General features: G+C 69.5%; 51 protein-coding genes, 1 pseudogene and 1 CRISPR repeat array (1 of these 53 running past the window's edge). Of the genes and pseudogenes, 34 read left to right on the top strand and 18 right to left on the bottom strand.

Features of this window, described 5'->3' with window-relative positions; genetic code table 11:
- The 16 genes from SM757_RS23105 to SM757_RS23030 form a co-directional block, all read left to right on the top strand.
- Positions 1-529, top strand: the 3' portion of a protein-coding gene (locus tag SM757_RS23105) for a COG4648 family protein (RefSeq protein WP_407655795.1). Its footprint begins 38 nt before the window's first position; only the last 529 of its 567 coding nucleotides appear in the window; the start codon falls outside the window, past its left edge; its stop codon occupies positions 527-529.
- Entirely contained in the window at positions 522-2219 is a 1698-nt protein-coding gene (locus SM757_RS23100) for an AMP-binding protein (protein ID WP_322467193.1), read from the top strand. Before SM757_RS23105 ends, SM757_RS23100 begins: the two co-directional genes overlap by 8 nt.
- Positions 2212-2952, top strand: coding sequence for a glycosyltransferase family 2 protein (locus SM757_RS23095; RefSeq protein WP_322467192.1), 741 nt, complete (start codon positions 2212-2214; stop codon positions 2950-2952). The genes SM757_RS23100 and SM757_RS23095 overlap by 8 nt, the downstream gene beginning before the upstream one ends.
- Entirely contained in the window at positions 2949-3920 is a 972-nt protein-coding gene (locus tag SM757_RS23090; RefSeq protein ID WP_322467191.1) for an LpxL/LpxP family acyltransferase, read from the top strand. Before SM757_RS23095 ends, SM757_RS23090 begins: the two co-directional genes overlap by 4 nt.
- Positions 3913-5463: an HAL/PAL/TAL family ammonia-lyase gene (locus SM757_RS23085; RefSeq protein ID WP_322467190.1), complete on the top strand. Its 1551-nt coding sequence runs from the start codon at positions 3913-3915 to the stop codon at positions 5461-5463. Before SM757_RS23090 ends, SM757_RS23085 begins: the two co-directional genes overlap by 8 nt.
- A complete protein-coding gene (locus tag SM757_RS23080) occupies positions 5460-5888 on the top strand; it encodes an acyl-CoA thioesterase (protein ID WP_322467189.1) in 429 nt (142 codons plus the stop codon). Before SM757_RS23085 ends, SM757_RS23080 begins: the two co-directional genes overlap by 4 nt.
- 44 nt (positions 5889-5932) lie before the next feature.
- Positions 5933-6544: an outer membrane lipoprotein carrier protein LolA gene (locus SM757_RS23075; RefSeq protein WP_322467188.1), complete on the top strand. Its 612-nt coding sequence runs from the start codon at positions 5933-5935 to the stop codon at positions 6542-6544.
- A complete protein-coding gene (locus SM757_RS23070; protein WP_322467187.1) occupies positions 6537-8933 on the top strand; it encodes an MMPL family transporter in 2397 nt (798 codons plus the stop codon). The genes SM757_RS23075 and SM757_RS23070 overlap by 8 nt, the downstream gene beginning before the upstream one ends.
- Complete coding sequence (locus tag SM757_RS23065) at positions 8917-10071, top strand: class I SAM-dependent methyltransferase (RefSeq protein WP_322467186.1); 1155 nt, start codon at positions 8917-8919, stop codon at positions 10069-10071. The genes SM757_RS23070 and SM757_RS23065 overlap by 17 nt, the downstream gene beginning before the upstream one ends.
- Before the next feature lie 16 nt (positions 10072-10087).
- A complete protein-coding gene (locus SM757_RS23060; protein WP_322467185.1) occupies positions 10088-10645 on the top strand; it encodes a DUF3261 domain-containing protein in 558 nt (185 codons plus the stop codon).
- Positions 10642-11832 carry a beta-ketoacyl-ACP synthase gene (locus SM757_RS23055; RefSeq protein ID WP_322467184.1) on the top strand — a complete coding sequence of 397 codons (1191 nt, stop codon included), beginning with the start codon at positions 10642-10644 and terminating at the stop codon, positions 11830-11832. Before SM757_RS23060 ends, SM757_RS23055 begins: the two co-directional genes overlap by 4 nt.
- A gap of 1 nt (position 11833) precedes the next feature.
- The gene (locus tag SM757_RS23050; protein ID WP_322467183.1) at positions 11834-12334 is read left to right on the top strand and encodes an ApeP family dehydratase; all 501 of its coding nucleotides are present in this window, start codon (positions 11834-11836) and stop codon (positions 12332-12334) included.
- A gap of 44 nt (positions 12335-12378) precedes the next feature.
- Complete coding sequence (gene fabG, locus SM757_RS23045; protein ID WP_322467182.1) at positions 12379-13125, top strand: 3-oxoacyl-ACP reductase FabG; 747 nt, start codon at positions 12379-12381, stop codon at positions 13123-13125.
- Positions 13122-14351 carry a beta-ketoacyl-ACP synthase gene (locus tag SM757_RS23040; RefSeq protein ID WP_322467181.1) on the top strand — a complete coding sequence of 410 codons (1230 nt, stop codon included), beginning with the start codon at positions 13122-13124 and terminating at the stop codon, positions 14349-14351. The genes fabG and SM757_RS23040 overlap by 4 nt, the downstream gene beginning before the upstream one ends.
- 67 nt (positions 14352-14418) lie before the next feature.
- Entirely contained in the window at positions 14419-14862 is a 444-nt protein-coding gene (locus tag SM757_RS23035) for an excinuclease ATPase subunit (RefSeq protein WP_322467180.1), read from the top strand.
- Between the two features lie 374 nt (positions 14863-15236).
- Positions 15237-15761: a hypothetical protein gene (locus SM757_RS23030; protein ID WP_322467179.1), complete on the top strand. Its 525-nt coding sequence runs from the start codon at positions 15237-15239 to the stop codon at positions 15759-15761.
- A gap of 134 nt (positions 15762-15895) precedes the next feature.
- Here SM757_RS23030 and SM757_RS23025 read toward each other — a convergent pair.
- Positions 15896-17144: pseudogene (locus SM757_RS23025) on the bottom strand (IS3 family transposase).
- Between the two features lie 183 nt (positions 17145-17327).
- Here SM757_RS23025 and SM757_RS23020 point away from each other — a divergent pair.
- The 4 genes from SM757_RS23020 to SM757_RS23005 all read left to right on the top strand — a co-directional run bounded on the left by SM757_RS23020 (position 17328) and on the right by SM757_RS23005 (position 20369).
- Complete coding sequence (locus SM757_RS23020) at positions 17328-18671, top strand: serine hydrolase domain-containing protein (protein WP_322467203.1); 1344 nt, start codon at positions 17328-17330, stop codon at positions 18669-18671.
- 112 nt (positions 18672-18783) lie between these two features.
- A complete protein-coding gene (locus SM757_RS23015) occupies positions 18784-19617 on the top strand; it encodes a MipA/OmpV family protein (protein ID WP_322467178.1) in 834 nt (277 codons plus the stop codon).
- Positions 19618-19703: 86 nt separating this feature from the next.
- A complete protein-coding gene (locus tag SM757_RS23010; protein ID WP_066342096.1) occupies positions 19704-19994 on the top strand; it encodes a nucleotidyltransferase family protein in 291 nt (96 codons plus the stop codon).
- A 45-nt stretch (positions 19995-20039) separates the two neighbouring features.
- Positions 20040-20369, top strand: a complete 330-nt coding sequence (locus SM757_RS23005; RefSeq protein WP_444979092.1) for a HepT-like ribonuclease domain-containing protein — start codon at positions 20040-20042, stop codon at positions 20367-20369.
- Positions 20370-20408: 39 nt separating this feature from the next.
- Here SM757_RS23005 and SM757_RS23000 read toward each other — a convergent pair whose 3' ends face one another.
- From SM757_RS23000 to SM757_RS22990, 3 genes are all read right to left on the bottom strand, one after another.
- The gene (locus SM757_RS23000; RefSeq protein WP_066342098.1) at positions 20409-21386 is read right to left on the bottom strand and encodes a GMP reductase; all 978 of its coding nucleotides are present in this window, start codon (positions 21384-21386) and stop codon (positions 20409-20411) included.
- Positions 21387-21550: 164 nt separating this feature from the next.
- Positions 21551-22651 (bottom strand): patatin-like phospholipase family protein, encoded by a 1101-nt coding sequence (locus SM757_RS22995; RefSeq protein ID WP_322467177.1) that lies wholly within the window; start codon positions 22649-22651, stop codon positions 21551-21553.
- Complete coding sequence (locus SM757_RS22990; RefSeq protein WP_322467176.1) at positions 22648-23454, bottom strand: gamma-glutamyl-gamma-aminobutyrate hydrolase family protein; 807 nt, start codon at positions 23452-23454, stop codon at positions 22648-22650. Before SM757_RS22990 ends, SM757_RS22995 begins: the two co-directional genes overlap by 4 nt.
- 72 nt (positions 23455-23526) lie before the next feature.
- On the opposite strand from SM757_RS22990, the gene SM757_RS22985 reads away from it, so the two are divergent.
- From SM757_RS22985 to SM757_RS22975, 3 genes are all read left to right on the top strand, one after another.
- Positions 23527-25896 carry a UvrD-helicase domain-containing protein gene (locus SM757_RS22985; RefSeq protein WP_322467175.1) on the top strand — a complete coding sequence of 790 codons (2370 nt, stop codon included), beginning with the start codon at positions 23527-23529 and terminating at the stop codon, positions 25894-25896.
- 305 nt (positions 25897-26201) lie between these two features.
- On the top strand, positions 26202-27956 hold the full coding sequence (locus SM757_RS22980; protein ID WP_322467174.1) for a methyl-accepting chemotaxis protein: 1755 nt from the start codon (positions 26202-26204) through the stop codon (positions 27954-27956).
- Between the two features lie 15 nt (positions 27957-27971).
- The gene (locus tag SM757_RS22975; RefSeq protein ID WP_322467173.1) at positions 27972-28514 is read left to right on the top strand and encodes a chemotaxis protein CheW; all 543 of its coding nucleotides are present in this window, start codon (positions 27972-27974) and stop codon (positions 28512-28514) included.
- A gap of 552 nt (positions 28515-29066) precedes the next feature.
- A CRISPR array of direct repeats spans positions 29067-30254; the repeat unit is 29 nt; unit sequence CGGTTTATCCCCGCTCGCGCGGGAAATAC.
- Positions 30255-30425: 171 nt separating this feature from the next.
- Here the strand turns inward: SM757_RS22975 and SM757_RS22970 are convergent.
- Positions 30426-30620 carry a hypothetical protein gene (locus SM757_RS22970; RefSeq protein WP_066339188.1) on the bottom strand — a complete coding sequence of 65 codons (195 nt, stop codon included), beginning with the start codon at positions 30618-30620 and terminating at the stop codon, positions 30426-30428.
- Positions 30621-30786: 166 nt separating this feature from the next.
- Here SM757_RS22970 and SM757_RS22965 point away from each other — a divergent pair, with 166 nt between their 5' ends.
- Positions 30787-30999 carry a hypothetical protein gene (locus tag SM757_RS22965; protein WP_066339187.1) on the top strand — a complete coding sequence of 71 codons (213 nt, stop codon included), beginning with the start codon at positions 30787-30789 and terminating at the stop codon, positions 30997-30999.
- Here the strand turns inward: SM757_RS22965 and SM757_RS22960 are convergent.
- The 3 genes from SM757_RS22960 to SM757_RS22950 are packed head-to-tail and all read right to left on the bottom strand — an operon-like array spanning position 30965 to position 33129.
- Entirely contained in the window at positions 30965-31828 is an 864-nt protein-coding gene (locus tag SM757_RS22960) for a BPSS1780 family membrane protein (RefSeq protein WP_157119103.1), read from the bottom strand. The genes SM757_RS22965 and SM757_RS22960 overlap by 35 nt on opposite strands.
- Positions 31825-32805 carry a homoserine kinase gene (locus SM757_RS22955; protein WP_322467172.1) on the bottom strand — a complete coding sequence of 327 codons (981 nt, stop codon included), beginning with the start codon at positions 32803-32805 and terminating at the stop codon, positions 31825-31827. Before SM757_RS22955 ends, SM757_RS22960 begins: the two co-directional genes overlap by 4 nt.
- 3 nt (positions 32806-32808) lie before the next feature.
- On the bottom strand, positions 32809-33129 hold the full coding sequence (locus SM757_RS22950; protein WP_084267699.1) for a DUF2782 domain-containing protein: 321 nt from the start codon (positions 33127-33129) through the stop codon (positions 32809-32811).
- A gap of 76 nt (positions 33130-33205) precedes the next feature.
- Between SM757_RS22950 and polA the strand changes: the two genes are divergently transcribed.
- Both polA and SM757_RS22940 read left to right on the top strand, forming a co-directional pair.
- Entirely contained in the window at positions 33206-35956 is a 2751-nt protein-coding gene (polA, locus tag SM757_RS22945; RefSeq protein WP_322467171.1) for a DNA polymerase I, read from the top strand.
- A 158-nt stretch (positions 35957-36114) separates the two neighbouring features.
- A complete protein-coding gene (locus SM757_RS22940) occupies positions 36115-36894 on the top strand; it encodes a ZIP family metal transporter (protein WP_066339179.1) in 780 nt (259 codons plus the stop codon).
- 150 nt (positions 36895-37044) lie between these two features.
- On the opposite strand, the gene SM757_RS22935 is transcribed toward SM757_RS22940, so the two are convergent.
- The 6 genes from SM757_RS22935 to SM757_RS22910 form a co-directional block, all read right to left on the bottom strand.
- On the bottom strand, positions 37045-37479 hold the full coding sequence (locus SM757_RS22935; protein WP_066339177.1) for a universal stress protein: 435 nt from the start codon (positions 37477-37479) through the stop codon (positions 37045-37047).
- A gap of 85 nt (positions 37480-37564) precedes the next feature.
- Positions 37565-38428, bottom strand: a complete 864-nt coding sequence (locus tag SM757_RS22930) for a sulfurtransferase (RefSeq protein ID WP_322467170.1) — start codon at positions 38426-38428, stop codon at positions 37565-37567.
- A gap of 174 nt (positions 38429-38602) precedes the next feature.
- A complete protein-coding gene (locus SM757_RS22925) occupies positions 38603-39472 on the bottom strand; it encodes a DMT family transporter (protein ID WP_322467169.1) in 870 nt (289 codons plus the stop codon).
- A gap of 108 nt (positions 39473-39580) precedes the next feature.
- Positions 39581-40072, bottom strand: coding sequence for a hypothetical protein (locus SM757_RS22920; RefSeq protein WP_066339169.1), 492 nt, complete (start codon positions 40070-40072; stop codon positions 39581-39583).
- 58 nt (positions 40073-40130) lie between these two features.
- A complete protein-coding gene (locus tag SM757_RS22915; protein WP_322467168.1) occupies positions 40131-40745 on the bottom strand; it encodes a phosphatase PAP2 family protein in 615 nt (204 codons plus the stop codon).
- Positions 40746-40893: 148 nt separating this feature from the next.
- The gene (locus tag SM757_RS22910) at positions 40894-42015 is read right to left on the bottom strand and encodes an aromatic ring-hydroxylating oxygenase subunit alpha (protein ID WP_322467167.1); all 1122 of its coding nucleotides are present in this window, start codon (positions 42013-42015) and stop codon (positions 40894-40896) included.
- A gap of 283 nt (positions 42016-42298) precedes the next feature.
- Between SM757_RS22910 and xseB the strand changes: the two genes are divergently transcribed.
- The 5 genes from xseB to SM757_RS22885 all read left to right on the top strand — a co-directional run bounded on the left by xseB (position 42299) and on the right by SM757_RS22885 (position 47138).
- Positions 42299-42541, top strand: a complete 243-nt coding sequence (gene xseB / locus SM757_RS22905) for an exodeoxyribonuclease VII small subunit (RefSeq protein ID WP_066339163.1) — start codon at positions 42299-42301, stop codon at positions 42539-42541.
- Positions 42538-43428 (top strand): polyprenyl synthetase family protein, encoded by an 891-nt coding sequence (locus SM757_RS22900; RefSeq protein ID WP_066339160.1) that lies wholly within the window; start codon positions 42538-42540, stop codon positions 43426-43428. The genes xseB and SM757_RS22900 overlap by 4 nt, the downstream gene beginning before the upstream one ends.
- 33 nt (positions 43429-43461) lie before the next feature.
- Positions 43462-45366, top strand: coding sequence for a 1-deoxy-D-xylulose-5-phosphate synthase (gene dxs / locus SM757_RS22895; protein WP_066339159.1), 1905 nt, complete (start codon positions 43462-43464; stop codon positions 45364-45366).
- Between the two features lie 168 nt (positions 45367-45534).
- Positions 45535-46335, top strand: a complete 801-nt coding sequence (gene folE2 / locus SM757_RS22890; protein WP_066339156.1) for a GTP cyclohydrolase FolE2 — start codon at positions 45535-45537, stop codon at positions 46333-46335.
- A gap of 425 nt (positions 46336-46760) precedes the next feature.
- A complete protein-coding gene (locus SM757_RS22885; protein WP_322467166.1) occupies positions 46761-47138 on the top strand; it encodes a BP74-related protein in 378 nt (125 codons plus the stop codon).
- Positions 47139-47317: 179 nt separating this feature from the next.
- Here the strand turns inward: SM757_RS22885 and SM757_RS22880 are convergent, their stop codons facing one another.
- Both SM757_RS22880 and SM757_RS22875 read right to left on the bottom strand, forming a co-directional pair.
- Positions 47318-47752: a DUF1841 family protein gene (locus SM757_RS22880; protein WP_066339153.1), complete on the bottom strand. Its 435-nt coding sequence runs from the start codon at positions 47750-47752 to the stop codon at positions 47318-47320.
- A 44-nt stretch (positions 47753-47796) separates the two neighbouring features.
- On the bottom strand, positions 47797-48462 hold the full coding sequence (locus SM757_RS22875) for a trimeric intracellular cation channel family protein (protein WP_066339151.1): 666 nt from the start codon (positions 48460-48462) through the stop codon (positions 47797-47799).
- A 66-nt stretch (positions 48463-48528) separates the two neighbouring features.
- On the opposite strand from SM757_RS22875, the gene SM757_RS22870 reads away from it, so the two are divergent.
- Complete coding sequence (locus SM757_RS22870; RefSeq protein WP_066339147.1) at positions 48529-49284, top strand: sulfite exporter TauE/SafE family protein; 756 nt, start codon at positions 48529-48531, stop codon at positions 49282-49284.
- Positions 49285-49305: 21 nt separating this feature from the next.
- Here the strand turns inward: SM757_RS22870 and kefC are convergent, their stop codons facing one another.
- Positions 49306-51252: a glutathione-regulated potassium-efflux system protein KefC gene (gene kefC / locus SM757_RS22865; RefSeq protein WP_407655794.1), complete on the bottom strand. Its 1947-nt coding sequence runs from the start codon at positions 51250-51252 to the stop codon at positions 49306-49308.
- A 187-nt stretch (positions 51253-51439) separates the two neighbouring features.
- On the opposite strand from kefC, the gene SM757_RS22860 reads away from it, so the two are divergent.
- Together SM757_RS22860 and SM757_RS22855 are read left to right on the top strand one after the other, a co-directional pair.
- Positions 51440-52204: a response regulator gene (locus SM757_RS22860; protein WP_066339146.1), complete on the top strand. Its 765-nt coding sequence runs from the start codon at positions 51440-51442 to the stop codon at positions 52202-52204.
- A gap of 7 nt (positions 52205-52211) precedes the next feature.
- Entirely contained in the window at positions 52212-54062 is a 1851-nt protein-coding gene (locus tag SM757_RS22855) for an ATP-binding protein (RefSeq protein ID WP_084267696.1), read from the top strand.
- A gap of 102 nt (positions 54063-54164) precedes the next feature.
- Here SM757_RS22855 and SM757_RS22850 read toward each other — a convergent pair whose 3' ends face one another.
- The gene (locus SM757_RS22850) at positions 54165-55253 is read right to left on the bottom strand and encodes a TAXI family TRAP transporter solute-binding subunit (RefSeq protein WP_322467165.1); all 1089 of its coding nucleotides are present in this window, start codon (positions 55251-55253) and stop codon (positions 54165-54167) included.
- Positions 55254-55328 lie beyond the last annotated feature (75 nt).

The raw sequence follows: 55328 nt of genomic DNA, 5'->3' as shown, positions 1-55328 counted from the left end.
GCTGGGCTATCCGATGGCCGTGTACGCCGGCATGGCGCAGCTGCAGCCGCGCTGGATGGCGCTGGTGCTGCTGACGCTGGCGCTGGCGCGTGCGGCCGTGGCCCGCGGCGGGCCCTGGCTGGCCGCCGGTGCCGGCGCCGCGCTGCTGGCCGCCGCGGCATGGTGGGGCAACGCATGGCTGCCGCTCAAGCTCTACCCGGTGCTGGTCAATGCGGCGCTGCTGCTGGTGTTCGGTGCCAGCCTGTTGCGCGGGCCCTCGCTCGTAGAGCGGCTGGCGCGGCTGCGCGAGCCCGACCTGCCGCCGGCCGGCGTGGCCTATACGCGGCGCGTCACCCAGGCCTGGTGCGGCTTTTTCGTGGTCAACGGCAGCATTGCGCTGAGCACGGCGTTGTGGGGCTCCGATGCGGCTTGGGCGCTCTACAACGGGCTTTTGGCCTACGGGCTGATGGGCCTGTTCTTCGGCGTCGAGTGGCTGTTGCGGCAGCGCTTGAAGGCGCGGCTGCGGCATGCGGGAGGCGCACATGGCTGAATGGCTGAACCTGGCGCGGCTGGCTGCGCAGCCCATGCCGGCACTGCGCCCGGTGGCGTGGCGCGACGGCGCCTGGCTGGCTCGCGCCGACTTCCTGGTGGCGGTGCAGGCGTGGCAGGCGGCCTTCCAGGGCCAGCCCGGCCTGCGCTTTGCGCTTTATTTCGAGGACAGCTTCGACTTCGCCGCCGCGCTGTTCGGTGCCTGGCACGCGGGCAAGCGGCCCAGCCTGCCCGGCGATGCCCAGCCCGCCACGCTGCAGCGCCTGTGCGCCGAGGTGGACGGCTTGGCCGGCAACCTGCCCAATGCCCTGCGCGCACAGTCCGGTGCAGTGGCCGAGCTGGCGCCGCTGGACCCGGCCACCACGACGCTGCACGTGCACACCTCCGGCTCCGCGGGCGAGCCGGTGGCCATCCTCAAGCGGCTGGACCAGCTGGAAGCCGAGATCGCGGCCCTGCAGGCGGCCTTCGGGGCCGAGCTGGACGCACAAGGTGCCGCGCTGGTGGCCGCCACCGTGTCGCACCAGCACATCTACGGGCTGTTGTTCCAGGTGCTGTGGCCGCTGGCCGCGGGCCGGCCCTTCGTGGCGCGGCGGCTGGACTATCCCGAACAGGTTGCCGCGCTGCCCGGCGCGGGGCCGTGCGCGCTGGTGTCCAGTCCCGCGCACCTGCGCCGGCTGCCCGCCACGGCCGACTGGCCGGCGGTGCAGGCGCGGCTGCGCGCCGTGTTCTCGTCGGGCGGGCCTTTGCCCGCCGAGGCCGCGCAGCAGTCGCTGCAGTGGCTGGGCCATTCGCCTACCGAGGTCTACGGCAGCTCCGAGACCGGCGGCATTGCCTGGCGCCGGCGCGCGCTGCAAGGCGAAACCTGGCAGGCGCTGCCGGGCGTGGAGTGGCGCATCGAGGACGGCCTGCTGGGCGTGCGCTCCGACCGCCTGGCCGACGCCGCGCAGTGGTGGCGCACCACCGACCGCGTGCGCCCAGGCCCCAACGGCGGCTTCGAGCTGCTCGGCCGTGCCGACCGCATCGTCAAGGTCGAGGAAAAGCGCATTTCGCTTGATGCCCTGGAGCGCGCGCTGCTGCGCGGCGGCGAGCTGGCTGAAGTGCGCGTGCTGCTGCTGCCCGCGGCACTGGGCGGGCGCCTGGCCGTGGTGGGCGTGCTCACGGCGGCTGGCCGTGCGCTGCTGCAGACGCAGGGCAAACGCGCGCTCAATGAGCGCTTGCGCGCCGCATTGCTGGACGAAGTGGAGCGCGTGGCCCTGCCGCGGCGCTGGCGCTACGTGGCCACGCTGCCCTCGGATACGCAGGGCAAGTGCACCGAGGCGGCGTTGGCGTCCCTGTTCCAGCCGGCCATGCCGGCGCCGCGCTGGCTCGAACGCACGCCCGCACGGGCGCGGGTGGAGCTGCTGCTCGATGCCGGCCTGCGCGTGTTCGACGGCCACTTTCCCGGCGCGCCCATCCTTCCCGGTGTGGCGCAGATCGACTGGGCCGTGGCGCTTGGGCGCGAGTGCTTTGCGCTGGCAGGCGGTTTCCAGCGCGCCGACGCGTTGAAGTTCCAGCGCCCGCTGCTGCCGGGCATGACGGTGGAGCTGCTGCTGGAGCATGTTGCCGGCAGCGGCGTGCTCGCCTTTCGCTATACCTCCGCCGATGGCACGCATGCCGGCGGGCGCCTCGTGTTCGGAGCGGCCGATGTTTGATCCGGTGGCCGTGATCCCGGTCTACAACCATCCCGACACCATAGGCCGCGTGGTGGACGACGTGCTGGCCCAGGGGCTGCGCTGTGTGCTGGTGGACGACGGCAGCGAGCCCCGCTGCGCCGGGGTGCTGCGCCGGCTGGCCGACGTGCACGCCGGCCGCGTCACGCTGGTGCGCCTGGCGCGCAACCAGGGCAAGGGCGGCGCGATGATGGCCGGGCTGCGCGAGGCACGACGCCTGGGCCACAGCCACGCCTTGCAGATCGACGCCGACGGCCAGCACGACACCGGCGACCTGCCGCGCTTCCTGGCACTGGCGCGCGCGCAGCCCAACGCCCTCATCTGCGGCTGCCCGGTGTACGACGAGTCCGTGCCCAAGGGCCGGCTCTACGCCCGCTACCTCACGCACGTGTGGGTGTGGATCAACACGCTGTCGCTGGCCATTCGCGACTCCATGTGCGGCTTTCGCGTCTACCCGCTGCAGGCCGTGGTGGCGCTCATCGACCGCGTGGCCATAGGCCGGCGCATGGACTTCGACGTCGAGGTGCTGGTGCGGCTGCACTGGAGCGGCATGCCCATCGTCAACCTGCCCACGCGCGTGCATTACCCGGCGGATGGCCTCTCGCATTTCCGCGCCGTGCTGGACAACGTGCTGATCTCGCGCATGCATGCACGGCTGTTCGCCGGCATGTTGTGGCGCGCTCCGGCGCTGCTGTGGCGCAAGGTGCGTCCATGAACGCCAGCCCCGCGGCGGCGCCGCACTGGGCCCGCATCGGCGAAAGCAGCTTCGTGCTGGGCATGTGGCTGCTCTACGGCGTGCACCGCCTGCTTGGGCGGCTGCCGTTCCGGCTGTGCCTGTACCCGGTGGTGGCCTGGTACTGGGCCACCCGGCCGCAGGCGCGCCGGGCCTCGCTGCAGTACCTGCAGCGGCTGCAGGCGGCGCACGACGGCGCGGTCTGCGCCGCGGGCACGGCGCCTGGGTTGCGCCACAGCCTGCGCCACTTCCTTTCCTTCGCCGAAACCATCCTGGACAAGATGCTGGCTTTCAGTGGCCGCTACCCGTTCTCGGCGGTGCGTTTTCACGGCGCGGAGCAGGTGCAGGCCTTGATCACGCGCGGGCAGGGCGGGTTGTTCGTCACCGCGCACGTGGGCTGCCTGGAGCTGTGCCGCGCGCTGGCGGACCGCTGCCCCGGGCTGCGCCTGAGCGTGCTGGTGCACACCCGGCATGCCGAGCGCTTCAACGCCATGCTGCGCCGGCTCGATCCGCACAGCCGCGTGCAACTGCTGCAGGTCACGGAGGTGGACGCCACCACCGCCGTGCTGCTGGCGCAGCGCGTGCAGGCCGGCGAGTTCGTGGCCATTGCCGGCGACCGCGTCCCGGTGCGCCTGGGCAAGGTGGCGCGCGTGCCCTTCCTGGGCCACGAGGCCGCCTTTCCGGTGGGCCCCTACGTGCTGGCGGCACTGCTCAAGTGCCCGCTGATCCTGCTGGGCTGCGTGCGCGAGGGCGCGGCCCATGCCGTGCGCTTCGACGTCCTGGCCGAGCGCGTGGAGCTGCCGCGCGCGCGCCGCGAGGCGGCCCTGGTGGCCCAGGCCGCGGTGTTCGCGCAGGCCTTGGAGCGGCTGCTGCGGCGTGCGCCCTACGAGTGGTTCAACTTCTTCCCTTTCTGGGCGCAGTCCGGCACTGCGCCTTCTTCACATGACTGAATTGCAAGCTCAGACGCATACCGTCGTCTTCGATGGCCGGCGCCTGGACATCGAATCGCTGTGCGCCCTGGCCCAGGGCCGGGCGCAGGCCATGCTGGGCGCGGATGCGGAGTTCCGCGGGCGCATTGCGCGTGGGGCCGATTTCCTGGACCGGCTGCTGCGCGAGGACGGCGTGGTCTACGGCGTCACCACCGGCTACGGCGACTCCTGCACCGTGAGCATCCCGCCGGCGCTGGTGGCCGAGCTGCCGCATCACCTCTACGCCTACCACGGCTGCGGTGCCGGGCGCTTTCTGACGCCGCAGGAGACGCGCGCGGTGCTGGCGGCACGGCTGGCCTCGCTGTGCCAGGGCGTCTCCGGCGTCAGCGTCGCGCTGCTGGAGCAGCTGGCCCAACTGCTGGCGCACGACGTGCTGCCGCTGATCCCGGCCGAAGGCTCCGTGGGCGCCAGCGGCGACCTCACGCCGCTGTCCTATGTCGCGGCGGTGCTGTGCGGCGAGCGCGAGGTCTGGTTCCAGGGCCAGCGCCGCGGCGCCGCCGAAGTGCTGGCGCAATTGGGCCTGACGCCGCTGCGGCTGCGGCCCAAGGAAGGGCTGGCGATCATGAACGGCACGGCCGTGATGACCGGTCTGGCCTGCCTGGCCTGGCAGCGCGCGCAGACGCTGTCGCGGCTGGCAGCGCGGCTGACGGCCTGCAACGTGGTGGCCGCGGCCGGCAACGCCCACCATTTCGACGAGCGACTGTTCGAGCTCAAGCCGCACGCGGGCCAGCAGCGTGTGGCGGCATGGCTGCGAGCGGACCTTTGCAGCGACCGCCCCGCGCGCAACGAGCAGCGGCTGCAGGACCGCTACTCCCTGCGCTGCGCGCCGCACGTCATCGGTGTGCTGGAGGACGCGCTGCCCTTCCTGCGCGGACTCATCGAGAACGAGCTCAACAGCGCCAACGACAACCCGCTCATCGACGCGCAGCAGGAGCGGGTGCTGCACGGCGGGCATTTCTACGGCGGCCACATCGCCTTTGCGATGGACGCGCTCAAGACCGCGGTGGCCAACGTGGCCGATCTGCTCGACCGCCAGCTCGCGCTGCTGGTGGATGCGCGCTTCAACCACGGGCTGCCTGCCAATTTGTCGGCCGCCACCGGCGAGCGCGCCGCCATCAACCACGGGCTCAAGGCGCTGCAGATCAGCGTCTCGGCCTGGACCGCCGAGGCGCTGAAGCTGACGCTGCCGGCGTCGGTGTTCTCGCGCTCCACCGAGTGCCACAACCAGGACAAGGTCAGCATGGGCACCATCGCCGCGCGCGACGCGCTGCGCGTGCTGGAGCTCACCGAGCAGGTCGCGGCCGCCATGCTCATCGCCGCACGCCAGGGTTTCACGCTGCGCGAGCGCATCGACCCCGCCCTGCGGCTGAGCCCGGCGCTGGCCGCATTCCGGGCCGAGCTCGAAGACCGCATTGCGCTGGTGACCGAGGACCGCGCCCTGGACGCCGACTTGCAGCGGCTGCTGGCCGCGCTGCGCGAGGGCGCCTGGAGCCTGCCTGCATGAACGCCGCACCACGGGCCGAGCTGAGCCACGAAGTCGAGATCAGCCCCGCGTTCCACGACCTGGACCCGATGGACATCGTCTGGCACGGGAACTACGTGAAGTACCTGGAGGTTGCGCGCTGCGCGCTGCTGCAGCGCCTGGGCTACGACGTGCCGCAGATGCGCGAGTCGGGCTACGCCTGGCCCATCGTGGACATGCGGCTCAAGTACGTGCGCTCCATCGAGTACGGGCAGCGGGTGAAGGTGCGGGCGCAGATCGTGGAGTGGGAGAACCGGCTGCGCATCGAGTACCTCATCCGCGACGCCGTCACCGGGCACAAGATCAACAGCGCCTGGACCATCCAGGTCGCCGTGGACATGCGCACGCGCGAGATGTGCTTCGTGTGCCCGCCCGTGCTGTGGGACAAGTTGGGGGTGGCGCCGTGACGGGGCCTGTGCCTGGGAGCCACCCGGCGCCGACGCGCCGTGGCGTGCTGGCCTTGGCCCTGGCGCTGATGGCCGCGGCGCGGCCCGGTGCCGCGCAGCCGCTGCCGCCCATCGTGGCTCAGGTGCGCGAGCGCCTGGTGCAGGCGCCGGTGCTGCGCGGCGAATTCGAGCAGCGCAAGACCGTCAAGGGCTTCAAGAACCCGCTGCTGTCGCGTGGCGACTTCATCGTCGCGCGCGAGCGCGGCGTGCTGTGGCACACGCGGGAGCCTTTCGCCTCGACGCTGACGCTCACGCGCGAGCGGCTGCTGTCGCGTGCCGCGGACGGCAGCGTGGCGATGCGGCTGGACGCCCGCGAGGAGCCCGGGGCGCGCGCCGTCAACGAGCTGCTGTTTGCGCTCATGGCGGCGGATTTGCCGACGCTGGCGCAGCGGTTCCGCGTGGAGGGCGAGCTGCAGGGCGCCGAAGGCTGGCGGCTGCAGCTCACGCCGCGCGACGCGGCGCTGGCGCAGTGGGTGGGCCGCATCGAGATCGAAGGCGACCGCCACGTGCGTGTCGTGCGCCTGAGCGAGGCGCAGGGCGACGCCACGGCCATCCGCTTCAGCGCGCTGGCCACGGCGGCGTCGCTGACTCGCGAGGAGGCAGTGCGCTTTGAGTAGTCCCATACAGGACGGCGTGGCGCGGCCGCTTGGCGCGCGCCGCCGTGGTGCAGGCTGGCCGCTGCTGGCGGCGCTGTGGCTGCTGCTGGTGCTGGGCGTGGCGCTGCACCAGTGGCGCTTCTGGCAGGCCGGGCAGCTGGACACCGACGTGCTGGCCTTGCTGCCGCAGGACGAGCGTGCGCCGGAGGTGGAGCTGGCCACGCGGCAACTGGCCGAGCGAGCCGGACGCCAGGTGGTGGTGATGCTGGGCGCGTCCGACTGGGAGGCCGCACGCCGTGCCGCCGCGGCGTGGCGCGCGGGGCTGCAGGCCGCGGACGCCGCGCTCCAGCCGCAGCCACTGGGCGATCCCGCGGCGCTGGCCCAGGCCCTGGAGTTCTACCGTCCCTGGCGCGACCGGCTGCTCACCGCGGCGCAGCGCGAGCGGCTGGCGCAGACGCCGGCGGCGTCGTTGCAGCAGGCGGCGCTGGCGGCGCTGTACCAGCCTGGGGCCGCGCCGCGCCTGTCGGACTGGGCCGCCGACCCGCTGGGCCTGTGGCCGCAATGGTGGGCCGAGCGCGCCGGGCTGACCCAGGCGCGTCCACGCGACGGCGAGCTGTGGCTGGCCGCGCAGGACTTGCAATGGGTGGTGCTGGGCTATGAGGTCAGCGGCTCGGCCTTCCGGCTGGACGGCCGAGCCGTGCACGCCGACGCGCTGGCACGCGCCGAAGCGGCCGCGCGCACGGTGGTGCCGGAGCTGCGCGTGCTGGCCGCGGGCGTGCCGCTGCATGCCGAGGCGGCGGCGGTGCGCGCCAGCGCCGAGGTCAACACCATCGGCTGGGGCTCGCTGGCGGCGGTGATGCTGCTGGTGTGGCTGGCTTTCCGCTCGGTGCGGCCCATCGTGCTGGTGGCGCTGTCGCTAGGCGTGGGCGTGGCCGCGGCGTTGAGTGCCACGGCGCTGGTGTTCGGCTCGGTGCACCTGATCACGCTGGTCTTCGGCGCCAGCTTGGTGGGCGTGGCCGAGGACTACGGCATCCACTGGTTCGCCACGCGCCAGGGCCGTGGCGAGGTGGAGCCGCGCGGCCTGATGCGCCGGCTGTTGCCGGGCATGGCGCTGGCGCTGTCCACCAGCGTGCTCGCTTACGCGGCGCTGGGCATTGCGCCCTTTCCGGGACTGCGGCAGATGGCGCTGTTTTCCGCCGTGGGCCTGCTGGCCGCGTTCCTGACCGTGGTGTGCTGGTATCCGGTGCTGGACCGCGCGGCGCTGCCCGCCAGCCGTTTCGCGCAGCGCGTGGCCGGCTCCCTGGCGCGCTGGCCGCGGCTGCAGGCCTCGCGCCGTACCTGGGGCCTGGCGCTGGCGACGGCGCTGCTGGCCGGGGCCGGGCTGGCGCAGTTGCGCACCGGAGACGATCTGCGCCAGCTCCAGAACGCGTCGCCGGCGCTGGTGCAGGCCCAGCGCACGCTGGGGCAACTGCTGGGGCTGCCCAGCCCGGCGCAGTTCTATGTCGTGCGCGCCGACAGTGACGAGGCGCTGTTGCAGCGCGAGGAGGCGCTCAAGGAGCGGCTGGAGCCGCTGGTGCGCCAGGGCCGCCTGGCGGGTTGGAGCGCCGTCTCCGACTGGGTGCCCTCGGCCCGGCGCCAACGCGCCGACGCGGCGCTGAGCGCGCAGGCGGAGGCCGCCGTGCTTGGCGGCGTCAACGCCGCGCTGGGCGAAGCCCTGGAGCGGCCGGCTTTTGCCGCGCAGCCGCTGACGCTGGCGCAGTGGTCAAGGCATCCGGTGTCCGCGCCGGCGCGTCCGCTGTGGCTGGGCGAGGCTGCCGCGCGACCCGCCAGCGTGGTGATGCTGCGCGGGCTCAACGATCCGGCCCTGGTGCCGGCGCTGGCAGCGGCCGCGCAGGGCCTGGAGGGCGTGCGCTGGGTGGACAAGGTCGCTGACATCGGCGCGCTGCTGGCGCGCTACCGCTTGGCCATGACCTGGCTGCTGGTGTTCGCCCACGGCGCCGTGCTGCTGGCGCTGTGCTGGCGCTTCGGCCGCTCGGCCTGGCGCGCGTGGCTGCCCGCGTTGCTGGCCAGTGTGCTGACCGTGGCCGCGCAGGCTGCGCTGGGCCAGCCCCTGCAGCTCTTCAACGTGCTGGCGCTGCTGCTGTTGCTGGGCGTGGGCGTGGACTACGGGATCTTCCTGCTCGAACACCGCGGTGAGGGCTCTGCCTGGCTGGCGGTGGTGTTGGGCGCGGGCAGCACCTGGCTGAGCTTCGGACTGCTGGCGCTGTCGTCCACGCCGGCGCTGCGCGCCTTCGGCCTGACGCTGCTGCTGGGCCTGGCGCTGGTGACGCTGCTGGCGCCCTGCCTGCGCCTGCCGTCTTCCCCGGATACCTCGAACAACAACAACCTTCTCCATGACTTTCCCGTTTGATACCCGCGTCGACCGGCCTGACCCGGTGCCGCAGCCCGCACCGGCTGGCGTGCCGGTGAGCGGCATGCTCAACAAACGCTTCTCCCCCGAAGGCCAGAGCGCCTTCGCCGCCCGTTTCGAAGCGCAGAAGATCGCCTTTGGCCCGGTGGTGTTCCAGTGCGTGCGCTATGCGTGGAAGCGCGGTGTGCTGCAGTCGCTGGCCGAGGCCGGCGCCACCGGGCGCACGGTGGGCGAGCTCGCCGCCTCAGGGCGCTGGAGCGCCTACGCGCTCAAGGTGGTGCTGGAGTCCTGCCTGTCCGCCGGCGTGGTGCTCCTGGCCGACGGCCGCTACGTGCTGGACAAGGCCGGCTGGTGCGTGCTCAACGACGCCATCACGCAGATCAACTTCGACTTCGTGCAGGACGTCTGCTACCAGGGCCTGTTCGAGCTGGAGCGTTCACTCGACGAGCAGCGCCCGCTTGGGCTGAAGACGCTGGGCGACTGGCCCACGCTCTACGAAGGCATGTCCGAGCTGCCCGCGCCCGCGCGCAGCAGCTGGTTCGCCTTCGACCACCACTATTCGGACACCTCTTTGCCCGTGGTCCTGCCCGACGTGCTGGCTACCGCGCCGCGGCGCGTCATGGACATCGGCGCCAACACCGGCAAGTTCGCCTGCGCGCTGCTGACCCAGGCGCCGGGCGTGCAGGTGCACCTGGTGGACTTGCCGCAGCAACTGGCGCTGGCCGAGACACGGCTGGCCGAGGCCGGCCTGCGCGAGCGCGCCCACCTGCATGCGCGCGACCTGCTCGACGCCGCGGCGGCGCTGCCCGGCGACATGGACGTGGTGTGGATGAGCCAGTTCCTGAGCTGCTTCAGCGAGCCGGTGATCCTGAGCATCCTGCAGCGCGCCGTGGAGGCGTTGGCGCCGGGCGGACAGCTGCTGATCCTGGACACGCTGTGGGATCGCCAGCGCTACGACATCGCCGCGTACTGCCTGATCAACACCTCGCCCTATTTCACGGCCCTGGCCAGCGGCAACAGCAAGGTGTACGAGAGCGGCGACTACATCGGCCTGGCGCAGCAGGCCGGGCTGCGGCTGGTCACGGCGCGCGACGGCATAGGCTATTGCCACTCGCTGCTGCGCTTCGCGCGGGACTGACGGGATGGTCGGCGTCTTGTCCCTTGCCCGCGCTTGGCGCGCAGCCGCAGCCGTGCTGGCGGCGGCCGTGCTGGGTGGCTGCGCCACGGCGCCGGACACGGAGCCGCTGCTGCGCCTGCCGCCGGCGGCACTGGGCGGCAGCCTGAACCAGCAGCAGCAGATCACGGTGGAGGTCGAAGGCCGCGAGCCGCAGCGCATGGAGGTGCTGCTGGAGGCCGACGCTCAGGCTGTGCGCGTGGCGCTGCTGGCACTGGGCCGCACCGTGGCGCGGCTGGATTGGGACGGGCGCGAGCTGCGCCAGGAACGGGCCGCGTGGTGGCCCGCGCAGGTGGCGGGCGAGCGCGTGCTCAGCGAGCTGCAACTGGCCCTGTGGCCGGTGCCGGCGCTGCGCGCGGCGCTGCCGCCGGGCTGGACGCTGCAGGAAGAGGCGCCGGGCTTGCGCCGCCTGTGCCGCAGTGGTGAGCCGGTGATCGAGGTGCGGCGCCAGGACGCGCATCGGCTGGCGCTGGTGCACCTGCGTGCGGGCTACCGGCTGTTGATCGAATCGCAGGATCTGCAGGAGGCAACGCCGTGAGTGGCCCCGCCGTGTATCTGGCCGCTTTGGGCGTGGTGAGCGCGCTTGGGCCGGGCGTGCAGGCGCTGCGCGCGGGCCTGTGGGCTGCCGAGCCCGGCGGCGTGTCGCCCACCGAAGCCTGTTCGCCCGGGCGCATGCTGGCACTGGGCTGCGTGCCCGGGCCGCTGCCGGCGCTGCACGAGGCGCTGCCTCGCGCCCTGCGCAGCCGCAACAACGCGCTGCTGGCCGCGGCGCTGCAGGAGCTGCGCACGGCGGTGGAGGGCGCCATCGCGCGCTTTGGCCCACGCCGCGTGGCGGTGGTGCTGGGCACCAGCGCCGCCGGGGTTGCCGAGGGCGATGCCGCGGCGCGCCGGCGGCTGAGCCATGGCGACTGGCCCGCGGACTACGACTACGCGCAACAGGAAATGGGCAGCGCGAGCGCCTTCCTCGCGCGCGAGCTGGGCACCTGCGGCCCGGCGCACGTGATCTCCACCGCCTGCTCCTCCGGCGCCAAGGCGCTGGCCTCAGGTGCGCGGCTGCTGCGCGCGGGCCTGGCTGACGCGGTCGTGGCCGGTGGCGTGGACGCGCTGGGCCGCCTGACGGTGGCGGGCTTCGGTGCGCTGGAGTCGGTCGCGGCGCAGCGCTGCAACCCGATGTCGGTGAACCGCTGCGGCATCAATATCGGCGAGGGCGCGGCGCTGTTCCTGATGACGCGCGAGCCCGGACCGGTGCGGCTGGCGGGGTGGGGCGAGAGCTCGGACGCCCACCACATGTCGGCGCCCGAGCCCAGCGGACGCGGTGCCGTCGAGGCCATGCGCCAGGCGCTGCAGCGTGCGGGCATGGCACCGCAGGCGGTGGACTACCTCAACCTGCACGGCACCGCCACGCCGCAGAACGACGCCATGGAAAGCCGCGCCGTGGCCGAGCTGCTTGGGCTGGATACGCCGGTGAGCTCCACGAAGCCGCTCACCGGCCACGCACTGGCGGCCGCCGGCGCCATCGAGGCCGCCATCGCCTGGCTGACGCTGGTGGACAACCCGCAGGGCCGGCTGCCGCCGCACTGGTGGGACGGGCAGCGCGATCCGGCGCTGCCGCCGCTGTGCCTGGCGGCGCCAGGCGAGACGCTGGGCCGCGCGCCGCGCCACGTGCTGAGCAATTCTTTTGCATTCGGCGGCAGCAATGCCGCGCTGCTGTTCGCAGGAGCCTGACATGAATCCCATCCAGGGTGCCGCGCTTGATGCCTACCTGCCGCACCGCGGTGCCATGAGGCTGATCGACCGCGTGCTGGTGGCCGACGAGGAACACGCCGTCGCGGAGGTGGACGTGCCGCTGGACGGGCTGTTCGTGAGCGACGCGCGGGTGCCTGCGTGGGTGGGCATCGAGTACATGGCGCAGACCGTGGCGGCCTGGGCCGGCGCCCGCACGGCGCGTGCCGGCGGTGCGCCGCGCGTGGGCTATTTGCTGGGCAGCCGGCGCTATGCCGCGCGTTGCGACAGCTTTGCCGGCGGCAGCACGCTGCGCGTCGAAGTGCGCTGCGAATTGATCGGCGATAACGGGCTGGGCCAGTTCAGCTGCAGCATCCAGGCCGCCGGCGACGGTGCCTTGCTGGCGACGGCCATGGTGTCGGTGTTCGAGCCCGCGCAAGAGCCGCCGCAGGAGCCGGCGCTGCCGCCCGGCGCCGCGGCAGTCACCGTGCAAGAGCCGCGATGAGCCCTCCGGGCACGGCCCAAGGAACAAGAGAAAGAGGAAGTTTCATGGACAAGAGCTGCGCCGAGGAGCGCACCGTCCTGGTGACAGGATCAAGCCGGGGTATTGGACAGGCCATTGCCTTGCGTCTGGCTCGCGAGGGCTACGACGTGGTGTTGCACGGGCGCAGCACCACGCCCGCGCTGGAACAGGCGGCCCAGGAGGTACGCGCGCTGGGCCGCCAAGCGCGCACGCTGTGCTTCGACGTGGCCGACCGGGCGGCGGCGGCGCAAGTGCTGCTGGACGATGTGCAGGCCCATGGCGCCCCCTACGGCGTGGTGTGCAACGCCGGCATCGCTTGCGACAACGCCTTCCCGGCCATGAGCGGCCAGGAGTGGGACCGCGTGGTGCATACCAACCTGGATGCCTTCTACAACGTGCTGCACCCCTTGGTGATGCCCATGGTGCAGCGCCGCCGTCCGGGGCGCATCGTGACGCTGGCCTCGGTGTCGGGGCTGGTGGGCAACCGCGGCCAGACCAACTACAGCGCGGCCAAGGCCGGGATCATCGGCGCGACCAAGGCGCTGGCCATCGAGCTGGCCAAGCGGGCCATCACTGTCAATTGCGTGGCGCCCGGGCTGATAGACACCGACATGGTGCCGGCCGAGGTGCTGGACGAGGCGATGAAGCTGATCCCGCTGCGGCGCATGGGGCGCCCGCAGGAGGTGGCGGCGCTGGTGGCCTTTCTGATGGGGCCGGACGCGGCCTACATCACGCGGCAAGTGATCTCGGTCAATGGGGGGATGGTGGGATGAAGCGCGTGGTCGTCACGGGCATGGGGGCCTTGAGCCCGCTGGGACACGACTGGCCCACGGTGCGCGAGCGGCTGCGCAGTGGCCGCAATGCGGTGCGCCGCATGCAGGAGTGGGACGTGTACGAGGGCCTGCACACCCGGCTGGGCGTGCCGGTGCCGGCGTTCGAATTGCCCGCGCACTACAACCGCAAGTCCACGCGCAGCATGGGGCGCGTGGCCGTGATGGGCACGCGCGCCAGCGAGCTGGCGCTGCAGGACGCCGGGCTGTTGGGTCACGCGCTGCTGCGCAGCGGGGGGATGGGCATCTCCTTCGGCTCCTCGGCCGGCACGCCCGCGGCCATCGGCGACTTCGGCCGCATGATCAAGGACAAGACCACCGAGGGCATCAACGCCAGCACGTACATCAAGATGATGTCGCACACGGCGGCGGTGAACATCGGCGTGTTCTTCGGCATCACCGGGCGCATCGTCACCACCAGCAGCGCCTGCACCTCGGGCAGCCAGGGCATCGGCTACGCGTTCGAGGCCATACGCTGGGGCCGCCAGGTGGCGATGCTGGCCGGCGGCGCCGAGGAGCTCGACGCCACTGAGGCGGCGGTGTTCGACACGCTGTTCGCCACCAGCGTGCGCAATGACCAGGCCGATCTCACGCCACGCCCTTTCGACGCCGAGCGCGACGGCCTGGTGCTGGGCGAGGGCGCCTGCACGCTGGTGCTGGAAGAGCTGGAACATGCGCTCGCGCGTGGCGCGCGCATCTACGCTGAGGTACTGGGCTACGGCACCAACAGCGATGGCGCGCACGTGACGCACCCCAAGCCGCACACCATGGCGCAGGCGCTGCGCATGGCGTTGCAGGACGCGGGGCTGCCGCCCACGGCCATCGGCTACGTCAATGCGCACGGCACCGCCACCGACCAGGGTGACGTGGCCGAGGCTGCGGCCACGAACGAAGTGCTGGGCGAGCGCGTGCCCATCAGCTCGCTCAAGAGCTACATGGGCCACACGCTGGGCGCGTGCGGGGCGCTGGAAGCGTGGATGAGCATAGAGATGATGCGCGAGGGCTGGTTCGCGCCCACGCTCAACCTGCAGCAGGTGGACCCGCGCTGCGCGCCGCTGGACCACATCATCGGCGAGGGCCGGTCGCTGCAGACGGACGTCGTGATGAGCAACAACTTCGCCTTCGGCGGCATCAACACGTCATTGATTTTCAGGCGCTGGGCGGCGTGACCCGGCCCGGCACCGGGCGAGAATGGAGGAGTCCTCAACCATGAGAAAAGCAATTGGGAGTAAAGCCATGAACCTGTTCAAGACCCTGGCCGTTGCCATCCTGTGCGTTGTCACCACCGTGCCCGCCCTGGCCCGCGACACCGAGTACAAGTTGCCCTTCGAGGACGTGCTGTCCATGCCCGAAGCCCAGGGCAAACTTGACGGGTCGGTAAAGTTCTATCTGAAGGGCCAGAAAACGCCCAAGGTTTTGGAAAAGTACGGCGACGACGTCACCAACCGCAAGACCAATGGGGTGGGCAAGGAGGATGTCTTCGGCTGCAAGTGGGCGGCGCTTTCGGCGCTTATCGCGCTGCAGGAAAAGGCCAAGCAGCAAGGTGCGAATGCCGTGATCGACATCGTCAGCTACTACAAGAAGGACGCCTTCAGCAGCCCGACCGATTACGAGTGCCATGCCGGCGCCGTCATCATCGGCGTGGCGCTCAAGGGCACTTACGCCAAGGTGGCTGACTGAGCGAGGTGGCGCAGCCGGTCTGGCTAGCGCTGCGGGCGCTACCACCTCAGGCAGCTGTCGGCGACGTGCCGCTGTGGCTGTCGACCTCGGAGCTTGGGGCTATCAGCACGCCTGGCCGGCGCGCGCAGTTCTTGGGTGCGCGACGCCTTATGCGCGAATTGCTGTCCGCCGCTCATGGCGGCAGGTCCTCTGCAGGCTTTGATCTGAGAGCGCCGCAGCTATGGAATGTGAGCAGAATGCCAGAGTGATTTCTGTGGCTCCATATTCATTGAATATATCCAAAGGATTTGTCGTGGGTCAGCAGCGGTGGGGATAGGGTTGTGTTGAAATAGTAATTCAATCGGTCGCAGTATATTTGGCTTGAAATTGAGGGGATGAGCTTGAATTATAAATATTTTGCTTTGGTGCTTGCTGTTTCGGCTTTGGCTGGTTGCTCCGCAAATCGGGTGGTGCGCTTTGTGACGCCATTTGATGCCGAGGCTGCTAGGAAGCAGTTGGAAGAAGGATCAAACAACGTCAAGGGCAGCGCTCTCATTCGGCAGGCGGGCGGTGGTGTCGTTACTTGTGCTGGTAAGCCTGTTTTCATGATGCCGGTTACTGCTGCTGCGAAGGAGTGGGCTGCGCAGGTTTACGGTACCAGCAGGGGAGGTTTTCATAATGCCCAAGGGCGGGATATTAAATTTAAGGGCCGTGACGACATGTTCGCCGCTGTGAAGACCGCTACGTGTGATGCGCAAGGTGGTTTCAAGTTTGATCGCGTGGCCGATGGACAGTTTTATGTATTCACGCGAATTACATGGGTGGTGGCCGGCTCGATTCAAGGCGGTTCTGTTATGCGCCCTGTGACACTGTCTGGAGGGCAAGTGGCTGAAATCGTGCTGTCACCCGACAGTCTCTAAAAGCTAGGCTGGAACGGCAGGCGGCCCATTTCTTCTGGCACGTAATTGTTGGATAGCCGGTAGCGACTTAAATAGATTTGCGCGGCCCGTTGTTCGGTGATCTGTGGTCTTGCCCCCGTATTCCCGGACACGGCCTATCCGTTGGTTAAGGCCTGACGTCGTTGCCGCCTGAACTCGCGCGGTGAGCACATTTTCAGGCTGGAGTGGGGATGTACCTCGTTGAAGTGCTCGAAGGCCGCGGGCAGTTGAGCCAGCACGGTTGCCGCGTCGGTCAGATCCATGCGGCTGACATAGTCGCGGCGGAAGGTGTTGACGAAGCTTTCGGCGATACCGTTACTTTGGGGGCTGCACACCGGCGTGCGGATGGGCGTCAGGCCCAGCGCACGGGCGATCTTGCGCGTGTCGGCGCTTGTGTAGGCCCCGCCGTTGTCCGACAGGAACTCCAGCGCATGCTGCGCCGGGATGGCGTCCACGGCGCCGAAGCGCTTTTCCACGGCCTCGATGAGCATGTCGCGCACCGGCTCGCCAGGCAGCCCCTTGCCCACCCAGGCGCGCCAGGCCATGACTTCGCGGTCACAGCAGTCCTTGGCAAACGTCGCCGTGACGACCTGGCCCGAGTCGCAGCGGATCTCGAAGCCGTCCGAGCACCAGCGCGTGTTGCTGGCCTGCACGCCCACCTTGCCGCTATGCGCACGGCTGGAGTGCCGCCGGCGCGGCGCACGCGGCAGCAGCAGCTTGTGCACGGCCATGACGCGGTACACGCGCTTGGCGTTGACGCGCGCCTGACCCATGGCCACGCGCTGGCGGTTCACCAGCGCGCACGCGCGCCGGTAGCCGTAGCTGGGCAGCTCGGCGAGCTGCTGCCGGATCTCAGCCACCAGTTCGCTGTCGTCCAGCACACGTGCTTTGCGGCCATCGCTCCAGCAGGGCGGTCGGTGCTTCAGAGTGTGGATGTGCGAGCGCGCCAGCCCCAACGCCTCACAGACGCCCTTCACAGGCCGTCCTTGGGCAATAAGGGCGAGCGCGCAATCAGCTTTTTTCCGCTGATGTGCTCCACAGCCTCCTTGAGGATTTCGTTTTCCAGCGTCTTCTTGCCCAGGATGCGTTGCAGCTTGGCGATTTCCGCGCGCGCCGCGGCCAACTCCGACGCTGGCACCACCTCTTCGCCGGCCGACACCGCGGTCAGTGCGCCTTGGCGCTCCAGCCGCCGCCACTGGACAGCAAGCCCGCCGACATGCCTTCCTGGCGCGCCACCAGCGACACCGACATCCCGGGCTCGTAGGTGCGCCGCACCAGTGCTGCCTTCTCCGCCGCGCTCCATCGCCGGCGGCGCTGAACCGTAGTGACTATCTCTACGGTGTCTGTATGCCTATTCGTACTCACAGTCTCTCTCCCGTCTCAAAGATAAGGGATAGACCGTGTCCGGTGATTCAGGGGGCCGGCTCAATCTGGTGCGCTGGCACATCGGCGTGCGACAAAACGACTGAGGCACGGGCCCATGCGCGCAGCGCCGCGGCTCTTGCCGGGCGCGCTCTGCGCATTCATTGCACAGCAGGGTGATTGCCCATGCAGTCCGGGTATTCCCACGCCTCCAGGCTCAAGGGGGCCGCCGCTGCGGCCATTGCCTCAATACCGCTGCCCAATCTAAGGTGGGGCCATCAACGCGGATGGGCGGTACTTATGCGTCACTGGCGTCTGCTGCGGTTCCTGTTGCCAGGGATGGCGATATTGGCTGGATGTGCCGACGTCCCGGGCTGGATGCTGCTTCAGCAGCGCGCCACCATCACCGACTTTCAGCATTTCAATAACGCGCCCATCAAGCATGCATTGCCGGTGGTGGAGTTGTCGGCCCAAACTGAGCGTGCCCTGCACGTTCCAAAATTGCCTGCAAGGGAAGCGCTGGAAGATTTATTGGAGCGCACCAATACCGTGGCGTTCCTGGTGGTGCAGCAAGGTCGCATCGTCTATGAGCGATATTTTCAGGGCTTTCGACCGGACAGCCTGGTGGCCTCATTTTCATTGGCAAAATCCGTGGTGTCTGCGCTGGTAGGTATTGCGCAGCACGAGGGTCAAATTTCAAGTGTTGAAGATCCTGTCACGCGTTATCTGCCGGAATTGCTGGCGCAGGACCCGCGCTATGCCCAGGTGCGGCTGCGTCACCTGCTGGAAATGCGCAGCGGCATTGCGTTCAAGGACGACTCGCGCATGCCCTGGGGCGACCCGGCGCGGTTTTACCTGACCCGAGACCTGGCGAGCTATGTGCGGCGCCTGAGGATCGAGCGGCCCGCCGACGAAACCTACCATTACAGCAATGCCGACACCCAACTGTTGGCGATGGTGCTGGAACGGGCCACCGGTATTCCACTGGCGCGTTACGTGCAGGATAAATTGTGGCAACCCATGGGTGCCGCCGCCGACGCGAGCTGGAGCCTGGACAGTTTCGAAAAAGGAATTCCCAAGGCTTTTTGCTGCCTGAATGCCACGCCGCGGGATTATGCGCGCATAGGGTTGGTATTTCTTAATCGCGGCTTTTTCAATGGTCGTCAAATCGTGCCGGCCGACTGGGTGGATCAGAGTATCGAGGTGCGTGAGCATCCAGGGCAGGATATGGTTTCGCGATGGAATGTGGATGTGCCGAGCGGGACTTTTTATACCTGGCAGTGGCGCCGTCAGCCTGCGGCCGGTTTCAAGCCTATGCCGCCCATCCATCCGGGGCCGAATTTCTTTGCCCAGGGGCTTTATGGTCAATATATTTTTGTCGCGCCTGAGCAGGACATGGTGATCGTGCGCTTGGGCAGAAACAGCGGTGGGCAGGATTGGCCGCGCCTGCTTGGGCGGCTGGCGTCACTGAATCCCCTGCCGGGCAAGGTGTCCGTTGCAAGCCGCTCCACGACTTCAGCGTCGTTCTGAGTGTGAGCTGAGCGCGTTGGGCGCGCTCCACGGGGAGTTGCGCCTTGCGCGGGCAGGCCCTGGGCGAATGCGATCATCGGCCGGACACCATTTCCGCCCTTCGCCCAACGCCATGAAGCCTGTGAGATTCCTGCGTGCCCTCGTTCCCGCAGCCGTGCTGGCCGGCATCGCCGCGCCGTGCATGGCAGATGACGGCGACCTGCCCCTGTGGGAGCTGGGCGCCGGCGCCACCGTGCTGCGGCTGCCGCACTACCGCGGCGCCGACCAGTCGCACACCTGGACGCTGCCGCTGCCCTACGTGGTCTACCGCGGCCCCATCCTGCGCGCCGACCGCGAAGGCGCCCGCGCCGTGCTGCTGCAGACCGACCGGCTGGACGTGGACCTGAGCCTCTCCGGCACGCCGCCCACGCGCAGCAGCGACAACGTGGCGCGCCGCGGCATGGCGGATCTGCCCACCATCGTGGAACTGGGCCCGCTGGTGAGCTGGACCGCCGCGCGCGGCGACGACTGGAAACTGGACCTGCGCCTGCCCGTGCGCGCCGCGCTGGGCGTGGGCAGCGAGGGCGGCTTCAAGGGCTGGATGGCGACGCCGCAGCTGCGCCTGTCGCTGCCCCAGGCCGGCGGCTGGCGCACGGCGCTCTACGGCGCGCTGGTGGCGCAGGACCGCCGCTACAACGAGGTCTTCTACAAGGTGTCGGCCTCGGAGGCGACGCCGGACCGCCCCGCCTACCAGCCCGGCGGCGGCCGTGCGGGCGGCTATCTGCAGGGCGTGGCCTCGCGGCGCTTCGGCCCGTGGTGGGTGGCGGGCTTTGCGCGCTGGGACACGCTGCGCGGCGCCTCCTTCGTCGACAGCCCGCTGGTGCGCCAGCGCGAGAACTGGTCCGCCGGCATCGCCGTGGCCTACGTGTTCGCGACGTCCTCACGCGAGGGGCAGGCGGAGGAATAAGCCGCAATGCGGCCAGGCCGCCCGCATGAACCGTGGCGCGGCCGGCCGGCACAATCCCGATTCCTGGTTTTCAAAGCATGTCCGGCATGAAACCGTCCACCGCTCTCGAACATCACCGGGCCGCCGTGCGCGCGGCGGTGCTGCGCCACCGCGCGGCCAACCCGCGGGTGTTCGGCTCCGCGCTGGAGCAGCGGGATACCGAGGGCAGCGACCTCGACCTGCTGGTGGACGCACTGCCTGGCGCCACCCTGTTCGACCTGGGGGGGCTGCAAGTCGAACTGGAGGAATTGCTGGGCGTGCCGGTGGACGTGCTCACGCCTGCTGATCTGCCTGCCAAATTCCGCGACGAGGTGCTGTCGCGGGCCCGACCCGTGTGAGCACGGCGTATGAGTGGGCAGCGGCTGGCTGATTACGTGGCGCACATGGCTGAGGCCGCAGGCTTGGCCTGCAGCTACGTCAAAGGTCTGTCCGAGCCCGGTTTCTTCGCCGACAAGCGCACGCAGCAGGCCGTCATCTTCAACCTGCTCATCATTGGCGAGGCCGCGACCAAGGTGCTCCTGGAGCATGCGGCATTCGCCGAACTGCACCCGCAGGTGCCTTGGCGCAGCATGAAAGGCATGCGCAACCGCCTCGCACACGGCTATTTCGACATCGATTTGGCGGTGGTGTGGCAGACGGTGCAGACGGCGCTGCCCAGCCTGCTGGAGCAGTTGGCCGCCTTGGAATTGGACGGCGGCCAAGCGCCGTCCTGAGCCCGTTATTGCGTGGGGGGCCTCCCGGCCCCGGCGCCGTCACATCAGCAGGTGCTCGCCCGCGTTCTCCCCGCCCAGGATCACGTAGTTCACCTTGCGCAGGTCGCGCAGCTCGCGCCCGCCGGCGTAGGAGATGGAGCTTTGCACGTCTTCGCGCATCTCGCGCAGCGTGTCGGCCAGCTTGCCCTTCACGGGCTCCAGGATGCGCTTGCCCTCCACGTGCTTGTACTCGCCCTTGTTGAAGTCCGAGGCCGAGCCGTAGTACTCCTTGAAGAGCTGCCCATCCACCTCCACCGTGCGGCCCGGGCTCTCCTCGTGGCCGGCGAAGAGCGAGCCCACCATCACCATCGCCGCGCCAAAGCGCACGCTCTTGGCAATGTCGCCGTGGTGGCGTATGCCGCCGTCCGCAATGATGGGTTTCGTCGCCACCCGCGCGCACCACTTCAGCGCCGAGAGCTGCCAGCCGCCCGTGCCGAAGCCCGTCTTCAGCCGCGTGATGCACACCTTGCCCGGGCCGATGCCCACCTTGGTGGCGTCGGCGCCCCAGTTCTCCAGGTCGATCACCGCCTCCGGCGTGCCCACGTTGCCGGCGATCACGAAGGCCTGCGGCAGCCGCTCCTTGATGTAGCCGATCATGCGCTGCACGCTGTCGGCGTGGCCGTGGGCGATGTCTATGGTGATGTAGTCGGCGCCCACGCCGTCGGCGGCCAGCCGGTCGATCGCGGCGCGGTCGGCCTCCTTCACGCCGGAGGAGATGGAGACGATCAGCCCCTGCTCGCGCATCGCGCGCGCGAAGGCGACGTTGTCCAGGTCGAAGCGGTGCATCACGTAGAAGTAGCCCTCGCGCGCCATCCAGGCGGCGATGCGCTCGTCGATGACCGTCTTCATGTTGGCCGGCACCACCGGCAGCTTGAAGCGGTGCGGGCCGAAGGCCACCGAGGCGTCGCACTCGGCGCGGCTTTCCACGCGGCAGCGGCGCGGCAGCAACAGGACGTTGTCGTAGTCGAAGATGTCCAAAGTAAGGCTCCAGAAGTCGTTCCAGAGGCGGCGCGTTGATGCAGTGCGCGGCCCAATGGCTGCGAGCGCTTGACCTGGAGCCCGGCGGTGCCCGCGAAGCCGTCAGCCAGGACGGTGCGGACACAAAAAACCGGGCTCCAAAAATTTGGGCCCGGTGGCGAATTCTACGCAGGCGAGCCCAGCGGGCCCATCGGCAAAGCCCCGTCGCCCAGCAAGGCCGCAAGGTCGGCGCTGGAGCGCTGGCCTATGGCCTCGCCCTGGCTGGCCAGCCACACCTGCGCATGGGCGCGGCCGCGGTCGCGCAGCGCCTCCATGAAAGGGCGATGCGCAATGATCTTGGTGTGCATGGGCAGCCCGGCAAGCTGCTCGTCGGCCTCGATCACGTGCACCCGCAGCGCCGCCACGCGCCGGCGCCAGCCCCAGCCGCGCCACGCGCCCTGGCGCGCCAGCACCTGCAACTGCTGCAGCCAGCGCAGCTCGTGCAGGAAGCAGGCGTTGAAGCCGATCTCCAGCGCGCGGTGCTGTATCTGCGACACGGTGCGCGGCAGCGCCCCGAACACCCGCGGGTTGAGCGTGAGGATCAGCAAGTCCGGCGCGTCCGTCTCGCAAACCAGCGGCAGCAGCGCCGGGTTGGCCGCGTAGCCGCCGTCCCAGTAGGGCTCGCCGTCAATCTCCACGGCCTGCATCAGCATGGGCAGGCAGGCCGAGGCCAGCGCCATCTCCACGGTCAGCTCCTGGCGCTTGAACAGCCGCAATTGCCCGGTGTTGGCGTTGGTGGCGGCAATGAAGATCTGCGGCCCGCGCGAGGCGCGCAGCCGCTCGAAGTCGATCTGCGACGACAGCAGCTTGCGCAGCGGGTTGAGGTTGAGCGGGTTGAGCGCGTAGGGCGACAGCAGCTTGGACCACTGCAGCATGGCCTGCGCGGCCGGGTGCAGGCTGGGGACTTCGTCCTCGCTGCGCGTTGGGCGCACGGCGCCGGCGGGCATCTGCTCGCTAACCGCGTGCCAGAAACGGTGCAGCGCCTCGCGCGCGCCCTCGGTGCCGCCGTCCAGCAGCCCGTGGGCCAGGACGATGGCGTTCATCGCCCCCGCGCTGGTGCCGCTCAGCGCCGCGATCTCCAGGTCGTTGCGGCGCAGCAACTCGTCCAGCACGCCCCATGTGAAGGCGCCGTGCGCGCCGCCGCCTTGCAGCGCCAGCGCCACGGGGCGGCGCGCGCCCTCGCGCCGCCAGGGCCACAGCCCCGCCAGTCCCGACGCGGCGCTCAACGCCCGCGCCCCTTGCGCTCGGCCGCGGCGGCCAAAAATTCGCCCAACAGGGGTTCGCTGTCCAGCCGGCGCGGGTGGGGCGCGTCGCCGGCCATGAATTCCGGGTGCCACTGCATGCCGAACACATAGCCCGGCCCGCGCCAGCGCACGGCCTCCACCACGCCGTCGGGCACGCCGCGGGCCTCCACCTCCAGCCCGTCGCCCAGGTCCTTCACCGCCTGGTGGTGTATGGAATTCACTTCGGCGAGCGTCGTCCCGCCATAGAGCTGCGACAGCCGGGAGCCCGGCGTGATCGCGATGTCGTGGAACTGCTGGTCGTAGCGCATGAGGTCGCGGTGGCCCACGGCGGCGGGCAGTTGAGTGGGAATGTCCTGGTAGAGCGTACCGCCCAAGGCCACGTTGATGAGCTGACAGCCCCGGCAAATGCCGATCACCGGCTTGCCCTCGGCCAGGAAGGCACGGAACAGCGCCATCTCGTAGCGGTCCCGGATGCGGTCGCCGTGCCAGTCGTCGTGCAGCGGGTCTTCGCCGTAGCTGGCGGGGGCGACGTCGTTGCCGCCCTGCAACACCAGGCCGTCCAGCTCGCGGGCGTAGTCGGCCAGGTTCACCTCGCGCGGCAGCAGCAGGCCCTCGCGCTCGATGGCCGGGATCATCAGCGCCAGCACTTGCGGCTTGTGCAGGATCCAGTGCGCCACCGACTGCTCCAGGTAGTGCAGCGTGCGCGTGAACACGCCGCCGGAGTCGGCTTGCGGGGCTTGCGGGTAGTAAATCCTGGCCGAGATGCCTATGAGCAGGGGTGCCATGCGCCCTGCGTAGCGAATGCAATGCCCGGGGCGAACCCCCGTGTAACAGGGGGTGGCTACTTAGAATGCCACATGGGTTCCCCGTCGCTTTTCTCTGAAGACCAGGCCGCCGCGGCCTCCGCCGCCGGTGCGCCCCCGGTGTCCAACGCGCTGCTGCGCCACCTCAACCCGGAGCAGCTCGCCGCCGTCACGCTGCCCGCGCAGCCGGCGCTCATCCTGGCCGGCGCCGGCTCCGGCAAGACGCGCGTGCTCACCACCCGCATCGCCTGGCTGCTGCAGACCGGCCAGGTCTCGCCCGGCGGGCTGCTGGCCGTGACCTTCACCAACAAGGCCGCCAAGGAAATGATGGCGCGCCTGACCGCGCTGCTGCCCCTGAGCGTGCGCGGCATGTGGATAGGCACCTTCCACGGCCTGTGCAACCGGCTGCTGCGCGCGCACTGGAAGCAGGCCGGGCTGCCGCAAAGCTTCCAGATCCTGGACGCCTCCGACACCGTCTCCGCCGTCAAGCGCGTCATCAAGGCCATGAAGCTGGACGAGGAGCGCTTCGTGCCCAAGCAGGTGAGCTGGTTCATCGCCGCCTGCAAGGAAGAGGGCAAGCGCCCGCGCGACGTCGAGGCGCTGGACCCGCACACCCGCCAGCTCGTCACCATCTACGCCGCCTACGAGGACCAGTGCCAGCGCGAGGGCGTGGTGGACTTCGCCGAGCTGATGCTGCGCAGCTACGAGCTGCTGCGTGACAACGAGGCCCTGGCCGCGCACTACCGCCAGCGCTTCCGCCACTTGCTGGTGGACGAGTTCCAGGACACCAACCGCCTGCAGTACGCCTGGCTGAAGATGCTTGCGCCCCCGGGCGGCGGCCAGGGCGTGTTCGCCGTGGGCGACGACGACCAGTCCATCTACGGCTTCCGCGGCGCGCGCGTCGGGAACATGTCCGACTTCGAGCGCGAGTACCGCGTGCAGACCATCGTCAAGCTGGAGCACAACTACCGCAGCTACGGAAACATCCTGGACGCCGCCAACGGGCTGATCGCCCGCAACAGCCGCCGCCTGGGCAAGAACCTGCGCACCGAGGCCGGCCCCGGCGAGCCCGTGCGCGTGCACGAGAGCGTGAGCGACCACGCCGAGGCGCAGTGGCTGATCGAGGAGGCCCAGCTCCTGCACCGCGGCGGCCTTGCGCGCAGCGAGATCGCCGTGCTCTACCGCTCCAACGCGCAAAGCCGCGTGCTGGAAAGCGCGCTGTTCAACGCCGGCATCCCCTACCGCGTCTATGGCGGCCTGCGCTTCTTCGAGCGCGCCGAGGTCAAGCACGCGCTGGCCTACCTGCGCCTGCTGGAGAACCCGCACGACGACACCAGCTTCCTGCGCGTCGTGAACTTCCCCGCGCGCGGCATAGGCGCGCGCAGCGTGGAGCAGCTCACCGACGCCGCCCGCGCCAGCGGCCGCAGCCTGCACCAGAGCGTGGGCGCCGTCACCGGGCGGGCCGGCGCCAACCTCGCGGCGTTCAACCACCTCATCCTGCAACTGCGCGAGCAGACCAAGGGGCTGACGCTGCGCGAAATCATCAAGCGCATGCTGGACGCCAGCGGGCTGCTGGACTTCTACCGCACCGACAAGGACGGCCAGGACCGCATCGAGAACCTGGAAGAACTGGTCAACGCCGCCGAGGCCTTCGTCACCCAGGAGGGCTTCGGCAAGGAGGCCGTCGCGCTGCCCGTGGACGAGCTGCGCCCCGAGGGCGAGGAGGCCATAGGCGCCGACCTGCTGCCCGACGCCGAGACGGGCGAGATCGTCAGCCCCCTGGCGGCGTTTTTGAACCACGCCTCGCTGGAGGCGGGCGACAACCAGGCGCAGGCCGGGTCGGACGCCGTGCAGCTCATGACCGTGCACTCGGCCAAGGGCCTGGAGTTCGACGCCGTGTTCATCACCGGGCTGGAAGAGGGCCTGTTCCCGCACGAGAACTCGCTGTCCGACGCCGACGGGCTGGAGGAGGAGCGGCGGCTGATGTACGTGGCCATCACGCGCGCCAGGAAGCGCCTGTACCTGAGCTTCAGCCAGACGCGGCTGCTGCACGGGCAGACCCGCTACAACGTCAAGAGCCGCTTCTTCGACGAGCTGCCGGATGCCGCGCTCAAGTGGATCACCCCGCGCACCGGCTTCCAGGGCGCCACGTCCTTCACGCCGCGCCAGGCGTGGCAGCACGGCTCCAGTGCCGGGGCCGGGTTCCAGGCCCGCAAGGAGCCCGCGCCGTCCAAGCTCATCCCGAAGGCCGTGCCCTCGCATGGGCTCACCGTGGGCAAGGCCGTGTTCCACAACCGCTTCGGCGAAGGCGTGGTCGTCACGCTGGAAGGCAGCGGCGAGGACACGCGGGCCGAAGTGAATTTCGGCCGGCATGGGCGCAAGTGGCTGGCCTTGTCGGTGGCCAAGCTCACACCCATTGACTGACAACAACCTTAGCGGCCGGCGCGCAATATCGAATTTGTTGCGCGCCGGCCACGAATTCTCCATATTTTTTTGCTTGAGCCATTTCAGAATGAACAGCTCAAGCCCGATATAGATCGAATTCAAAAAAATCGTTCATAAGTTCACGGGCAGTTGACACTGCGGTAACAGTTACTTTCGACTCCGGCGGGACATTAGCTTGTTTCTCAAAGCCTGGGCTCTCTTTTGATTGGTTGCCCTGCGTGTTTATTCGCGCGGGTTTTCCGGGGGCGCAGGTAGCCGCGGAAAATAAACCTCAAAGGAATCACATGAACCTGTTTTCCTCATTCGGCATATCCCAGCGGCTATATGCCGTGTCGGCCGTGCTCATATTGGCGCTGACGACGCTGGCCGTGACGTCCTGGAGCCAGTTGCGCAGTGTCGAGCATCTGGCCGCCAATGCCGGTGAGGTGCGCATGCTGCAGCTTGAGCGCATTGCCAGTACCGAGCTCAGCGTGACGCAAGTGCTGCTGGACCTGCGCCACGCCATGCTGGTGCACGATCGTGACGACGTCGAGGCCATGGCCCGCGACATCATGAGCAAGCGCGAGCAAATCACGCGCAACGACAACGCCTTCCTCAACGATATTCCCGACCAGGCCGGCAAAGACGCTTTCCGCGATATCTGGCTGAAAATGCAGCAGGACACCTGGCCGGTGGCCGAGGCCAATTTGCAGATGGTGCGCGACGGCCAGCGTGAAGAAGCCTTCAAAATGCTGAAGGCCAAGACCATTCCCACCTTTACCCATATGCAGCAATGGCTGAGCGAAGCTCGCGCCAAGCAAAGCCAATTGCTGGGCACGGAAGTGGGTGATATTCAAAAGGCGGCGCAAAGCACGCGCACCCTGCTGGTCAGCCTGGTGGTGATGATTGCCACGGGCCTGCTGGCGTTTTCCTGGTATATCGGCCGCCGCCTGCGCAGCCGCGTGGCCGAATCGCAGAAGGTGGCCGAGCGCGTTCGCGACGGCGACTTCACCGTGCCGGTCGTGGACGACCGCAATGACGAGTTCACCCCGCTGCTGCACGCCATGGGCAGCATGCAGGCCTCGCTGACCGACGTGGTGCGCAGCGTGCGCAGCAACGCCGAGGGCGTGGCCGTGGCCAGCGCGCAGATCGCGCAGGGCAACCAGGACCTGAGCCAGCGCACCGAGCACCAGGCCTCCGCGCTGCAGGAGACCGCCGCCTCCATGGACGAGCTGGGCAGCACCGTGCGCCACAACGCCGACAACGCCAGCCAGGCCGACCAGTTGGCGCAGGGCGCCTCCGCCGTGGCCGTCAAGGGCGGCCAGGTGGTGGCGCAGGTGGTGGACACCATGCGCGGCATCGAGGACAGCTCGCGCAAGATCGCCGACATCATCGGCACCATCGACGGCATCGCCTTCCAGACCAACATCCTGGCGCTCAATGCCGCGGTGGAAGCGGCGCGGGCCGGCGAGCAGGGCCGCGGCTTCGCCGTCGTGGCCGGCGAAGTGCGCAGCCTGGCGCAGCGCAGCGCCGAGGCGGCCAAGGAGATCAAGGGCCTGATCACGGACAGCGTGGAGCGCGTGAGCCAGGGCTCCAGCCTGGCCAACGAGGCCGGGGCCACGATGGCCGAGGTGGTGACCTCCATCCGCCGCGTGACCGACCTCATGGGCGAGATCAACAGCGCCAGCGCCGAGCAAAGCCGCGGCGTGGCGCAGGTCAGCGAGGCCGTGACGCAGATGGACCAGGTGACGCAGCAGAACGCGGCCCTGGTGGAGGAGAGCGCCGGAGCCTCGGAGAGCCTGCGCACGCAGGCGCAGCGCCTGGTGCAGGCGGTGTCGGTGTTCCGCCTGGCCCAGGGCCAGGGCGAAGCCGCCGCGTTCGTGTCCGAAGCGAGGCCTTACCAGCCCGCCATGGCCGTGAAGCCGCGCGCCGCAGCGGCGCAGGGCAAGGCGGGGCGGCCGGGCTTCACGCCCAAGGTCACGTCCAAGCCGGCGGCTGCGCTGCCCAGGCCGGAAATGGCCGAAGCCGGCGGCGATACCGACAACTGGCAGTCCTTTTGAGCGGGAGAAACCGACATGCAAAACACTTCATTGACGCCCGTGCCGGGCTCCAGCGTCGCGCATGCCCAGGCCTTGCAACCGCCGTCCTCCCAGGGCGCCGGGCGTGAGTTCCTTGCGTTCAAGCTGGGCGGCGAGGAGTACGGCATAGACATCCTGCGGGTGCGCGAGATCCGCTCCTACGAGGCGCCCACGCGCATTGCCAACGCGCCGGATTTCGTCATGGGCGTGATCAACCTGCGCGGCGTCATAGTCCCGGTGGTGGACATGCGGGTGAAGCTGGGGCTGGCGTCGCCGCGCTACGACGAATTCACCGTCGTGATCGTGCTGAGCATTGGCAACCGGGTGGTGGGCATGGTGGTGGACAGCGTGTGCGACGTCATCACGCTGGGCGCGGCGCAGATGCTGCCCGTGCCGGACTTCAACGCCCACGTGTCCGCGGAGCACCTGATGGCCATCGGTTCGCTGGACGAGCGCATGCTCATCCTGGTGGACATCGAGCGGCTGATGACCAGCGCCGACATGGCGCTGTTCAACACGCCTGCGGCCCTGGCGCATTGAGCGCCGCCGGGCTTTTGTTCCCACTGGCGCGGGGAACAGACCGTCATCCCGGCGAAGGCCGGGGTAGGCATTTTTGTATTTCCCGCGCGAGCGGAAATAAACCGCACATTGCCCAACCAAGCACAGGCTGGAAAAAATAATGCGGTCTCCGGGCGAGGGTCCAGTGTCGTCCGGAGAAATTGGTTTTTCAGGCAGCCTGAAAGCCGAGGCGTTTCGCACCCCACTTCGTCATTCCCGCGAAGGCGGGAATCCGGCCCCACACCAGAGCGAAGGGGCAAAGCAGGAAAAACGCGGTTTTTGGACCTTGTGACGCCGGCCCATGGGCTGACGGCCGGCTTGGGGGCCGCCTGGATTCCCGCCTTCGCGGGAATGACGACTTCCGGGGGCGCTGCGCGTCTGTCTCCGGCTGGCGCTTGTCCACTTTCCCCGGACAGCCCTGTGCTTGTGCGGGATGACAAAGTAGTCAGCGCAACTCACTGGCTGCGGCTGACACCAAAAGGTTTTTCCGGGCGGCATTGCAGCGTTCGTGTATCCCGACTCTATCCGCCGGCACAGTTTTTCCCCGCTCGCGCGGGAAATACCCGTCTATATAGATGTAATCCCAAAGGTAATCCGGTTTTTCCCCGCTCGCGCGGGAAATACTCCCGTTTGAAATCCGAAGGAAGGACCGATGACGGTTTATCCCCGCTCGCGCGGGAAATACTCCAGCAGTTCGTTGAGAGCCTGGCTCGACAGCGGTTTATCCCCGCTCGCGCGGGAAATACCAGCCGATGCCGCAGGGACCGAACGTGTCTGTCGGTTTATCCCCGCTCGCGCGGGAAATACGGCGCCGGCTTGCCCTCCAGACCCGCCACAGCCGGTTTATCCCCGCTCGCGCGGGAAATACATGCGGGCGCTCCAGGGTGGTGATGTCGATGACGGTTTATCCCCGCTCGCGCGGGAAATACGCCGCAAGTGCCGCCGCTCCATCAATAACCCGCGGTTTATCCCCGCTCGCGCGGGAAATACGTGGTGCGCTGCTCGGCCTCATCTAGGATTTCCGGTTTATCCCCGCTCGCGCGGGAAATACCGTCGTGACAGCGTCGGCAGCGTCGATGATCCCGGTTTATCCCCGCGCGCGCGGGAAATACGTGGTGAGGACGTTGCGGGCGTTGGCGGCCAGCGGTTTATCCCCGCTCGCGCGGGAAATACATGTGCAGGTTTTGATTCGCGGCGTCAAGCGGCGGTTTATCCCCGCTCGCGCGGGAAATACGGTTTGTGCCCCGGGGTCTTTTTTTATCGCTTCGGTTTATCCCCGCTCGCGCGGGAAATACACGGTTTTGCACCTCATGCAGCGCCGACATGACGGTTTATCCCCGCTCGCGCGGGAAATACGGGTGCTGCAATGCCTTGACCCTGAGTTTGGGCGGTTTATCCCCGCTCGCGCGGGAAATACCTCAACACCGGCACGACCTGGGAGCGCTGGGCCGGTTTATCCCCGCTCGCGCGGGAAATACCGGATTGCCACCCACTGCGAGGCGTTGGCCTGCGGTTTATCCCCGCTCGCGCGGGAAATACTAAAGAAAAGCATTGGAATTGGTATCAATCGTCGGTTTATCCCCGCTCGCGCGGGAAATACGCTATGACCAAGCCCGCCACGCCACTTTCATTCGGTTTATCCCCGCTCGCGCGGGAAATACACCGGCCTGGTTGTGTTCCGATCAAAAAGGCACGGTTTATCCCCGCTCGCGCGGGAAATACTCTACTTCTAACCCGTTGATTTCAAACGTGTTTTTCGGCCCCGTCCGATCTACCGAAAAACACGCCTGATGCCGATCAAGTTGTTAAGGAGCGTCGCCGCGGAGTGGAGGCGGTTCAGGGGAGGGGTTTACCGCGGCCGTGCGTGACGGCGGGCGATGGCGATCAAGGCTTTTAGTCGCCCCCCGCCACCACGTCCACCGTCTTCTCAATCACTTTCCCGGTAACGGAAACCCCGGTGCTCACCACGGCCCCGGTCACGGAGATCGCCGCACCCGCCGCGGCGCCGGCCACGGAAACGACGGCGCAGCCGGAACACAGCAGCGAGGCGGCCAGCAGGCCGGCGAAAAGGGAAAACTTTGATTTCATGGGGCGCAATTGTCGCGGCCGCCGTGTTGCAGCCTGTGGCTCCCATTTCACGAAATCGACACGGGCGCGACATGAGACCGTCATGCCGGGCGCCGACACTGCCGCCGTCGCTGCTGCACCTTGCGTGCAGCGCCCAACTCAGCAGTTCACCCCCGGAGCAGTTCCCATGGCTTACCTGAGCGAAAGCTTCCTGGCCGCGTCGCGGCTGGCGCTGGGCTTGCCGGCTGAGGCCGCGCCGCGCGGCCGCCGTGCATCCCAACAAAAAGACCGCCAGGCCCGCAAGGCCGAGGCGGTCAGTCCGCTGCGCTATCCGGCCCTGATGCCTGCAGCGCTGCTGCCGGCGTTCACGCCGCCCCGTTCGTCGGCGCCTGGTCGTTAGGCTGGTCCGTGCTGGCCGCAGTCGTCGTCCAGCCGAAGCTGTCGCTGAAGGTGAAGTACAGCGACACGTAGAAGGCGCAGCTGAACATCAGCCCCGCCGGCAGCGCCGCAATGCCCGCCATCTGCCGCGCCCCCAGCAGCGCGAACACGGTGCCCACCAGCAGCGTAAAGGCCACCACCAGCACCACCCAGGCCAGGCCGTAGACCAGCAGCGCGCCGCGGTTGCGCCAGCAGGCGATCCAGCTCGAAAAGAGCGACTGCGCCGTCCCCTGCTGCCCCCACCACACCAGCGCGGGCGCGTGCCAGAAGGGCAGCGCCAGCAGCGTGGTCAGCGCCACGCGCAGCAGCAATCCGAACTGCAGCCGTGCGTCCGTCAGCAGCACGCCGGGCTCGCCGCCCTCGACCATCATTTCCACGTGCAGTTGCTCGAAGCTGCCGCCGTCCACCCAGTCGCACAGGGCCGCGATGAAGGCCGTGGCCAGGCCATAGACCACGCACAGCTTGATCAGCTCGCGCCGCCGCGCCTTCTGCCGGCCGCCGACCAGCTCCACGTACTGGCCCGGATGCACCGGCTTGCCGCCCAACGCGCCGCGTGTGGCCACCATGAAGGCCAGCGACAGCAGCGGCAGCGCCATCATCACCACGATGGGTCCGACCACCGGCAGCGACATCACGAACAGCGCCACGAACAGGAAGGACAGGAACAGCAGCGTGAAGCCCATGGGCCTGCGCATGAACAGCGCAAAGCCGCGCCGCACCCACAACACGCCTTGCCTCGCCGGCAGGGTTTGCAGCAGCAGGGGCGGAGGGGGCAGCGGCAGGGAGCTCATTCGTCGCGTTGGCCTTGCGGGTGCCACGGAGTGGCGATGCGTGCACGCAGCACGCGCTCGAAATGCGTGGGGTCGTGCGGCTTGAGCATGCTGGCGTCGCGCGGCAGGTGCAGGTCCCACAGGCGGGAAACCCAGAAGCGCAGCGCGCCCGCGCGCAGCATGGCGGGCATCAGCCGCCGCTCGGTGCTGCTCAGGGGCCGCACGCGCTCGTAGGCGGCCACGAACGCCACCGCACGCTCGTCCACGCCGCGGCCGCTGTCCAGGTCCAGGCACCAGTCGTTCAGGCACACGGCGATGTCGAACAGGTAAGTGTCGACACCGGCGAAGTAGAAGTCGAAGAAGCCGGTGAGGCGCTCGCGGCCGGGCAGGCCCTCGAACATCACGTTGTCGCGGAAGAGGTCCGCGTGCACCGGGCCGCGCGGCAAGCCGGCGTGGGCGGCAGAGGCGGCCAGCTCCGTCTGGAAGGCCAGCTCCTCGGTGATCAGCGCCTTCTGGTCGTCGGTGAGGAAGGGCAGCACCACCGGCACCGTTTCCTGCCACCAGGGCAGGCCGCGCAGGTTGGGCTGCGCCAGCGGGAAGTCGGCGCCGGCCAGGTGCATGCGGGCCAGCATCTCGCCGACCTGCTCGCAGTGGTGCAGGTCGGGGGCGAGCTGGTGGCCGCCGGGGAGCTTGTTGACCAGCGCGGCGGGCTTGCCGTTGAGCTGGTGCAGGATCTGGTCGTTGTCGTCCGAGCGCGGCTCAGGCACGGGGATGCCGCGCTGCGCCAGGTGGCGCATGAGGTGCAGGTAGAAGGGCAACTGCTCGTAGGTCAGGCGCTCGAACAGCGTGAGCACCCATTCGCCCTGGGTCGTGGAGACGAAGTAGTTGGTGTTCTCAATGCCCGCGCCAATGCCGCGCAGCGCGGTGAGCTGGCCCACGTCCAGCGTGGAAACGAAGGCCGCGGCCTCCTCGAACGACACCTCGGTGAAGACGGCCATGGATCAGAAATTGAAAACGTTCCAAACGCGCTGCCCAACGGCGCCGCGGCTGCTGCTCGGCCCGGCGCTGGGGTCGCGCCCGCCGCTTTCGGGAATCACTTCGTAGGCCGCGCCCTTGCGCGGCTGCACGTGGATGCGCTGGGTCTGGCCGCGCACGCGCAGCTCCTCCACGCGCACGCCTTCGTCCTGGACGACCACGTGCTGCACGTTGGGCTCCGGCGGCAATTGGCGCTCGGCGGGCGCCGCCTCGGGTTGGGCGGCCAGCGGCAGCGCCGCGCTCAGCGCGGCCAGCAGCACCGCGGCAGGGCGGAAGAAGGCGTTCATGCCGCCATTGTAGGAGCCGGCCTGCGCCCGCCCTGGCCGCATGGCACAGGCCGCGCGCTGATTGACAATCCAGCGGATGAGCGAGAACAAGACCCTGCTGCTGGTGGACGGCTCCAGCTACCTCTACCGCGCCTACCACGCGCTGCCGGACCTGCGCGGCCCCGCCGGCGTGCCCACCGGCGCGCTGCACGGCATGGTGGCCATGATGCAGCGCCTGCGCGAGCAGGTGCCCGCGGCGCACGCGGTGTGCGTGTTCGACGCCTCCGGCCCAACCTTCCGCGACGAGTGGTACCCCGACTACAAGGCGCAACGCGCGCCCATGCCCGAGGCACTGGCCGAGCAGATCGAGCCTATTCATGAAGTGGTGAAGCTGCTGGGCTGGCCGGTGCTGCAGGTCAGCGGCGTGGAGGCCGACGACGTCATCGGCACGCTCGCGCGCGTGGGCGAGGCGTCCGGCCACGAGGTGGTCGTCTCCACCGGCGACAAGGACTTGGCCCAACTGGTCACGCCCAAGGTCTCGCTCATCAACACCATGAGCAACGAGCGGCTGGACGAGGCCGGCGTGCTGGCCAAGTTCGGCGTGGCGCCGGACCGCATCGTGGACTACCTGACCCTCGTGGGCGACACGGTGGACAACATCCCCGGCGTCGAGAAAGTCGGCCCCAAGACAGCCGCCAAGTGGCTGGCCGAGCACGGCTCGCTGGACGGCGTGATCGCCGCGGCCGACAAGATCAAGGGCGTGGCCGGCGAGAACCTGCGCAAGGCGCTGGAGTGGCTGCCGCAGGGCCGGCGCCTGGTGACGGTGCGCTGCGACTGCGACCTCGCCACCCACGTGCCCGGCTGGCCCTCGCTGGACGCGCTGGCGCTGCGCCCCGTGCAGCGCGACGACCTCCTGGCCTTCTACACGCGCTACGGCTTCAAGACCTGGAAGCGCGACCTGGAGGAGGCCATCGCCATGGAAGGCCGCGCCGACGCGCAGGGCGACCTGGTGACGCTCATGGAAACGGCCAGCGCCCCGGTCGAGAAGCGCTACGAGACCGTCCTCACCATGGAAGCGCTGCAGGCGTGGATTGAAAAGATCGACGCCGCGCCGCTGAGCTCGCTGGACACCGAGACCGACTCCCTGGACGCGCTGCGCGCCAACATCGTGGGCCTGTCGCTGTCGGTGGAGCCGGGCGAGGCCTGCTACGTGCCGCTGCGCCACGACTACGCGGGCGCGCCCGACCAGCTTCCGCTGGACGTGGTGCTCGAAAAACTGCGCCCCTGGCTGGAGGACGACAAGAAGCCCAAGCTGGGCCAGCACGCCAAGTACGACCTGCACGTGTTCGAGAACGTGGGCATCACGGTGCGCGGCTACGTGCACGACACGCTGCTGGAGAGCTACGTGCTGGAGGCGCACAAGCCGCACTCGCTGGAGAGCCTGGCCGAGCGCCACCTCAACCGCAGCGGCCTGAGCTACGAGGACTTGTGCGGCAAGGGCGCCAAGCAGATTCCGTTCGCGCAGGTGGACATCGAGCGCGCCTCCGAATACGCCTGCGAGGACGCCGACCTGTGCCTGCAGGTGCACCGCGCGCTGTGGCCGCGGGTGGAGGCCGACAGTGGGCTGCTGCACGTCTACCGCGAGATCGAGATGCCCATCTCCGCGCTGCTGGCGCGCATGGAGCGCACGGGGGTGCTGATCGACAGCGAGGTGCTTGCCAAGCAAAGCCACGCCCTGGGCCAGCGGCTGCTGGCGCTGGAGCAGGAGGTGCACGATCTCGCCGGCCAGCCCTTCAACCTGGGCAGCCCCAAGCAGCTCGGCGAAATCCTGTTCAACAAGCTGGGCCTGGCGCCGGTGAAGAAGACGGCCAGCGGCGCGCCGTCCACCGACGAGGAAGTGCTGGAAAAGCTGGCGCTGGACCACCCGCTGCCCGCGCGGCTGCTGGAGCACCGCGGCCTGGCCAAGCTCAAGAGCACCTACACCGACAAGCTGCCGGCGATGGTCAACCCGCAGACGGGCCGCGTGCACACGACCTACGCGCAGGCGGTGGCGGTGACGGGGCGCCTGTCCAGCAACGAGCCCAACCTGCAGAACATCCCCATCCGCACGCCGGAAGGGCGCCGGGTGCGCGAGGCCTTCATCGCGCCCAAGGGCTGCGTGATCGCCAGCGCCGACTACTCGCAGATCGAGTTGCGCATCATGGCCCACATCAGCGGCGACGAAGGTTTACTGCGCGCCTTCACCGAGGGCGACGACGTGCACCGCGCCACCGCCGCCGAGGTGTTCGGGGTGGCGGCGGCGGACGTCAACAGCGAGCAGCGCCGCTATGCCAAGACCATCAACTTCGGCCTGATCTACGGCATGAGCGAGTACGGCCTGGCGCGGCGCCTGGGCATAGAGAACAAGGCCGCGCGCACCTACATAGAGCGCTACTTCGCGCGCTATCCGGGCGTGAAGCGCTACATGGACGAGACGCGCGCCACGGCCTCCGAGCGCGGCTTCGTGGAGACGGTGTTCGGCCGCCGGCTGTACCTGCCGGAAATCCGCGGCGGCAACGGCCCGCGCCGGGCCGAGGCCGAGCGCCAGGCCGTCAACGCGCCCATGCAGGGCACGGCGGCGGACCTGATCAAGCTCGCCATGCTGGCCGTGCAGCGGGCGCTGGACGAGCAGGGCAAGCTCACGCGCATCGTCCTGCAGGTGCACGACGAGCTGGTGTTCGAGGTGCCGGAAGCGGAGCTGGACTGGGTCAAGGCCGAGGTGCCCAGGCTCATGGCGGGCGTGGCGCAGTTGAAAGTGCCGCTGCTGGCCGAGGTGGGGGTTGGGCGCAATTGGGACGAGGCGCATTGAGGGCGGCGGAGCGTCGCGCCCACTGACGCCAGGCTGACGCACCGGCCGCCGCCGCCGCGGGCGGTTGCTAAGATGCGCGCCCCCCACCCGCCGCGCCTGCCGTGGCGCGGCCCGTCCTTACTGTTGACCGCGTGACGAACGCGGTCGCCCCCTGTTCCATGACGCTTGCGTACATCGTTGTCGCCACGCTGTTGGGCGGTCTGCTGTCGGTCCTGATCGCTGCGCAGCTCACGCTCAGCGTGCTTGGGCGGCTGGTCAAGAGCCTGGTGAGCCTGTCCGCGGGCGTGCTGCTGGGCACGGCGCTGATCAACGTGTTGCCCGAGGCTTTCGAGGGGGACGCGGACCCGCACAGCCTGTTCCTGGCGCTGCTGGCCGGCTTGCTGTTCTTCTTCCTGCTGGAAAAGGCCGAGCTCTACCGCCACGGCCACCACCACGAGGGCGACGACCCGCACCACCACCACCACCACGGCTTCGACGCCGAGCAGGCCGGCAAGGGCGGCTGGAGCGTGCTGCTGGGCGACAGCATCCACAACTTCTGCGACGGCATCATCATCGCCGCGGCCTTCCTGTCGGACACGCAGTTGGGCATCGCCACGGCGCTGGCGGTGATCCTGCACGAGATACCGCAGGAGGTCGGCGACTACATCGTGCTGCTCAACGCCGGCCTCTCCCGGCAGCGCGCCCTGGTCTACAACGCCATGTCGGGCCTGGCCTCCGTGGTCGGCGGCGTGGTGGGCTACCTGGTGGTGGAGCCCTGGAAGCCGCTGTTCCCCTACCTCCTGGTCGTGGCCTCCAGCAGCTTCATCTATGTCGCGGTGGCGGACCTGCTGCCGCAACTGCAGCGGCGCTTGAGCCTGCGCGACACCCTCGCGCAACTGGGCTGGCTCGCCACGGGCCTGGGCGTGGTGCTGGTGGCCACGCGCATGCTGCACCACTGACGTCCAGGCGCCCGGCGCGGCGGCGGTGCCCATGGCGGCCGTTGACGGCGCAAAGAAAAACGCCGGGGCGCGGTAATCCACGCTCCCGGCGCCAAGCCTCTGACGCCGCGCGCTGCAGCGGCTGCGCGCGGCTCTCCCTGTGAGTCCGTATCAGCGCACGACCAGCACGGGGATGGTGGCGTGCGTGAGCACCTTCTGCGTCTCGCTGCCCAGCAGCAGCGCCGCGACGCCGCGGCGGCCGTGCGAGGCCATGACGATGAGGTCGCACGCCTGCTCCTTGGCGTGCTCGCAAATGGCTTCCCAGGGGTGCAGCGCCTCGATGGTGTGGGCCTTGCACGCGACGCCGGCGGACTGCGCCGCCTCCAGCACGCTGTTGATGCGCTGGCTGGCGATGCGCTCCTGCGCGTCGAAGAACTCCTGCGGCGGCGTGGGCTGCATCTCCGAAATGGCGCCGTAGGGGAAGGGCTCCTTGGCGCTGAGCGCGAGCAGCTCCGCGCCGCACAGCTTGGCCAGCTCTATGGCCTGGCGCACGGCCTTGGCGGTGATTTCGGAACCGTCGGTGGGAACCAGGATGCGCTTGTACATAGATCGATCTCCTTTTTCTGTGCCCTCGTTCGAAAGGGCCGTGTAAGAAGTGTCGCGCCGCGGCGGGGTCTTGCCTTGACGGGGGTCAAGCCCTGGCCACGGGCCTTGCCGGGTCGGAGCACCACTCGCTCCAGGAACCGGGGTAGAGCGGGCTGCCGGCCCATCCGGCGTGCTCCAGCGCCAGCAGGTTGTGGCAGGCGGTCACGCCGGAGCCGCACTGCTGCACCAGGGCGGACGCCTCGCCGCCGGCCAGCAGCGGGGCGAATTCCTCGCGCAGCGCCTGTGCGCTCTTGAAGCGGCCGTCCGGGAGCAGGTTGAGCTTGAAGAAGCGGTTGAGCGCGCCGGGGATGTGGCCGGCCACGGCGTCCAGCGGCTCGGTGTCGCCGCGATAGCGCTCGGGGGCGCGGGCGTCCAGGATGCGCACGCGGCCCAGGTTCTCCAGCAGCTCGCCGGCCTGCAGCGTGGGCATGGTGGCCGGCCCCATCGCGTAGGGCGCCGCGGACGCGTCGCGCGCGGGCACGGCGCTGTCCAGCGGGGCGCCGGCCCCGGCCCAGGCCTGGCGGCCGCCGTCCAGCACCGCCACGGCCTCGTGGCCCAGCCAGCGCAGCAGCCACCAGGCGCGCGCGGCGAACATGCCGCCCTGCGCGTCGTAGGCCACGGCCTGCACGCCGGGCTTCAGCCCAAGCTGGCCCAGCAGCGCGGCCAGAGCGTCGCGCGAGGGCAGCGGATGGCGGCCGGGAAAGCGGCCTTGGGCGTCGCGCACGGCCGGGGCGCTGAGGTCGCGCTCCAGGTGCGCGTAGTGAGCGCCGGGCAGGTGGCCCTGGGCGTAGGCGCGCTCGCCGGCGGCGGGGTCGGCCAGGTCGAAGCCGCAGTCCAGCAGCAGCGGGGGCTGGCCCTCGCGCTGCAGCGCCTGCAGCTCGGCCACGGTGATCAGGGTGCGGTAGGGCATGTTCGAGCGTCTTCGTCCACGGGAAGCCGGCATTGTGTGCGGCGCGGGCGGGGCTTTGCGCGCCGGCCGGTGCCGGGAGGGTTGTGCCGCTTGGGGTGTTGGAAGGGCCTGCGCCCCGCTTGTTCCAACGGGAATGGAATTTAGGCGGCCGGCCGCCGCAAAGCGCGCGGCGCTTCAGCCGGCCGCGGCGCCCCGGCTGCGCAGCCAGGTGGCGGCCAGCCCGGCGGCGACGATGAGGGCGATGCCCGCCAGCGCGGTGAGCGTGAGCGGATCGCCGAACACCAGCGTGCCCAGCACCACCGAGAACACGATGCCGCTGTATTGCAGGCTGGCGTTGCTCAGCGTGCGGCCGATGGCGTAGGCGCGGGTCATGAGCATCTGGCCCAGCGTGGCCAGCGCGCCCGTGGCCAGCAGCAGCACGAGGCCGCGCGCGTCGTGGGCGTGCAGGCCCGTGAAGGCCATGCCTAGCGCGCCCGCGGCCATGCCGCCCAAGGAGAAATAGAAGACCACGCGGTACTCCGGCTCCCCGGCGCGGCCCAGCGCCTGAACCTGCAGGTAGGCCGAGGCGGCCAGCACGCCCGACACCAGCCCGGCCAGCCCGTAGCCGAGCTGCTCGCGCGTGATGGTGGGCTGCAGGACGAGCACCACGCCGGCAAAGCCGGCCAGCACGGCCGTCACCAGCCGGGCGTCCACGCGCCCCTTGGCGCTCGGCAGCAGCACGCCCAGCACCAGGAAGGCCGCCATCCACACCGAGGACATGTAGTTCAGCGTCATGGCCGTGGCCAGCGGCAGCCCGGCCAGGGCGTGGAACCACAGCGACAGCGCGCACACGCCGGTGAGGCTGCGCTTGCCGTGCTGGGCCAGCAGCCGCGTCCTCAGCGTGCCGCCGCGCAAAGGCGCCATCACGGCGATGGCCACCGCGCCGACGAGCCCCCGATAAAAGACGATTTCCGCCGTGGCGTACTGCGCCGAAGCCAGCTTGATGCACAGGCCCATGGTGGCGAAGCAAAGGGAGGCGCAGAGGATCAGCAGCGGAGCGGGCATCCCGCGATTGTCGGACGCCCGCCAAAAACAACGGCCGCCCGGTAGGCGGCCGCGAGTCAAGGAAACGGGAAAACGGAGAAAGCGGGCGTCGGGGGTGCGGCCGGCGCGTCAGGCGGCGGCGCGCAGGGGCAGCTCTTCGTGCTCGGGGCGGGCCTGCAGCCGGTCGAGCTGCGCGCGGGCGTGGGGCAGCAGCCGTTCGCGGCGGTCCACGTAGGCGTCCAGCAGCGCTTCCTCGTCGCGCGGCTGGTGCATGCGGCGCAGCAGCATCTCTTCCCAGCGCATGCCGGCCATCAGCCGCCTGCGCCCGTCGGCGAAGAACCCCCACCACGCCGTGCTGTCGGGCTCCATGCGCAGGCCCTGGAAGAGGGCGTGGCGGCAGGCCCGCCGGCGCGCCTGCAGCGCCTGCGCGGCATGTTCAGGGGCGCCGGCCAGAGGCAGCACTTCGGCCAGGGCCGCGTCGCGCGCGGCCACGAAGGCCAGCAGCTCGCGCAGCGCGGCGCAACGCAGTTGCGGGCGCTCGCGCCTGAGGCCATCGATCTTTTCAAGGTAGATGCGAATCGTCTGGTGATCGTCGCGCACCGTGTTCCACAACGCCTGCATGAGATAAGTACCTCCCTAATGGGGATTGTCAGCTCCAGGCAACCGGCGTGCCACACCTTCACATGCTGGGTGTGACCAGGGACAGCGCCAGCCCAAAACCCAGGAGCCACCCCGCCACCACGTCAGCCACGTGGTGCGCGCCCAACGCCACGCGCGAGCCGCCCACGGCCAGCGGCAGCAGCACGCCCAGGAGCCAGGCGCCGTTGCGCAGCGCGTCGGTGGGCATGAGCGGGGCGGTGAGGGCGGCGGCCGTGAGCCACCACGCGCTGGCCATGAGCGTGTGGTTGCTGGGGAAGGAGCTCCCAAAAGTGATGCTGCGCGAGTCGGCGGGCCGCACCAGTTGCGTGCGGTGCTTGAGCCAGCGCCCAAGCGGACCGGGCAGCGCCGTGGCCAGCGCCAGGGCCAGCGCGGCGTCGGTGCCGCCGGCGGCCCACAGCGCGGGCACGGCCACCACGCCCAACAGGCCCACCAGCGTGGACGAACCCAAGGCCGAGATGTCCATGGCCGCCGCCACCACGCGGGGATGCTTGCAGCGCCCAACCAGGGCCGCCACGCGCTGCTCCATGGCCTGCCAGTGCGTCCAGCCCTGCAGGCGCGGCGCCGCCCACAGCAGCAGTGCCACCACGGCCAGCGGCATCAGCAGGAGCAGCCAGCGCCCGGGCCACCACGGCATCAGGCGGCTCCGTCTGCGCTGGGGGCACCGTGCAGGCCGCGCGGCCCGCTGAAATGGAAACGGCGGCCGGACACGCCGCGTTCGCGTGTGCCCTGGGCCGCCGCAGGGGCTGCCGGCCCGCCGCGAGCGTGAGCCGGCCGCCTGCGCGTCACCGCGGCCCGGTGAGCGCGTCGCCCATGACGCGGCGGTACCACTCGTGGAAGTGCTGCATGCCGTCTTCCATGGGGCTCTGGTAGGGGCCGACCTCGTCCTCGCCGCGCTTGAGCAGGGCCAGGCGGCCGGCGTCCATGCGCTCGCCGATCTCGTCGTCCTCGATGCAGGTTTCCATGTAGGCGGCCTGCTGGGCCTCGACGAACTCGCGCTCGAAGGCGGCGATTTCCTCGGGGTAGTAGAACTCGACGAGGTTGGTCGTCTTGCCCAGGCTGGTCGGGAACAGCGTGGAGACCACCAGCACGTTGGGATACCACTCGACCATGATGTTCGGGTAGTAGGTCAGCCAGATGGCGCCCTGCATGGGCCGCTTGCCTTCGCCGTACTTGAGCACGGCCTCGTGCCAGAGCTTGTAGACGTCCGAGCCCGGCTTGAAGGCGTTGTTGACGCCCACGGTCTGCACCGAGTACTCCTTGGCGAACTCCCAGCGCAGGTCGTCACAGGTGACGAAGCCGCTCAGGCCCGGGTGGAAGGGGCCGACGTGGTAGTCCTCCAGGTAGACCTCGATGAAGGTCTTCCAGTTGTAGTTGCACTCGTGCACCTGGACCTTGTCGAGCACGTAGCCCTTGAAGTCCAGCGAGGCGAGCGGGCCCATGCCGGCGAGGTCCGCGGCGATGTCGCGGCCGTTGTCCTCGAACACCAGGCCGTTCCAGGTGCGGACCTTGTAGTTGTTGAGGTTCAGGCAGGGGTCGTGCGCGAAGTGCGGCGCGCCCAGCAGTTGGCCGTGCAGGTCGTAGGTCCAGCGGTGCAGCGGGCACACCACGTTTTGCTTGGTGTTGCCGCGGCCGCGCAGCATCACGGCCTGGCGATGGCGGCAGACGTTGGAGATCAGCTCCAGCCCCTTGGGCGTGCGCACCAGGGCCCGGCCTTCGCCTTCCTGCGGCAGCGCGTAGTAGTCGCCCACCTCAGGCACGGCCAACTCGTGCCCGAGGTAGCGCGGGCCAGGCTGGAAGATCAGTCGCTGTTCATTGCGGAACAACGCCTCATCAAAATAGGTGGAAACTGACAGTTGCGAGCGGCTGCGCTCAAGAGCTTCAAGGCTGATGCTCAGGTCGGACATGATCCCCAGGATCTCCAAAAACCAATGTCAACCCGCCCACCACAAGACTTGAGGGTGGGATGGAAATATGCCTTCCGGGCGGAAGGCAGGGGGCGGATTGTAGCCAGGGGGGGGAGGGGCGCCGGTGGGGGGTGCAAAGTCCTTCACGAAATCGGGCCGCACGTGTTGATTTGTAGGGTGTGGTGGGTTGCGCCGCGCACGCGTTCCATGGACAGCAGCCGCGCGCCAGGGTGCGGAAAGGCGGGCTGACTACAATCACCCCTCGCTTTTTTCGCCTCACGAAATGCCGCGTTCGCCCGCCACCGACAAAAAATTGACCGAGCCCGCCAGCTACGAAGACGCGCTGGCCGAGCTGGAACGCCTGGTGCAGGCGATGGAGGACGGCCAGTTGCCGCTGGACCGGCTGCTGGACAGCTACAAGCGCGGCGCGGAGCTGCTCACGCTGTGCCGTGGCCGCCTGCAGGCGGTGGAGGAGCAGGTGAAGCTGCTCGAAGACGGCCAGCTCAAGCCCTGGACGGGCGCATGAACGACATGACTCTGGAAGCCTGGATGCAGGCCGTGCTCGACGAGGTCGAGTGCGCGCTGCAGCAATGGGTGCCCGCCGACGCGCCCGCGGGCCTGGGCGAGGCCATGCGCTACGGCGTGCTCGACGGCGGCAAACGGCTGCGCCCGCTGCTGGTGATGGCCGCCTGCGAGGCCGTGGGCGGCCAGCGCCCCGCGGCGCTGCGCGCGGCGGCCGCCGTGGAGCTCATCCACGCCTATTCCCTGGTGCACGACGACCTGCCCTGCATGGACAACGACGTGCTGCGCCGCGGCAAGCCCACCGTGCACGTGCGCTACGGCCAGGCGCAGGCCATGCTCGCCGGCGACGCCATGCAGGCCTTGGCCTTCGAGGTGCTCACGCCGCAGGACGACAGCATCGCCCCCGCGCTGCAGGCCCGGCTGTGCGCGCTGCTGGCGCGCGCCGCGGGCCACGCCGGCATGGCCGGCGGCCAGGCCATAGACCTGGCCAGCGTCGGCCGCCCGCTGGACGAGGCCGCGCTGCGTGACATGCACCGCCGCAAGACCGGCGCGCTGCTGCAGGGCAGCGTGCTCATGGGCGCGGCCTGCGGGCAGCTCGATGCCACCGCGCTGCAGGGGCTGTCCGACTACGGCGCCGCGCTGGGCCTGGCCTTCCAGGTCGTGGACGACATCCTGGACGTCACCCAGGAATCGCATACCCTGGGCAAGACCGCCGGCAAGGATCTCAACGACAACAAGCCGACCTACGTCTCGGTGCTGGGCCTGGAGGCCGCACGCCGTCACGCCGTCGAGCTGCGCGACCAGGCCCATGCGGCGCTGCACCGCTGCGGCCTTCCCGGCACCGCCCGCCTCGCGGCCCTGGCTGACAAGGTCGTGGACCGCGACAGCTGATTTACCGGCGCCGCGCGCCGCACCACCGCACCGATGAACGCTCATCCCTTGCTCGAAACGATCCACGGCCCGGCTGACCTGCGCCGGCTCTCGCGCGCCGAGCTCAAACTGCTGGCGCACGAGCTGCGCGACTTCCTGCTGCACAGCGTCAGCCGCACCGGCGGCCACCTCTCCAGCAACCTGGGCACGGTGGAGCTGACCATCGCGCTGCACGCCGTGTTCGACACGCCGCACGATCGCCTGGTGTGGGACGTGGGCCACCAGACCTACCCGCACAAGATCCTCACCGGACGGCGCGAGCGCATGAACACGCTGCGCCAGTTGGGCGGCGTCAGCGGCTTCCCGCGCCGCGACGAGAGCGACTACGACACCTTCGGCACCGCGCACAGCTCCACGTCCATCTCCGCCGCGCTGGGCATGGCGCTGGCGGCGCAGCTCAAGGGCGAGAACCGCCACGCCGTGGCCATCATCGGCGACGGCGCCATGACCGCCGGCATGGCTTTCGAGGCCCTGAACAACGCCGGCGTGCCGCACGCGGGGCTGCCGGCCAACATGCTGGTGGTGCTCAACGACAACGACATGTCCATCAGCCCGCCCGTGGGCGCGCTCAACAAGTACCTGGCGCGGCTCATGAGCGGCAAGTTCTACGCCGCCGCGCGCGAGGGCGCCAAGAGCGTGCTCAAGAACGCGCCGCCGCTGCTGGAGCTGGCGCGCCGCTTCGAGGAGCACGCCAAGGGCATGGTCATCCCCGGCACCATCTTCGAGGAGTTCGGCTTCAACTACGTCGGCCCCATTGACGGCCACGACCTCGACGCCCTCATCCCCACGCTGGAGAACCTGCGCCACAAGAAGGGCCCGCAGTTCCTGCACGTGGTCACCAAGAAGGGCTACGGCTACAAGCTCGCCGAGGCCGACCCCATCGCCTACCACGGCCCCGGCAAGTTCGACCCGGCGCTGGGCCTGGTCAAGCCGGCCACGCCCCCGAAGCCCACCTTCACCCAGGTCTTCGGCCAGTGGCTGTGCGACATGGCCGAGGCCGACACCAAGCTCGTGGGCATCACCCCGGCCATGCGCGAGGGCTCCGGCATGGTGGAGTTCCACCAGCGCTTCCCGGGCCGCTACTTCGACGTGGGCATCGCCGAGCAGCACGCCGTCACCTTCGCCGCGGGCCTGGCCTGCGAAGGGCTCAAGCCGGTGGTGGCCATCTATTCCACCTTCCTGCAGCGCGCCTACGACCAGCTCATCCACGACGTGGCGCTGCAGAACCTGCCCGTGGTCTTCGCGCTGGACCGCGCCGGCCTGGTGGGCGCCGACGGCGCCACGCACGCCGGCGCCTACGACATCGCCTACCTGCGCTGCGTGCCCAACGTCAGCCTGCTCGCCCCGGCGGACGAGGACGAGTGCCGCACCGCGCTGTCCACCGCCTACGCGCAGCAGCACCCCGTGGCCGTGCGCTACCCGCGCGGCGCGGGCGTGGGCCGCGCCGTGCAGCCCGGCTTCGTGCAGTGGCCCTGGGGCAAGGGCGAGGTGCGCCGGCGCGGCCAGCGCATCGCCATCCTGGCCTTCGGCACGCTGCTGTACCCCGCCCTGGAAGCGGCGGACAAGCTCGACGCCACGGTGGCCAACATGCGCTTCGTCAAGCCGCTGGACACGGCCCTGGTGAAGGAGCTGGCGCGCACGCACGAGGCCATCGTGACGGTGGAGGAGGGTTGCGTGATGGGCGGCGCGGGTTCCGCGGTGCTGGAAGCGCTGCAGGCCGCCGGCCTGGACACGCCGGTGCTCACGCTGGGCCTGGCCGACGAGTTCATCGAGCACGGCGACCCGGCCAAACTGCTGGCCATGCAGGGGCTGGATGCCGCCGGCATCGAACAATCGGTGCTCAAGCGCTTCGGCCACAAGCCGGCGCTGGTCATCCCGCCGGCCGCCGCCAACGGCTGAACGCCGGCCGCGGGCGCCGCGGCCCGCGGCCCGGCCCAAACCGGTATTTATTGCTGCAATGCAGCATGCCGGCGGGCCCGCCGCGGCGTCGCGCCCGCTTTTGATGACAAGCTTTCGCCGTGCGCCGCCGCCGGCCAGGGCGGCACAGCCGCCAAAAACAAACCCGCCATGACCCATCCTTCACACGCGCTGCACATTCCCGATACCCAGAGCGAACGCGACGAGCGCCGCCTGGCGATACACCGGGTGGGCGTGAAGGACGTGCGCTACCCGCTGCTGCTGCGCGTGGCCGGCGCGCCGCTGCCCGTGGCGGCGCTGTGGGACCTGGACGTGAAGCTGCCCGCCGACCAGAAGGGCACGCACATGTCGCGCTTCGTGGCCTGGCTCAACGAGCTGGACGCCGCGCAGCAGCCGCTGGACGCGCCGCTGCTGCGCGCCCAACTGGCCGCCATGCTGGAACGCCTTCACGCCACCGAGGGCCGCATCGAAGCCCGCTTCTCTTTTTTCCTCAAGAAGCGCGCGCCGGTATCGGGCGTTTGCAGCCTGCTGGATTACCAGGGCCGCTGGATCGCCGAAACCCGTGCCGGCGCCACCGCGGTGTGGGCCGAGGTCGGCGTGCCGGTGAAAAGCCTTTGCCCCTGCAGCAAGGAAATCTCGGATTACGGCGCGCACAACCAGCGCTCGCTGGTGACCATCCGCGCCGAGCTGCTGCAGCCCGTGCAATGGCATGAGCTGGTGCGATTCGCCGAGGAAAGCGCCTCCAGCGAAATCTGGCCGCTGCTCAAGCGCAGCGACGAAAAGTGGATCACGGAGCGCGCCTACGAAAACCCGCGCTTCGTTGAAGACCTGGTGCGCGAAGTCGCGCTGCGCCTGAATGCCGACCCGCGCCTGGGCCGCTATTCGGTGGACGTCGAGAATTTCGAAAGCATTCACAACCATTCGGCCTACGCACGCATAGAGCGCGACTGAACGCTCCGCAAATGCTGCCGCAGCGTGGGGGCTCATGAAAAACAGTGCATGGCTGCCCGCTGAATAAGCCGGCCGGCCAAATGCCTTGCCTTGTCAGGGTGAATCCTCCCCCAAGCTTCAGGAGCCTGGCGCTTCTCTTCGTTTGTTTTCTTCTTTTTTGCGAAATTGCGCTTTGATTTTGTTGCGCATAAAGAGATTCACTCGGTGAATTTAACTTTTTGGCACCACTCAAACGATTATTGACGAGTTTGCTTGGAGACGCGCACCGATGATTTCGCCAGTCCCTGGCGTCGATTCAAGAATTCCGGCTGTTTTGGAAATCTGCTGAAAATTGATTGTCGTACCCAGGTTTTTTTCGAGTGCGCATTGCAGCCGCTTGGGCTACTGCTTCCGCTCGCCAAAGGCGGGCTTTTCAGGAGAGGAAAATGGGTGCTGCCTGGTTCAGATTCATCAACGCGGACGGCAGTGACGCGGATTTGCATGAGCGTGGTTTCGTGTTCGAGCTGAACGATCCGCTGAAGATAGACGACGCGCGCCGGATATTGGCGGGTCAGGAAAAAATCAGGATTCACGTGGCAGGGTGCGTCATTCCCCAGTCCATGCCCTACAACCCGGAGTGGAGTTTCCACCTCGACCCGGCCAGCATCAGGTTTTTCGCTGTCCAGGAGCATGTGGCCCTGGACGTGAATATGTACTACGTCGAAGACCACCTGGACCAGATCGGCAGCTCCTTTTTGCCCGGCCGCTGCTGGAGCCCCGGCGATTCGCGGCTGGTCGCGGAAGTGTGGCCGCCCATGGACTGATGCCTTTGGGGTGTATTTCCAGCGAATTTGACGGCTGAATTTGACTGTTGAATTTGATTTGCAGGTTTGATTTTGAGTTTTATTTTGTGCTTGTTTTGAATTGATTGGAATGCAAAAAGGCGAATTGCCCAATATTTTGGCAATTCGCCTTTCCGTTTGCCGGGGCGGGGATATTTTGTTTACCGTGTGGTCGCCCTTTTGCGCACGCATTCCAAATAGGCCTGGCCGTCCGGGGGCAGGCCGGAGCGCTGCGAGGCCCAGATCATCTCGCCCAGGCATTCCATGACTTCGTGCTGTGCGTCGTGGGCCGAGCCCAGCTTGGCCGCCAGCAGCTCGAACGCCTGCTTGATGCCGCGGGGCTGGTCTATGGACACCTGCTCCGTGATGGACAGGTGCATGGACAGGTGCAGGAAGGGGTTCACCCGCCCGTTCTCCACCTTGTAGTCCGCCGCCAGCGCGGCCTGAAGGTCGGCGAGCTCGTCGTGGTACTCGGGGTGCTCGGCCACCCAGGGCGCGGCCACGGCCTCCATGGGCGTGAGCACGCCGCCCTCGCGGTGCTTGCGCCAGACCTCGCAGAAGAAGTGGCGTACGTCGTGTTGGGAAGGTTGGAACATCCCGCAATTGTCGCCGTCCGCCTTGCCCCGGCCCCGCGTGGGGCTCAGTGCCGCTGGTCGTCGTCGATGCGCCAGGCCGGCACGCGCCAGTCCAGCCCCAGGGTGATGAGGCGCAGGCTGCTGGCCACCAGCGCGCCCACGGCCAGGGCGGCCTCGTCCGACCCGCCCAGCGTCTGCACGCCCACCACCGTCCAGCCGCCGGCAAAGGCCAGTGCCGCGTAGGGGCGGTGGTCGCTGAAGGCCGACGGGATCTGGTTGCACACGATGTCGCGCAGCACGCCGCCGAAGGAGGCCGACACCACGCCCATGAGCACGGCGATGAGCGGCGGCATCTGCGCCTGCAGCGCGATCTGCGTGCCGCTGGCCGCGTACAGGCCCAGGCCCAGCGCGTCCGGCCAGAGCATGGCGCGCTCGGTGGGCTGCAGGTGGCGCGAGCGCATGAACAGCATGGCGACCATGGCCAGCCCGAGCAGCGCCCACACCCAGCCGGCGTGCTGCACCCAGAAGAAGGGCCGGCGGTCCAGCAGCACGTCGCGCAGCGTGCCGCCGCCAAACGCGGTGAGGCCGGCCACCACGCACACGCCCACGGCATCGAGCCGCTTGCGCGCGGCTTCCACCATGCCCGACAGCGCGAAGGACAGCGTCGCCACGACTTCGATGGCCAGTTGCGCCGTGGACAATGCGCCCCACAAATCCGGAAGTCTCCCCATGCCCTGCCTACCTCCCCGCAGCGGCGCGCATTGTCGCCGCGGCGTTGCCCCTGCTTTTGCCACGCCATGCTGCCTTCGGTGATCAGCGACCCCGGCTTCTACGCCGTGGCCATTCCCGCCGTGGTGCTCATGGGGCTGGCCAAGAGCGGCTTCGGCGCGGGCTTCGGCGCCCTGGCCGTGCCGCTGATGGCGCTGGCCGTGCCCGTGCCGCAGGCCGCGGCCATCATGCTGCCGCTGCTGGCGGTGATGGACGCGCTGGGCCTGGCCGTCTTCCTGCGCGAGTTCGACCGCAAGCTCATCCGGCTGCTGCTGCCCGCGGGCCTCCTGGGCACCGTGCTGGGCACGCTGCTGTTCAACCTGCTCTCGGCCAAGGTGGTGGCGGGCATGGTGGGCGGCATCACGCTGGCCTTCCTGGCCATACGCTGGTTCTTCCCGCCGCGCGCGGACGCGCCGCCGCCGCCGCGCTGGCTGGGCTTCGCGCTCGGCGTGACCTCCGGCTTCACCAGCTTCGTGGCGCACGCCGGCGGGCCGCCGGCCGCGTTCTACCTGCTGCCGCTGCGCCTCACGCCCGTGCAGTTCACGGCCACGACGGCGGTGTTCTTCACGGCGGTGAACACGTCCAAGTGGATTCCGTATGCCTGGCTTGGGCTGATCGACCTGCGCAACCTCGCCACCTCGCTGGTGCTCATGCCGCTGGCGCCCGTGGGCGTGTGGGTGGGCGTGCACGTGGTGCGGCGCATCTCGCAGCGGGTGTTCTATGGGCTGTTCTCGCTGGGGATGCTGCTCACGGGGGTGAAGCTGGTTTGGGATGCGGTGAGGTGAGGGACCGCACCGCGCCCTGACTCATCCTGCCCCGGGTGGCTCCGTCCGCACCCGTGCCGCCACCGCGGGCGAGGGCAGCGCCGCCGCCTCCACCGTGGGCGCCTTGCGCGCCGCGGCCAGGGCGGCTTCGCGCTCGGCGCGCTCGCGGGCCCACAGGGCTTCCAACTGGTCGCGGCCCTGGCGCGCCATGGCGATCAGGCGCTGCTCGTCGCCGAAGTGCGGCGCCATCTGCTCCAGCAGCTCCACGCTGTGCTCGCGGAAGCGCTGCGCCTGCGTGTGCGCGTAGGCCTTGTCGTAGCCCATGAGCTCCAGCACGCTGCGCGCGCTGGCCAGCGCGGCGTCGAAGGTCTCGCGCTCTATCAGCGCCACGCCGCGCGAGCGCAGGCCGTAGTAGTGGGTCACGTTGCGCGCCCGCGCCACCACTTGCAGTTGCGGGAAGTGCTGCTTGACCACGTCCACCACCGCCAGGCTCTGCGCCACGTCGTCGATGGCCACCACCATCACCTTGGCCTGCTGGGCGCCGGCGGTGCGCAGCAGGTCCAGCCGCGTGGCGTCGCCGAAGAACACGCGCCAGCCGAAGCGCCGCACCGTTTCCACCTGGTCGGCGTCGTGCTCCAGCACCGTGGCCGACAGGCCCTGCGCCGCCAGCAGCCGGCCCACCACCTGGCCGTAGCGGCCGAAGCCCGCGATGATCACTGGCGCCTGCTGCGGCTCCTCCAGCACGGGCAGGTCGCCGTGGTCGCGCGCTCGCGCCAGGCGCGGGCACAGCCAGCGGTCGCTGGCCTTGAGCAGCAGCGGCGTCAGCGCCATGGACAGCGCCACCGCCGCCACCAGCAGCGAGGCCGTGCCCGCGTCCATCACCCCGCGCTGCGCCGCGGCCTGGAACACCACGAAGCCGAACTCGCCGCCCTGTGCCAGCAGCAGCACGAACACCGGCCGCTCGGCCGGCGGCAGCTTCATGGGAATGGTCATGGCCGTCAGCAGCAGCGCCTTGAGCGAGACGAAGACGATCACCACCACCGCCAGCGCCACGGGCCGCGCCATCACCACGGAGAAGTCCACGCCCATGCCCACGGCCATGAAGAACAGGCCCAGCAGCAGCCCCTTGAACGGCTCCAGGTCCGTTTCGAGCTGGCGGCGGTACTCGCTGTCGGCCAGCAGCACGCCGGCCAGGAAGGCCCCCAGCGCCATGGACAGCCCCGCGGCCTGCATCAGCGCCGAGGTCGCCACCACCAGCAGCAGCGACGCGGCGGTGAACACCTCCGGCGTGCGGCTGCGCGCGCTCCAGCGCAGGGCCGGGCGCAGCAGCAGGCGTCCGCCCAACACCACCGCGCCGATGACCAGCGCCGCGCGCAGCGCCGCGGGCCAGGCGTCCCAGCCGTCACCTGCCACCGTCTCGTGCGGCACGCCGGCCAGGATGGGAATGAGCGCCAGGATGGGAATGGCCGCGATGTCCTGCAGCAGCGCCACGCCTAGCACGCCGCCGCCCGCGGCCGTGCCCTTGAGGTTGCGCTCGGCCAGCTCCGTCAGGCCGATGGCGGTGGAGGACAGCGCCAGCCCAAGCGCCGCGACCAGCGCCATGCGCCCGGGTGCGTGGTCCAGCCACATGGCCGCGCCGGCCACCAGCGCGGCCGAGCCCAGCAGTTGCACGCTGCCCCAGCCGAAGATGGGCCGGCGCAGCGCCCACAGCCGCCGCGGCTCCAGCTCCAGGCCGACCAGGAACAGCATCAGCACCACGCCGAACTCGGAGAAGTGCAGCATGGACTGCGCGTCGCCCGCGAGGTCTAGCCCCCAGGGGCCTATGGCGATGCCCGCGCCCAGGTAGCCCAGGATGGACCCCAGGCCCAGCCGCCGCGCCAGCGGCACGGCGATCACCGCGGCGCCCAGGTACACCAGGCTGGACACCAGCCAGCCGCTGGACGCCTCTTCCATCGCCGCGCCCGCCGCGGCCTGCAGCTCCGCCGCCATCACGCGCTCCCGGCGGTCAAGGGAAGCGGAAAAGGCAGTGTCGGCGCGAGCAAGTACATCGGTCTCAACCAGGGGTGCATGGGGAAAACGCCACGATAGCCCATGGAGTGGCGGTAACCGGTCGTGACTGTTACCCGCGCAACGTAGGGGTACGCTGCACACATATGAATGCACTGGAGAACCGGCAATGAAAGTGCTGCTCGTTGACGACCATCCGCTCATCCTTTCGGCCTTGCAGGGCGTGATTCGCGGCTTGGGCAGCGACGTGAGCGTGACCACCTCGGCCAGCGCGCGTGAGCTGCGCCAGAAGCTGGCCGAGGACGCGGACCACGACCTGTTGCTGCTGGACCTGCAGCTCGGCGACGCCGACGGCTTCGACGTGCTGGCCGAGATGCGCCGCGATCATCCGGCGCTGCCCGTCGTCGTGGTGTCGGGTACCGACCGCGCCGCCGACGTGCTGCGCGCCATCGACCTGGGCGCCATGGGCTTCGTGCCCAAGCGCGCCTCCAACGAGCTGCTGTTCGAGGCGCTGCGGCTGGTGATGTCCGGCGGCATCTTCGTGCCGCCCATGCCCACGGGGCTGGCCAGCGCGCCGGAGGTGCGCGAGCCGTCGCCCGCGCCGCTGGTGCCGCCGCGCGCGCAGGCGCTGGCAGGGCTGCATGGCGGCGGGCATGGCGCCCAAGCGGGCGTGCCCCTGGTGCCCGGCGTGCCCAACGTCGCCGGGCTCACGCCGCGGCAAAACGAGGTGCTGGGCAAGCTGCTGCAGGGGCTGCCCAACAAGCTCATTGCGCGGGAGCTGAACCTGTCGGTGGAGACGGTCAAGGACCACGTGGCCGCCGTGCTGCGGGTGCTCAACGTCAGCACGCGCACGCAGGCCGTGCTGGCCGTGAGCCGCATGACGCAGCAGCAGGGCGGCGCGCCGGCCGTGGCCACCACCACGCCGCGCTGGTAAGTCCGCGATGCTGGGCAACGTGCTGCCGGCCGTCCACGCGTTCAAGCTCAAGCCCAGGGCCGAGGCGGACGCACCGCCCGCCGACGCCCGGCAGCTGGAGCACGCGCGCGCCCTCTACACCCAGACCCCGGCCACGCTGGCCGGCAACCTCGTGGGCGTGCTGCTGGTGGTGGCCTTCTACCGCAGCGTGGCCGAGCCCTGGCGGCTCTTCGGCTGGGTGGGCGTGGTGGCGGTGCTGTGGAGCGTGCGGCTGGCGCATTACCTGCGGTTCAGGCGCCAGCCCGACGCCGACCAGGCGACGCTGCTGGCCTGGCGCGGGAGCTGGCGGGTGCTGGCGCTGCTGCAGGGCACCTGCTGGGGCGTGGCAGCCTGGATGTTCTGGAGCCTGGGCACGCCCTCGCACCAGGTGGCGCTGCTGCTCATCATCTACAGCTACTGCGTGGGCTCGGTGCAGATGCTCGCCGGCCAGCCGCGGCTGTTCGTCGCCTTCCTGTGCCTGGTGCTGCTGCCCACGGTGGCGCGCGTGGCCAGCGACACCACGCACCCGTTTCACCTGCAGATCGCGCTCATCCTGTGCATCCTGTTCGGCGCCGTGTGGCTCATGGCGCGCACCTACCGCAGCTCGCTGGCGCTGGCCATAGACCTCAAGCTGCGCACCGACCAGCTCGCCGCGCAACTGCGCGTGGAAAAAGCCGCCGCCGAGGACGCGCGCCGCGCCGCCGAAGCCGCCAGCCGCGCCAAGACGCAATTCTTCGCCGCCGCCAGCCACGACTTGCGCCAGCCGCTGCACGCCATGGGCCTGTTCGCCGAGACGCTGCGCCAGCGCTGCCACGACCCGGACGTGGCCGCGCTGGTCAACAGCATCAACGAGAGCGTGGACGCGCTGGAGGGCCTGTTCGGCGAGCTGCTGGACATCACCCGCATCGACACGGGCGGCGTGGAATTGAAACCCCAGCCCGTGGTGCTGCGCGAGGTGTTCGCGCGGCTGCGGCTGCACTTCGAGCCCAGCGCGTTCGAGAAGGGGCTGGCGCTGAGCTTCCGGGGCGAGTCGCACGTGGTGCAGGCCGACCCGGTGGTGGTGGAGCGCATCCTGCGCAACCTGGTGAGCAACGCCATCCGCTACACCGAGGACGGCGGCGTGCTCGTCACCTGCCGCCGCCGCGGCGACGCGCTGCTGCTGCAGGTGTGGGACAGCGGCATAGGCATCAGCGACACGGCGCTGCCGCGCATCTTCGACGAGTTCTACCAGGTCAACAGCCAGCGCCCGCTGGAGCCGCACCAGCGCAAAGGCCTGGGCCTGGGGCTGGCCATCGTCAAGCGCCTGGCCGACCTGATGGACGCGCCGCTGACGGTGCGCTCCCGCGTGGGCCACGGCACCGTCTTCAGCCTGGAAGTAGCGCCGGGACGGCTACAGGCGCCGCCGGCGCAGCCGCTGGCCCCGGGCGGCTCCAAGGCGGCGCTGGGCCTGAGCCTGGAGGGCCGGCGCATCGTGGTGGTGGAGGACGAGCCCGCGGTGCGCGAGGGCCTGGTGGTGCTGCTCAAGGCCTGGGGCGCGCAGGTGCTGGACTTCGACGCCGTCGCCCCGCTGGAGGCCTGGACCCGCGGCGGCGCCGAGCTGCCGCGGCCGGACCTGCTCATCGTGGACTACCGGCTGCCCGAGGCCCGCTCCGGGCTGGAGGCGCTGTCCCTGCTGCGCCAGCGCTGGGCGGGGCAGCGGCTGCCGGCCATCGTCATCACCGGCAGCACCCTCAGCGGGCTGGAGAACGAGGCTGCGGCGCACGACTTCCACCTGCTCATCAAGCCGGTGCTGCCCAACAAGCTGAGGGCGATGATCGGGTTCAAGCTGTCGCAGCGCTGAAAGCGCCGCAGGCCGCGCCGGGCACAAAAAAGCCGCCGGGTTGTCCGGCGGCTTGGGCGGGAGCGGGGGCGGGGGGTGATGTGATCCGGCCGGCGCGTGCGTTCAGCGGCACAGCCCCAGGATGCGCTCCTGCTGCGGGCACTGCGAGTTGACCACGGGCTGTATGGGCCGCGGCGCGGGGGTGGCGCCGCTGCGGGCCTGCTGCGAATCGGCCAGGCAGGCGTTCATCTCGCGCGCCATGGGCGAGTAGTACGTCCAGCCCTTGCCCAGCGGCGGCAGGGCCAGGTTCACTTCCTTCCACTTCGGGTGGCCCTCGGCCTGCAGCGTGGCGAAGTTGTGGCACAGCGAGCGGGCGAAGCGGTTGAGGTACTTGCTGGTGTCGCTGCCGCCGTAGTTGTAGGTCACGAGGAAGGCCTTCACCGCCACGCCCGGCACGTCCTCCGCCAGCAGGTTGGGGTAGTTGCTGGCCTTGATGGTGGAGGGGAAGTAGGTCTGCAGCGCGGCCTTGCTGGCGGGGTTGTTCTGGTCGAACTTGAGCAGCCGAATGAGCTGCCGGGCCTCGGCCTTCATGTCCACCAGCAGCTTGGCCGGCTGCCCGGCCACGGCCACCACCACGTCGATGCTCTTGTCCACCGTGAGCTTGACCAGCGCGTCCTCGTTGCTGAGGTAGCTGGCCTGGCCGTCGGGCAGCGGCTTGCCGAACAGCTGCTTGTAGAGCGTGGTGGCCGACAGCGCCGTGCCGCTGAGCAGCGGGCCGACGTTGATCCGGGCGTCCTTGATGTCGTGCACGTTCTGCAGCGACGAGTCGGCACGGGTGATGAAGTAGATCTCCTCGTTGTAGAGCGGCATGACCACGCGCAGCGGCTTGATGGTCTCGGCCGCCTGCGGGTTGCCGGCCGCGGCGCGGTCCAGGAAGGCCTGGTAGACGTCCGACTGCACCAGCGCCAGCTTCACGCCGGGCTCGCTGCGCAGGCGTTGCACGTTCTCGGCGGAGCCGGCGGAGGGCAGCGACTCCAGGTTGATGTCGGCCTCCGGCGCCACGAAGCGCGCCAGGTCGCGGCCGATCTGGATGTAGGTGCCACGCTCGGAGGCGGTGACGATCTTGTAGTCCACGCTGCCGGCCTGCGCGGCGAAGGCGGCCAGGCCGCAGGCCAATGCGGCGGCGGTGCGGGCGGTTCTGGTGATGTCCATCTCGGTGTCCTCCCTCTGGGTGTTCAGGGTTCGCACAAGCCCAGCGCGGCCACGGTGGCGTTGCAGGGCGTGGCG

Source organism: Azohydromonas lata, from assembly GCF_034427735.1.
GTDB lineage: Bacteria > Pseudomonadota > Gammaproteobacteria > Burkholderiales > Burkholderiaceae_C > Azohydromonas > Azohydromonas lata.
Note: the sequence above shows the minus strand (reverse complement) of the source record. Positions and strands in the feature narration are given on the sequence as shown.

Bases quoted from the DNA above. Each gene is read 5' to 3' on its own strand.
- SM757_RS23100 (WP_322467193.1), top strand. From the start codon at position 522: ATGGCTGAATGGCTGAACCTGGCGCGGCTGGCTGCGCAGCCCATGCCG.
- SM757_RS23095 (WP_322467192.1), top strand. From the start codon at position 2,212: ATGTTTGATCCGGTGGCCGTGATCCCGGTCTACAACCATCCCGACACC.
- SM757_RS23090 (WP_322467191.1), top strand. From the start codon at position 2,949: ATGAACGCCAGCCCCGCGGCGGCGCCGCACTGGGCCCGCATCGGCGAA.
- SM757_RS23085 (WP_322467190.1), top strand. From the start codon at position 3,913: ATGACTGAATTGCAAGCTCAGACGCATACCGTCGTCTTCGATGGCCGG.
- SM757_RS23080 (WP_322467189.1), top strand. From the start codon at position 5,460: ATGAACGCCGCACCACGGGCCGAGCTGAGCCACGAAGTCGAGATCAGC.
- SM757_RS23065 (WP_322467186.1), top strand. From the start codon at position 8,917: ATGACTTTCCCGTTTGATACCCGCGTCGACCGGCCTGACCCGGTGCCG.
- SM757_RS23050 (WP_322467183.1), top strand. From the start codon at position 11,834: ATGAATCCCATCCAGGGTGCCGCGCTTGATGCCTACCTGCCGCACCGC.
- fabG (WP_322467182.1), top strand. From the start codon at position 12,379: ATGGACAAGAGCTGCGCCGAGGAGCGCACCGTCCTGGTGACAGGATCA.
- SM757_RS23040 (WP_322467181.1), top strand. From the start codon at position 13,122: ATGAAGCGCGTGGTCGTCACGGGCATGGGGGCCTTGAGCCCGCTGGGA.
- SM757_RS23035 (WP_322467180.1), top strand. From the start codon at position 14,419: ATGAACCTGTTCAAGACCCTGGCCGTTGCCATCCTGTGCGTTGTCACC.
- SM757_RS23030 (WP_322467179.1), top strand. From the start codon at position 15,237: ATGAGCTTGAATTATAAATATTTTGCTTTGGTGCTTGCTGTTTCGGCT.
- SM757_RS23020 (WP_322467203.1), top strand. From the start codon at position 17,328: ATGCAGTCCGGGTATTCCCACGCCTCCAGGCTCAAGGGGGCCGCCGCT.
- SM757_RS23015 (WP_322467178.1), top strand. From the start codon at position 18,784: ATGAAGCCTGTGAGATTCCTGCGTGCCCTCGTTCCCGCAGCCGTGCTG.
- SM757_RS23010 (WP_066342096.1), top strand. From the start codon at position 19,704: ATGAAACCGTCCACCGCTCTCGAACATCACCGGGCCGCCGTGCGCGCG.
- SM757_RS23005 (WP_444979092.1), top strand. From the start codon at position 20,040: ATGGCTGAGGCCGCAGGCTTGGCCTGCAGCTACGTCAAAGGTCTGTCC.
- SM757_RS22990 (WP_322467176.1), bottom strand. From the start codon at position 23,454: ATGGCACCCCTGCTCATAGGCATCTCGGCCAGGATTTACTACCCGCAA.
- SM757_RS22985 (WP_322467175.1), top strand. From the start codon at position 23,527: ATGGGTTCCCCGTCGCTTTTCTCTGAAGACCAGGCCGCCGCGGCCTCC.
- SM757_RS22980 (WP_322467174.1), top strand. From the start codon at position 26,202: ATGAACCTGTTTTCCTCATTCGGCATATCCCAGCGGCTATATGCCGTG.
- SM757_RS22975 (WP_322467173.1), top strand. From the start codon at position 27,972: ATGCAAAACACTTCATTGACGCCCGTGCCGGGCTCCAGCGTCGCGCAT.
- SM757_RS22970 (WP_066339188.1), bottom strand. From the start codon at position 30,620: ATGAAATCAAAGTTTTCCCTTTTCGCCGGCCTGCTGGCCGCCTCGCTG.
- SM757_RS22965 (WP_066339187.1), top strand. From the start codon at position 30,787: ATGGCTTACCTGAGCGAAAGCTTCCTGGCCGCGTCGCGGCTGGCGCTG.
- SM757_RS22960 (WP_157119103.1), bottom strand. From the start codon at position 31,828: ATGAGCTCCCTGCCGCTGCCCCCTCCGCCCCTGCTGCTGCAAACCCTG.
- SM757_RS22955 (WP_322467172.1), bottom strand. From the start codon at position 32,805: ATGGCCGTCTTCACCGAGGTGTCGTTCGAGGAGGCCGCGGCCTTCGTT.
- SM757_RS22950 (WP_084267699.1), bottom strand. From the start codon at position 33,129: ATGAACGCCTTCTTCCGCCCTGCCGCGGTGCTGCTGGCCGCGCTGAGC.
- polA (WP_322467171.1), top strand. From the start codon at position 33,206: ATGAGCGAGAACAAGACCCTGCTGCTGGTGGACGGCTCCAGCTACCTC.
- SM757_RS22940 (WP_066339179.1), top strand. From the start codon at position 36,115: ATGACGCTTGCGTACATCGTTGTCGCCACGCTGTTGGGCGGTCTGCTG.
- SM757_RS22935 (WP_066339177.1), bottom strand. From the start codon at position 37,479: ATGTACAAGCGCATCCTGGTTCCCACCGACGGTTCCGAAATCACCGCC.
- SM757_RS22930 (WP_322467170.1), bottom strand. From the start codon at position 38,428: ATGCCCTACCGCACCCTGATCACCGTGGCCGAGCTGCAGGCGCTGCAG.
- SM757_RS22925 (WP_322467169.1), bottom strand. From the start codon at position 39,472: ATGCCCGCTCCGCTGCTGATCCTCTGCGCCTCCCTTTGCTTCGCCACC.
- SM757_RS22920 (WP_066339169.1), bottom strand. From the start codon at position 40,072: ATGCAGGCGTTGTGGAACACGGTGCGCGACGATCACCAGACGATTCGC.
- SM757_RS22915 (WP_322467168.1), bottom strand. From the start codon at position 40,745: ATGCCGTGGTGGCCCGGGCGCTGGCTGCTCCTGCTGATGCCGCTGGCC.
- SM757_RS22910 (WP_322467167.1), bottom strand. From the start codon at position 42,015: ATGTCCGACCTGAGCATCAGCCTTGAAGCTCTTGAGCGCAGCCGCTCG.
- xseB (WP_066339163.1), top strand. From the start codon at position 42,299: ATGCCGCGTTCGCCCGCCACCGACAAAAAATTGACCGAGCCCGCCAGC.
- SM757_RS22900 (WP_066339160.1), top strand. From the start codon at position 42,538: ATGAACGACATGACTCTGGAAGCCTGGATGCAGGCCGTGCTCGACGAG.
- dxs (WP_066339159.1), top strand. From the start codon at position 43,462: ATGAACGCTCATCCCTTGCTCGAAACGATCCACGGCCCGGCTGACCTG.
- folE2 (WP_066339156.1), top strand. From the start codon at position 45,535: ATGACCCATCCTTCACACGCGCTGCACATTCCCGATACCCAGAGCGAA.
- SM757_RS22885 (WP_322467166.1), top strand. From the start codon at position 46,761: ATGGGTGCTGCCTGGTTCAGATTCATCAACGCGGACGGCAGTGACGCG.
- SM757_RS22880 (WP_066339153.1), bottom strand. From the start codon at position 47,752: ATGTTCCAACCTTCCCAACACGACGTACGCCACTTCTTCTGCGAGGTC.
- SM757_RS22875 (WP_066339151.1), bottom strand. From the start codon at position 48,462: ATGGGGAGACTTCCGGATTTGTGGGGCGCATTGTCCACGGCGCAACTG.
- SM757_RS22870 (WP_066339147.1), top strand. From the start codon at position 48,529: ATGCTGCCTTCGGTGATCAGCGACCCCGGCTTCTACGCCGTGGCCATT.
- kefC (WP_407655794.1), bottom strand. From the start codon at position 51,252: ATGGCGGCGGAGCTGCAGGCCGCGGCGGGCGCGGCGATGGAAGAGGCG.
- SM757_RS22860 (WP_066339146.1), top strand. From the start codon at position 51,440: ATGAAAGTGCTGCTCGTTGACGACCATCCGCTCATCCTTTCGGCCTTG.
- SM757_RS22855 (WP_084267696.1), top strand. From the start codon at position 52,212: ATGCTGGGCAACGTGCTGCCGGCCGTCCACGCGTTCAAGCTCAAGCCC.
- SM757_RS22850 (WP_322467165.1), bottom strand. From the start codon at position 55,253: ATGGACATCACCAGAACCGCCCGCACCGCCGCCGCATTGGCCTGCGGC.